The sequence below is a fragment of the Rugamonas aquatica genome (assembly GCF_009380215.1).
Lineage (GTDB): Bacteria > Pseudomonadota > Gammaproteobacteria > Burkholderiales > Burkholderiaceae_D > Rugamonas > Rugamonas aquatica_B.
The window spans coordinates 169,436-227,106 of sequence record NZ_WHUG01000007.1 but is presented as its reverse complement, the minus strand read 5'-3'; the positions used below and the strand labels follow the sequence as shown (position 1 = coordinate 227,106).

Sequence of the window (57,671 nt, the reverse complement as noted above, 5' to 3'; positions counted from 1 at the left end):
AGGCGATAAGCACGCATGTCGGTCCCGTCTGAAGATAGTTGAAGAACGTCGATTGTAGGGATAACTTGTATTTAGATCAATTTTAACTTTTCAATCGAACGGCCCTGCTGGCAATAATTGGTGTAATTTTCTATTTTGTTTAAATGATATTCTTCAGGCTCAAAATATCTCGGAAAGATCACATGCGTAAATTCAGAGTAGTGGCTTTATTGGCGGCGGTTTCCATGGCCGGTTGCGGTGGCGGCGGTTCGACGGCGCCATCCGCGCCGGTGACACCGAAATCGGCCACCATCTCCGGCAGTATTGCCGGCCTGTCGGCCAACAGCACTCTGCTGCTGGTCAATAACAATGCGGAGACGATCGCCGTCAAGGCGAGCAGCAGCTTTAAGTTTGCCAATCCGGTGGCGGCGGGCGCGCCGTATAGCGTCACGCTGTTTGCCAATCCGAACGGCAACGACTGCAAGGTCGCCAATGACGCGGGCACGATTGCCCAGGACGGAGGCGATATCAGCAATGTCGCCGTGACGTGCCAGCCCGCTGCGATCGCGCTGTTGGCATACAACGTGGGGGTGACGGTGTCGGGCCTGGCGGCCGGTGGCTCGGTCAGCTTCGCCGACGCCCAGGGCAATATCCTGAAAGCGAGCGCCAACGGCCTGAGCGTGTTTGCGCAATCGTATTCGCCGCTGATGCTGCACGGCGCCAGCTATAACGTCACGGTATCGCTCAATCCGACAGGGCAGACCTGCACCCTGGCGAACAACACAGGGACGAACGACACCACCCCGAACTTTACCAACTTCATCAACGTGACTGCGACCTGCAAGTAAATAAAAAAAGCCAGCTTCCGAAGAAGCTGGCTTTCTTGTACAGCGAGGCTTATGCCGGCAATTACATCATGCCGTCCATACCGCCCATGCCGCCCATGCCACCCATACCGCCCATGCCGCCGGCAGCTTTGTCTTCGGTGACTTCAGCGATCATGCAATCGGTGGTCAGCATCAGGCCAGCGATCGATGCTGCGTTTTGCAGTGCCGAGCGGGTGACTTTAGCTGGGTCCAGAACGCCCATTTCAACCATGTCGCCGTAGGTGCCGTTGGCAGCGTTGTAACCGTAGTTACCTTTGCCAGCCAGAACCGCTGCAACCACCACCGAAGCTTCTTCGCCGGCGTTTTGAACGATCATGCGCAGTGGCTCTTCCATGGCGCGCAGAACGATCTTGATACCTGCGTCCTGGTCCGGGTTGTCGCCTTTGACGTTCAGAGCGGCACGAGCGCGCAGCAGGGCTACGCCGCCGCCTGGCACGATGCCTTCTTCCACGGCAGCGCGGGTAGCGTGCAGTGCATCTTCAACGCGGGCTTTCTTCTCTTTCATTTCAACTTCGGTGGCTGCACCGACTTTGATCACGGCAACGCCGCCGGCCAGCTTGGCCACGCGCTCTTGCAGTTTTTCACGGTCGTAGTCCGAGGTCGCTTCTTCGATCTGCACGCGGATTTGCTTGACGCGGCCTTCGATGCCTTCAGCGCGGCCAGCACCGTCGATAACGATGGTGTTTTCCTTGCCGATTTCGATACGCTTGGCCTGGCCCAGTTCTTCCAGGGTGATTTTTTCCAGGGTCATGCCGACTTCTTCAGCAACCACTTGACCGCCGGTCAGGATCGCGATGTCTTCCAGCATGGCCTTGCGACGGTCGCCGAAGCCTGGGGCTTTGACTGCGCAGGTTTTCAGGATGCCGCGGATGTTGTTCACAACCAGGGTTGCCAGTGCTTCGCCTTCGATGTCTTCAGCGATGATCAGCAGTGGACGGCCGGCTTTAGCGACTTGTTCCAGTACCGGCAGCAGATCGCGGATGTTCGAGATTTTCTTGTCGCACAGCAGGACGAATGGATTGTCCAGAATCGCAACTTGCTTCTCTTGGTTGTTGATGAAGTATGGCGACAGGTAGCCGCGGTCGAACTGCATACCTTCAACGATGTCCAGCTCGTCGTTCAGCGACTTGCCGTCTTCCACGGTGATGACGCCTTCTTTGCCGACTTTTTCCATCGCTTCAGCGATGCGGTCGCCGATCGACGAATCCGAGTTGGCGGAGATCGAACCAACCTGGGCGATTTCCTTGGTGGTGGTGCATGGACGGGCGATGATGGCGATCTGCTCGACGGTGGCAGCAACTGCCTTGTCGATGCCGCGCTTCAGGTCCATCGGGTTCATGCCGGCGGCAACGAACTTCATGCCTTCGCGCACGATGGCTTGTGCCAGCACGGTGGCGGTGGTGGTGCCGTCGCCGGCGTTGTCGCTGGTGCGGGAAGCAACTTCCTTGACCATCTGCGCGCCCATGTTTTGCAGCTTGTCTTTCAGTTCGACTTCTTTAGCGACCGACACGCCGTCCTTGGTGACGGTAGGGGCGCCGAAGGAACGCTCCAGCACAACGTTGCGGCCTTTAGGGCCCAGGGTGACTTTCACTGCGTTGGCCAGGACGTTGACGCCCTCAACCATTTTGGCGCGCGCTGCGTCGCCGAAAATTACTTCTTTAGCTGCCATGTTGTTTCTCCAGAATTAGGTGAGTACGAGTGCAAACGTGCGTGTCAATTACTTGACGACGATTGCCATGATGTCTTCTTCGCGCATGACCATCAGTTCTTGACCGTCAACTTTGACGGTCTGGCCAGCGTATTTGCCGAACAGAACGCGGTCGCCTACTTTGACATCCAGCGGACGGACTTTGCCGTCTTCCAGAATCTTGCCATTGCCAACGGCGAGGACTTCGCCTTGATCCGGTTTTTCAGCGGCAGCATCAGGGATGATCAGGCCGGACGCAGTTTTGGTTTCCTGGTCGAGGCGTTTGACGATTACGCGATCGTTCAAAGGGCGAAGGTTCATACAAAACTCCTTAAATTAACAATGGTACAGTTTGTTGCCACACCAACATGTTGCTGTGGCGGAAAGTTTGGCCGAGAGCGCTGTTAGCACTCCCTTGGAACGAGTGCCAATTATAGGGACGACCCTGCCGCATTTCAAGGCGCAAGGCTTGCGTGTGCGCAAAAAAGCGCAAAAATGATGCAGATATGTGCTTTTAAAAGAACGTTTACTTATTTGGTATTAAAGTTGACAACGTCTATACAAGCTCCTACTATTGGCTTGCTGCAAAAGGAGACTGTAAGTATTTCAATAATCTTTTAAGGATATGGAAATGGCAGATCAAAAAGAAGCAAAACTGTTCGCATTCAAACTGGCTGCGAAACAGGAACAAGAAAACAAGCCTGCAGAACAATGGAAAGTCCGTGACGGCGTCGCCGTAGCGGGTTGCACCGGTCCTGTCGATTTCGACAACTACCGTGATTACAACGAATTCACTCATCGTGGCGACAAGGGCATTTACTGCTAAGTACTGGCCTGTCAACGAAAGCCTTGCTGCATCAGCAAGGCTTTTTTGTTTTTCGCACAGTCGCGGAGTACTCGATGACCAAGACAATATTGATTGTCACCAACAGCCAGGATCTGCATGCCGACTTGGTCGCCGCCAGGCTTAATGCCGACAAGCACCCGCTGTTCCGGCTGGACCTGGACCACTTCCCGCGCGATTTCCAGACTTGCCAGTGGTTTGCCAACGGCGCGCTGCATAACAAGATACGCCGCCGTGGCGACGAGGCCTGGCTCGACCTGGCCGAGGTCGGCGCGGTATGGATACGCAAGCCGGCCGAATTTACCTTCCTCAGCGACGAGCTGGCGCCGCAGGAACTGGCCTACGCCAAGCTGGAGGCGGAGCACGCCTTGTTCAGCCTGCTCTACACGCTGGACTGCTATTGGATAGGCCACCCGCTGGCGCTGCGCGGCGCGCAGTGGAAGGGCGAGCAGCTCAAGCGCGCCGCCAGCATGGGCTTTACCGTACCGGCATCGCTCATCACCAATGCGCCGCAGCAGGTGGTCGCGTTCCGCGACGGCATCGCCGGCGACATGATCTTCAAATCGTTGTCGGACCCGATGCTGGGCGGCGATCAGCTGGCGCCCGAGCAGCGCAGCGCCGGCGCGCTGCGCACCACCATCGTCGACGACGACATGATGCGCAGCGTCGAGGCGGTCGGCCAGTTGCATTGCCACTTCCAGCAATACATTCCCAAGCAATACGAACTGCGAGTGACGGTGATAGGCGAGCGCGTGTTCGCGGCCAAGATCCACAGCCAGGACGATGCCCGCACCGCTGTCGATTCGCGCGACATGTCGGCCGAGATCCGCTACGAAGCGGTCAGCCTGCCCGCCGAACTGCAACGGCGCTGCGTGGCCTTCGTCCGCAGTTACGACCTGAACTACGGCGCACTGGACCTGATCGTCACACCCGACGACCAAGTGGTGTTCCTGGAAAATAACCCGGCCGGCCAGTTCCTGTATGTCGAGCAGTTGATACCGGAGTTCAGGATGATAGCCGCCATGGCCGATACGCTGGCGGAGGGCGCGCAATGGCACTAGATCACACTGCGCTGGTTCGCCACATCACGGAGCTGGAGGCCATGCGCGATAGCCGCGTGCTGGTGCTGGCCGCCTCCCACCTGGAGATGGAACTGCTGCCGACGCTGTACGAACGGTGCGGCGAGCGGCCCCCGGCAAAGCGGCTGGACGTGGTGCTGCACGGCCGCGGCGGCGCGATCCACGCTGCGCGCCGCATCGCGCTGCTGCTGCGCGCGCAGGCCGAGCACCTGTCGTTCATCGTGCCTTATCACTGCCAGTCGGCGGCGACCTTGCTGACCCTGTGCGGCGACGAGATCATCGCCGGCGACCTGGCGCTGTTCTCGCCCATCGATCCGCAGCTGAGCGGCGCCGACGGCTCGTCGTTCTCCGGCCTCGATATCCAGCGCTTCGGCGACATGGCGGAGCAATGGTTCGGCGTGCGGGCGGACGAGGCGCGCCAGCAGTCGCTGGCGCTGCTGTGCGGCAGCGTGTTCCCCGCCAGCCTGGGCGCCTTCTACCGCACCACGCTGGAACAGCAGCAGATCGCCGAAGAGCTGCTGGCCCACCAACTGCCGGACCAGGACGAATCCTTCCGCCGCCAGCTGGTCGGCAAGCTGATCTCCGGCTACCACTCGCACCACTACGCGATCACGCGCGAGGAGATGGCGGCGCTGGGGCTGCGCGTGCGCAGCGACCTGGCGGCCGAACTGCCGGCGTGGCAGATATCGAGACTGCTGCAAGGCCACATCGGCGGTGCCCAGCGCGCCAGCGAAGACGATCCATGGTGCGACGCCTTGCTGGCCACGCGTGACGGCGTCAGCGAGCGCCACAAACATCCCGGCGGGCTGGCACCGTCGTGGAAATTGACGAGGGACGCACGATGACGGCCGAGCAGTTCATCGGCGAGATCGTGCGCTACTTCCTCGCCATGCTGATGCTGGCCGCCGCTGCGGCCAAGCTGCGCGGCTATGCCGGCTTCCGCGACAATCTGAGCACCCTGTTCGGCATGGGCCCAACGTTGCGCGCGCTGGTGGCGCCGACGGTTCCGGCCGCCGAGCTGCTGGTGGCCGCGCTGCTGATCGGCGGCCTGGCGCGCGCCGGCATGCTGGCCGCGCTGGTGATGCTGTGCGTGTTCACGGCCCTGGTCGGCTACAAATTCATCACGCAGAGCGTGGTGCGTTGCAGCTGCTTCGGCGAGTCGGAACGGTCGCTGTCCGGCCTGGACCTATTGCGCAACGGGCTGGTGATCCTGGCCACCGTCGCCGGCCTGATGCTGCCGTCCGGACTGGCGCTGCCGCTGCACGCCGCGCTGCTGGCGGCGTCGCTGGCCTTGCTGGCCTGCGTGATCGCCGTCCACTTCCATGAGATCGTCCACTTATTGAGCGCTAGCGATGGATAGCCAGATACTCTACCTCACCCTGGCGCTGCTGGCCTGCGGCCTCGCGCTCAACATCAAGCTGACGCTGTCCGTGTTGCAGGCCAGCCGGCGCGAGCGCGATGCGCCGGAACCGCTGCAAGCCGGCATGCCGATTCCCCAGGTCGTGGCGCGCGTGCTGCAAGGCGGCGCCAGGTATCGGCTGGGCGACAGCGGCCAGGCGGCGGCGCTGTTGTTCTTGTCGAGCAAATGTCCGAAGTGCCGCGCCAAGCTGGCCGAGATCGGCCGCATGCTGCCGCAGGCGGAACAGGCGGGGCTGGCGATCTGGATCGTCAGCCTGGAACCGGGCTGGCGCCTGCGCCAGTTCCTCGGCGGAGCCTTCCCCTTGTCGCGTGTGCTGCGACTCACGCTGCGCGACTACAAATTGCTGAACGCCACGCTCGCCTCGCCGGCCTATCTGATGGTCGACCACCAGGGCGTGCTGGAAGCGGCCGGCATGATCGGCGACGACAACTGGCTGAGCCTGCGCGACCAGCTGGCCGACAGCGTGACGGCCGAGCCGGAGGCGATATCGTGAACTTCCAGCCCCATTTCGAACGCCTGCGCCTGCTGCATCCGGTGCGCCGGAAGGTCGCTGCTGCGGTGTTCTTCATGGCGCTGGGCGCGGCAGTGCAGCTGCTGCTGCCCAAGGGTATCGCCTACTTCATCGACCACGTCAACGAACTGCAACTGGCGTCGATCTCGTGGCCGATGGTGGGGCTGGGGCTGGGCTGGATCGCGGTGCAGGCGGTCGCATCGACGCTGCGCTACTACTACTTCGAACAGAGCGGACATCTGATTATCAACAACATCCGCCGGCGGCTGTTCGACGTGCTGATCAACCAGCCGGTGTCCTTCTTCGACCGTCACCATGTGGGCGAGATTTCCAGCCGCCTCAGTTCGGACGTGCAGTCGCTGCACCAGGCGCTGGCGATGGGCGGCGCCAATGCGCTGCAATCGTTGTGCATGTTCGGCGGCGGCGTGACGATGCTGCTGACCATCTCGCCGGCGCTGAGCCTGATGCTGCTGGTGTTTGTGCCGGCCAACCTCTATTTCGGCAAGGTGACGGGCGCCAGCTACCGCGACTACGCCAAGCAGATACAAACCAGCATGGCCGACAGCAACCGCGTGGCGCAGGAACAATTCACGCATGTGCGGCTGGTCCACGCCTACAACCAGCAGGCCGGCGCGTCAGCCAGCTACGCGGAGGCCAGCCGCCGTTTGCTGGACATAGCGTTGTCCAGCCTCCGGCTGCAGGCGGCGTTTCGCGGCGGCCTGTCGGTGCTCGACTACGGCGCCTTGCTGGCGACGCTGGTGCTGGGCGCCTTGCTGATCGGCCGGCACGCGTTGTCGGTGGGCGACCTGATGGCCTTCGTGATCTACTCCACCATGGTGACGCAGGCCGCCGCCTCGCTGAGCGAATTCTGGAACATGTGGATGCGCAGCATGGGCGCCACCGACCGCATCTTCGAGATCATGCGGTCGCATCCGGCGGCGCCGGCAGCGCGCCGCGCGGCGATGCCGTCCGGCCAGTTCAGCTTTGACGACGTGGTGTTCAGTTATCCGGAGCGGCCCGGCGTGCGGGCGCTCGACCGGGTCGGCTTCACCATCGCGGCTGGCGAGAAGGTGGCGCTGGTGGGCGCGTCCGGTGCCGGCAAATCCACCATCGCTGCGCTGGTGCTGGGACACTACCAGCCGCAGGGCGGCCGCCTGTTGTTCGACGGCGTCGCCGCCTCCGAGCTGGAGTTGCGGACGCTGCGGCGCGGCATCGCCGTGGTGGAGCAGGAACCGTCGCTGTTCGCCGGCAGCATCGCGCACAATATCGCGTACGCGGTGCCGGAGCGCGAAGTGCCGCTGGCCGAAGTGATGGAGGCGGCCAGGCAGGCCAACGCGCACGACTTCATCCAGGCCTTCCCGCAGGGTTACGACACCATGGTGGGCGAGCACGGCGTGCAGCTGTCCGGCGGCCAGAAGCAGCGGATCGCGATCGCGCGCGCGCTGCTGCGCGATCCGCGCCTGCTGATCCTGGACGAGGCCACCAGCGCGCTGGATGCGTCCAACGAATTGCTGGTGCAGCGCGCGCTCGACCGGCTGATGGCGGGCCGCACCACGATCATCATCGCGCATCGCTTTTCCACCATCGCCAAGGCCGACCGCCTCCTCGTCATGGACAGCGGAAGGGTGGTGCAGCAAGGCAGCCACGATGAACTGGCGCGCCAGCCCGAGGGCCTGTATTGCAAGCTGATGAAAGATCAGCTGTTCGCGCCCGCCGCGCCGGCGACGGCCTGACCGCGAGGCGGATTCAGGCGGCGGGCAAGCTCAGGCGGAAGCGCACCTGGCCCGGCTCGGCGCCCACCAGGGCCAGGTCGCCACCGTGGGCGATGGCGATATCGCGCGCCAGCGACAGGCCCAGACCGACGCCGTCCACCCGCCGCTGGTGGGCGTGGTCGGCGCGGTAGAAGCGGTCGAACAGGCGGTGCCGGTGCTCGGCCGGAATGCCGTCCGACGCGTTGGCGACGTCGATCTGCCAGCCATCCTCCTTGCGCCGCGCCGACAGCGCGATCCAGCCGCCCGGCAGGCCGTACTTGACGGCGTTGCTGACCAGGTTCTGCAACACCTGGCGCAGCAGCTCGGCGTCGCCGCGCACGGCGACCTGCGCTGGCAGGTCCAGCTGCACCGGCCTGTTCTCATCCAGCAGGCCGATGTCCTCGGCCAGTTCTTCCAGCACCGGCCGCAGGTCGAGCGGGCAGGGCGGCACCGCCAACTGGCCGGCGTCGGCGCGCGCCAGCAGCAGCAGCTTGCGCACGATGCTGTCCAGGCGCCGCACTTCATCGAGCATATTGGCCAGGCCCTCTTCCAGCACAGGGTCGGCGCCGGCGCGGGCGAAGCTGCGTTCCAGCTCGCCCTGCAGGATGGTCAGCGGCGTGCGCAGTTCATGCGCGGCGTCGCCGGAAAAGCGCGCCGCCTGCAGGAAGCTGCGCTGCAGCCGCTCCAGCATGGCGTTGTAGACGCTGATCATCTGGGCGAATTCCAGGTCTTCCTCGGCGGCCGAGACCCGCTGGTCCAGTTCGCTCGCGGTCAGGCCCACCATGACGCCGGTCAGGTGCTGCACCGGCCGCATCGCGCGTCCGGCCAGATACCAGGCCAGCGCGCCCATGGCCACGGCCAGCACGCCGATGGCGGCCGCGAAACGGGTCAGGCTGGCGCGCACCTGCGCGTCCGACAGGCTGCGGTTGACGGCTACCCAGATCGTCACCGAACCATGCACGGCGCGGCCGATGCGCCAGCTCTGGCCGGCGCCGTCGATGGTGTGCAGGCCGGGCGCGCGCGGCAGGCTGGCGCCGCCGAGCCAGCGTTGCCAGGCCGGGCTGCGGTATAGCGGGGCGTGGCCGGCGTCTTCCACCAGCAGCAGGGCGTAGGCTTCCGGGCCGCTGGCGGGCGGGGCGAAGCCGCTGAAGCTGGCGTTGAGTTGGGCGTCGGTGGCCGGCCACAGGGCCAGCGGCATGGTCTGGAAGCCGGGACCGGCCAGGTGGGCCGACAGCATGCGGTCGATGATGTCGGCGCGGCGGTGGATGATGGTGTAGCTGGCCATCGCGTACAGCAGCACGATGGCGGCCAGCGCGGTGAGGGTGGAGCCGAGGGCGATGCGCAGCCGGAACGAGCGCAGGCGCGGCCAGTGCGCTTTCACGCCGGCTCGTCCGGCTTGCGCAGGCGGTAGCCGACGCCGCGCACCGCTTCGATGGCGATGTGGTCGGGCAGGTCGAGCTTCTTGCGCAGGCGCTGGATGCACACATCGACCATATTGGTCTGCGGCTTGAAGTCGTAGCCCCACACATGTTCGAGGATCTGGGTGCGGGTGTAGACCCTGCCCGGCGAGCGCAGCAGATATTCCAGCAGATTGATTTCGCGCGCGGTCAGCTCGACGGCGCGGCCGTCGACCTCGGCCACGCGGCTCAGTCGGTCCAGCCGCAGCGGACCCAGCGTCAGCACATTCTGCCGTTCGCCGCTCACGCGCCGCAGCAGCGCGTGGATGCGCGCCACCAGTTCTTCGACATAAAAAGGCTTGGCCAGGTAATCGTCGGCACCCAGGTTGAGGCCGGTCAGGCGGTCGTCCAGCTCGTTGCGGGCGGTCAGCAGGATGACCGGCACATTGCGCCCCTCGCGCCGCATGGCCTTGAGGATGGACAGGCCATCGCGGCCCGGCACCATCACGTCCAGCAAGACCACGTCGTAGTCGCGTGACAGCGCGTAATCGTAGCCAAGATTGCCATCTTCGCAATGGTCGACCAGAAACCCGTGTTCGCGCAGGCCGGCGCACACAAAACTGGCAATGCGTTGTTCATCTTCTACTAAAAGCGCTTTCATGGCCGCATTGTCGGCGCTGGCCCGGCCGCCGTCAATGCCGGCACTTAATTACAACATTGTAATTTTCCCGTTTGCCAAGCTGTCATTTCGTCTTGATTTAATGCAAGTGTGTCAAACCATAAACAAGGGGTAAAGATGAGTATCGGCAGCTGGTTAAAGAAAAATGTGGTGAAACCTATCGTCAAGGTGGTCGATAAGGTCGGCGATACCGTCAAGGACATCGGCAGCGACTTGAACGGCATCGGCGACGCCTTCGATGCGGTGGGCGACGACATCGCGGCGGCGGCCAAGAAGATCAGCGAACTGGGCTACACCAAGAAAAGCCTGGGCAACGGCGACAATAATTACACGGCCAGCTCGCTGGGCGCCAACATCATCCACGGCGACGGCGGCAACGACACCATCACCGTCAACGCCGGCGCCTACAACAACCTGTACGGCGACGACGGCAACGACACCATCATCGTGCGCGTGGGCGGCTACAACCGCATCGACGGCGGCAATGGCGACGACACCATTCGCGTCGAGGTCGGCATCTACAACAAGATCACCGGCGGCGCCGGCAACGACAGCGTGACCGTGGCGGCCGGCGCGGCGGCCGACGTCGACCTGGGCGACGGCAACAACAGCCTGTCCATCAACAGCGCCTACAACGAGATCACCGCCGGCAACGGCAACGACCGCGTCACGGCCAACGGCGGCTGGAACAAGATCGACGTCGACGGCGGCGACAACACCATCACCGCCAACGGCGGCGCCAACACCGTCAGCACCGACGGCGGCAACGACAACATCACCGTCAACGGCGGCTCCAACACGGTCAACGCGGGCGACGGCTGGAACGTCATCAATGCCGGCGGCGCGTCCAACGTCATCAACACCGGCAAGGACGCCGACGTGGTCACGGCTGACGGCGCCAGCAACGTCATCAACACCGGCGGCGGCGACGACCGCATCACCGTCAAGGCCGCCAGCAACGTGATCGACGCCGGCGAGGGCACCAACACGGTGAAGGCAGACGGCGGCAACAACCACATCACGGCCGGCGCCGGCGACGACGCGATCACCGCCAACGGCGGCGCCAACGAAGTCAAGGCGGGCAACGGCAACAACAACGTTACGGTGAACGGCGCGGCCAACGTCGTGACCACCGGCACCGGCTGGGACACGGTCACTGCCGCCGGCGGCGCCAACATCATCAGCACCGGCGCCGGCAACGACAAGGTGCAGGCCGTGGGCGGCGCCAACGTCATCAACGCCGGCAGCGGCAATGATGCAGTGGTCGCGCTGGGCGGCGCCAACGGCATCACCGCCAGCGATGGCAAGGACAACATCGTCGCCGGCGGCGGCGCCAACGTCGTCATCGACGATGGCGACAACAGCAACATCGTGCTGGGCGGCCTGCTCAACATCGCCTACACCGGCGGCGCCGGCAACAAGGTGGCGGCGCTGGGCGACAGCAACGCGCTGGTCAGCAACCAGGGCGGCAACACCGAAGTGGCCGTCGGCGTCAACAACGTGCTGCTGGCCAACGGCAGCGGCAATACGCTGGTCGGCGCCGGCGGCGCCAACCTGGTGGCCACCACCGTCGGCGGCGACACCGTGGTGGCGCTGGGCGGCGCCAATGTGGTGCTGACCGAACTGGGCGGCATGGTCAAGGCCGCCACCGGCGGGCTGGGCAAGGTACTGGCCGACGCCATGCCGAGCAAGGCAGCCGCCACCGCCATCAACAACGCCAGCGCCAAGCTGGCGGCCGCGCTCAACAGCGGCGCCGGCAACGACATCGTGGTGGCAGTGGGCGGCAACAACGTCATCTACACCGGCGGCGGCAAGGACGTGGTGACGGCGGCCGGCGGCAACAACATCGTGCTGGCCAACGGCGGCGACAACGTCACCACCGCGCTGGGCGCCAACAACATCATCGTCAACACGGCGGGCAACAACGTGGTGACGGCGGCCGGTTCGGTCAACGTCATCGTGACCGGCCTGGGCGATGGCCTGGCCGACGTCAGCGCCAAGCTGGGCAGCGCGGCCGGCGGCGCCACCAAGGCCGTGGCCGCCTTCATCGGCAGCAACCTGGCCCATGGCGACGGCAACGATGTCATCAGCGCCATCGGCTCGACCAATGTGGTCTACACCGGCAGCGGCAACGACGTCGTCACCGGCATCGGCGCCAACAACGTGGTGTGGAGCGGCAGCGGCAACGACACGGTCACAGTGTTCGGCGCGCGCAACGTGGTGTGGGGCGATGCAGGTGCGGACACGGTCACGGCCGTCGGCGCCAACAACCTGCTGGCCACCGGTAACTACGCGGAAACCGCAGCCACCGCCGTCGGCCTGGTCGATTCCATCGCCGCCGGCGTGGCCGCCACCGACCTGGTGTCCAAGGCAGGCCTGTCAGGCGTAGCATCGAGCCAGAGCGGCCGCGACGTGATGACGGCGTTCGGCAAGAACAACGTGCTGATCGGCGGCAGCGCCGACACCGTGGCTACCGCGCTGGGCGTGAACAACCTGGTGGCGACCGGCGCCGGCAACGACGTGGTCAGCGCCATCGGCAGCAAGTCCGGCATCGTCACCGGCGCCGGCAACGATGTCGTCACCGTGATCGGCACCTACAACGTGGTATCGGCAGGCAACGGCAACAACGTGGTGACGGCGCTGGGCAAGGGCAACCTGATCGAGGGCGGCAGCGGCGACGACGTGCTGACCGCGCTGGCCTTCGGCACGGCGGCCAAGGCCGTCAACGTCAACGGCAACCTGATCGTGGCCGGCGACGGCAACAACGTCGAAACCGTGGTCGGCAAGGACAACGGCGTCATCGGCGGCAGCGGCAAGGATGTGCTGGTGATGGTCAGCTACGGCGGCGGCAACACCAGCACCAGCACCAATGAAGCCGAAGGCACCAACCAGACCACCACCAGCACCACCAAGGGCAGCACCCAGCTCAACGTGGCCTGGACCGGCGCCGGCAACGATACCGCCGTCGTTTATGGCGACCACAACGTGGTGCTGTCGGACGCGGGCGACGACTTCCTCGTCGTGCTCAACGCCGGCAGCAAGCTGAGCTATTCGAGCGTGACGAACGAAGCGATCGAAGGCTCGGACAAGGCGCAGACCACCAGCTCCACCAAGGTCAGCCTCGACACCGGCATGAACTTCGTCCACGCCGGCGACGGCAACGACACGCTGATCCTGGCCGGCACCACCACCATCGGCATGGGCGGCAACGGCAACGACCTGATCGTCTCGTCCGGCCAGAACAACATCGCTCTGGGCGGCGCCGGCAACGACACCATCATCGGCCTGGCCGAAATCACCGTGTTCAATGCGGCCGAAGCCATCGTGGAAAATGACTACGAGTCGGCCGGCGACTGGGTCAGCGCGGCCATGAACGCCAACTTCATCCGCTCGCAATACGGCGCGCTGTCCAAGGGCGACCTGGGCAAGCTCAATCTGGTGGGCAATGTGATCATGGGCGGCGATGGCGATGACACCATCTTCGCCACCAACGCCGGCAGCTATGTCGGCGGCGGCAACGGCAACGACACCATGATGGGCCTGGGCTGGGGCGTGATCGACCATCTGCTGGTGGGCAAGGCCAACGCGCTGAACGCGGCCTGGAGCGATGCGGGCAAAGGCTTCGACGCCATCACCAAGTACCTGAACACGACCTTCACGGATGAGATCAGCAAAGGCTGGGCCGGCGTGGCGGACAGCATCAAAGCCGAACTCGCCAAGGCCACGGCCAGCGGCGGCAAGCTGGCCGACGGCTTGAACAGCGTTGTCAATGATGCGCTGGCCGGCATCTCCGGCACCACCGGCCTGTCCGCTTCCGGCATCGATGTCGCCACGCCGCTCAAGTCCGCGCTGGACGGCGGCAAGAGCGGCCTGACCACGGCCGTCAACGGCATCAGCAGCGGCGTCAACTACGTGGCCGACGCGGATGTCGGCACGGCCTTGTCCGACGCCACTGACTGGATGGGCAGTGCGCTGAAGACGGCCTCGAACGCCAGCGGCGACGGCGTGAACTGGCTGGGCAAGTACCTGGGCGTCAACCTGCACCTGAGCGAATTCAAAGGCGCAGACTTCTTCATCGCCGGCATGCTGGCCTACACGCTGGGCTACAAGTACGCGGGCAATAACCGCCTGTTCGGCGGCGCCGGCGACGACACGCTGTACAGCGGCATGGGCAACGACGCCCTGTACGGCGGCGCGGGCAAGGATACCTATGTGATGTCCATGGGCGACGGCAAGGATACGGTGCATGAAGTGGCCGGTGGCAACGACGTGCTGAAGTTCACCGGCAACAAGCTGTTCAACGTCGCCATCTCGGCCGATCATGTCAAGGCCAATATCGACGGCTCCGACCTCATCATCAACTATGTCGATGGCGGAAAATCCTACGCCCAGTTCACGGTGGCCGACTATGCCAAGGTCAACGTCATCGAGCTGGATCTGGTCGACGCCAGCGGCAAGCAGGTGGCCGCGATCAGCATCGCCGACCTGGTGGCGCATGCCGACCAGGGCAGCAGCCCGTACGACATGGCCGCCACGTGGACGGCGGATCGCATGCACACCTTCGCCGATTTGCTGACCGCATCCATCACGGGCGGCAGCGCGGGCGTGCAGTTGGTGGGCGTAGCCAGCTAAGGGCTACGCTTCCACAAACGGCTGAAGATCAACGGCGCTCGCCGCGGGTCTTCAGCTGGTCCAGCAGTACTGCGGCGAGCAGGATCACGCCGCGCATCAAATACTGGTAGAAAGCGTCGACGTCCAGCAGGTTCATGACGTTTTCTACCGTCCCCATAATCAGCACGCCAATCAGCACACCGAACATGCGCGCCTTGCCGCCCTGGAGCGACACGCCGCCCAGCACGCAGGCCGAAATCACATCCAGCTCAAAACCCTGCGCCGCATTCGGCTGGCCGCTGGTGATGCGCGACGCCAGTATCAAGCCGGCCATCGCCGTCACCAGGCCTTGCAGCAGGAAGATCCACACGCGCAGCCGCTCGACGCGCACGCCGGCCAGGCGCGCCGCTTCCGGATTGCCGCCGATGGCCAGCGTATTGCGGCCGAAGACGGTCTGGTTCAGCAGCACGCCGAACACCAGGAAGCAGCAGGCGCACACCAGCACCGGCAGCGGCAGGCCGAAGATGCGCGTGTCGCCGAAGTTGATGAAGGCGTCGTTGTTGATGCCGACCGCCTGGCCTTTCGACACGATGAACGCGAGGCCGCGCACCATCAGCATCGTCGCCAGCGTGGCGATCAGCGCGTTGATGCGCAGGTAGGCGATCAGCACGCCGTTGAAGGCGCCGATCAGCGCACCGGCAGCCAGGCCAGCACCCACCGCCAGCAGCACGCTGCCGCTTTGCTCCAGCACGATCGCACCAAGCACGCCGGCAAAGGCGATGGTGGAGCCGATCGACAGATCGAAATCGCGTGAGGCCAGGCAAAGCATCATGGTGCAGGCGACCATGCCGATCTGCGCCACCGACAGCATCAGGCCGACCACGTTGGTCAGCGAGAAGAAGTTTTCGACAGTGGCGGCCAGCACGGCGAACAGCACCACGTAAGCCAGCGGCATGCTGTATTCAACCAGCCATACGCGCTGGGCTTGGGACACCGCAGGCGCTGCGGCAGGATTCAATTGTGAGACGTTCATGCGATGCTCCGTGTTGGTATTGCGGGCGTTTTAATGTTAGTGGCGGCGGTGGAGTCGGGCAGGGCCAGGCGCAGCACCTCGGTTTCGCTGGCGTCGGCGCGCGACAGTTCGCCGCAAATTTCGCCCTCGCGCATGACGATCACGCGGTCGGAGATGCCCAGCACCTCCGGCAGCTCGCTCGACACCACGATCACGCAGCAGCCGCGCTCCGCGACTTCGTGGATGATGCGGTAGATATCGTTCTTGGCGCCGACGTCGATGCCGCGTGTGGGCTCGTCGAGGATCAGCACCTTCAGGCCGGGTTCGGCCAGCCAGCGCGCCAGGATCACCTTCTGCTGGTTGCCGCCGGAGAGCAGGCGAATCTCCTGCTGGCGGTTGGGCGTCTTGATGCGCAGGCGGGCGATGAAGTCCTCGGCCAGCGCCGCTTCGCGCTTGTGGCGCAGGAACAGGCCGCCCAGCAGGTCGTTGCGGCGCACGCTGATGTTGATGTTCTCCGCCACCGAGGCCGTGGCCAGGATGCCTTGTTCCTTGCGGTCCTCCGGGCACAGCACGATGCCGGCCGCAATCGCTGCGGACGGGCCGGCGGTCGACACGGCCGCGCCGTCCAGCGTCACGCTGCCGGCGCTGCGGGCATCGGCGTTGTACAGGAGGCGCATCAATTCGCTGCGGCCGGCACCGACCAGGCCGAAGAAGCCCAGCACCTCGCCGCCGCGCACGGAGAAGCTTTGCGGGCCTTTCACGTGTTTGCCGTTCAGGCCTTGTATCTTCAGGCGTTCTTCGCCGAGTGGGCGGCTACGGTAGTCGTAGATGTCGCTCAGTTCACGGCCCACCATGTCGCTGATCAGGCGATCGCGCGGCACGTCGGCCATCACATCGTGGGTGACGATCTTGCGGCCGTCGCGGAAGATGGTGCAGGCGTCGCACAGTTCGTACAGTTCTTCCAGACGGTGCGAGATGTAGATCAGCGTGCGGCCGTCGGCGCGCAGTTCCTTCACGAGTCGGAACAGGATTTCGGTTTCGCGGTGCGACAGGCTCGATGTCGGTTCATCGAAGGCGATGACTTGCGCGTCCTGCATGATGGCCTTGCAGATCTCGACCATCTGGCGCTGCGCGATCGACAGGTCGGCCAGCTTGGCGTCCGGCGCCAGGTCGACGCCGATGGCGGCCAGCTTCTCGGCCACCATCTTGTACGCCTTCGGCTTGTCCAGCAGGCCGAAACGGGTGGGTATGCGGCCCAGCAGAACGTTCTCCGCAACGGTCAGTTCGGGCACGTATTGCAGCTCCTGGTGGATCACGGCGATGCCGGCGCCGATGGCGTCCTTGGCGCTGGTGAAGCGGCACTCCTTGCCGTCGACCAGCAGGCGCCCGCCGTCCGGCTTGTACTGGCCGCCGAGGATTTTCAGCAGCGTGGATTTGCCGGCGCCGTTCTCGCCCAGCAGGCCGTGCACCTGCCCGGCGTGCGCGGCGAAGCTGACGCCGTTGAGCGCCTTCACGCCCGGGAAGACCTTGCTGACCTGGTCAAATTGAAGGTACGCGGTCATGTCACTGGCCCATCTGCTTGCGCACGTCGGCCTGGTTGGCGCGGGTCATCAGCATGCCCTTGGTCAGCACTTCGCCCGGCGGCACGGCTTTGCCGGTGATCCAGTCGTACATATTGACCGAGGTTTGATAGCCGTGTTCTCTGGCGCTTATCATCACGGAGCCGAAGAAGCCCGTGGCCGCAGGTTTGCTCAATTCGTTTTGAGCGGCCTTGGCGCCGCCGATGCCTACGCCGACCATGTTATCGGCTTTGATGCCGCGGCCTTCTGCGGCGCGCACCGCACCCAGCACCGCTTCGTCATTCAGGCCAACGGCAACCCAGTGTTTGAAGCGGGCGTTCTTGGTCAGCGCGATATTGGCGGCGTTGAAGGCGCTTTCGGTATCGGTCTTCGCTTGCGGTGCATCGACGATGTTCGCGACCGGGAAGCCGGCGGCCTTCAGCGCATCGACCGCGCCCATGGTGCGTTCCTTGGCAGTCGGCAGCTGGTCGTAGGCGACGCGGATCGCGCCCACTTCGGCCATGTTCCATTTGCGCGCCTTGATTTCGGCGGCGATGCCTTCGCCTACCTGCTTGCCGATGGCGTAGCCGGAGATGCCCATGTGCGGAATCGAGGCGATAGGCTTGCCGCCGCCGTCGACCAGGCGGTCATCGACCGAGATCACTTTCATGTTGTTGCGCTTGGCGGCGCGTTCGACGGCGGTACCCAGTTTGACGTCCGGCGCGCAGATGACGAAGCCCTGTGCTTTTTGCGCGGCCAGGTTGTCGATGGCGGCGATCATCTTCTCGCCGTTCGGCACGCCGATCTTCACCAGTGCAAAGCCCTTTTCTTTCGCCGCCTGTTCGGCGTAGCGCCACTCGTCCTGGAACCATGGCTCCTCGGCCTGTTTGACGAGGAAGCCGATCTTGACAGGTTCGGCGGCGTAGGCTGCGGTCATCAGGAGCAGGCTTGCTGCGGCCAGTAGGGTACGTTTCATTGTGAATCTCCAGTGTTGATATTTTTATTTACGGCGTAACGCGCAGCTGATACACGGGTATCACGCTGACGCTGCGCACGGTGGCGATTTGGGCCTGTCCTGCAAAGTTTGGTCTCGCCTCTTTGGGCAAGTAGATTGGTGCGTCCGCCCGCAGCGGCAGTACGGAGACGGTCAGCGGCTGGTCGAGCAGGGCGCCGGCCTGGCGCAGGCCGAATTGCCATTGGTAGCCGCTGTAGTACCAGTCGTCCAGCATGCGGGTGCCGGAGTACAGGCGGCCGATGTCGCCGACGAAGTCGATCTGTAGCAGGGCGTCGTTCAGCCCGCGCAGCTGTTCGCGCGGGATGTTGATCTGCCAGGTACCGGCGGCCTTGAAGTTTTCCGGCAGCGGCTGGACGGCGGCCTTGGCGCTGCCTCCGATGACGATCGGCGCGGCTTCCTGTGCGGCGCGGGTTGGCGTGACGCTGGCTTTCAGATCGCGGGCGGGAAGTTCGGCTTCAAAGGTCTGGAAGATCCCGTCGTTGGTGGCTGCGCGCAAAGCGACGCGCGATCCGGTGGCGTCGCCAGCGCCGCACCACGCCGGGCTGGCGGTGCTGGCTTTCGGCTGGCTGCTCAGCGCGGGGTAGACGGCGAAGCGGAACTTGTTGCTGCCTGTCGAACGCATTTGCAGCGCGCCGTCGGCCACGTAGGTCTGCTGGCCGCTCAGGATCAAGCGGCGCTGGCCGCCCAGTTCCGCCACGCTCAGTTGCTGCGATTGTTCGGCCGTCAGCACGACGATGGTCAGCGGACGTTTGCCGGCACGCTGCACGGTCAGCGCTGCGCCGGCGCCAGGCTGCACGCCGCTCACCAGCGCACGGCCGCCGTGCACTGCGACTTGCGCGGCGTTGGCGTGGAGTTGCGGTGCGAGCGCGGCGTCGAGCGCCAGCTCCACCGGTACGCCGCTGCTGGCGCCGAACACCGCCACCACGCCGGCCTTGCCCTGGTCCAGCAAGGCCAATGGCTGCGCCGTTGCGTAGGCCAGGTTCACGCCGTCGAGATCGAGATTCAGCGGCCAGATGAAGTACGCGCCATCGGCGATATCGACCGGCGTGGCCGGCAAGGTAATCGTTTGGCCGGGCAGCTTGACCGAGAACTGCGTGGCCTGCTGCGCCGCCATCGCATACTGGCGAACGTGATTGTTCACAAACAGGAAACCGCGATCGCCTTCGCTGCGCACCGCGAAGCGCGGCGTCTTCAGATCGTCCGGCGTGGCAGGCGATGCATCCGGTTTGCGCACCGTCATCGGAGCCAGGCGCGCGCCGAAATCATGCAGGAACAAATGGAAGGGACGCAGCTTCTCCAGCACCTTGCGCTGCTGGCCATCCGGCCCGAGCGGCGCCTGGAAGTCGTAGCTAATCATGGTGGTGTCGTTGTAGCCGCCGCTGAGCGTACTCTCCTCCATCGACGTCCCGCCCAAGCCGGTGGGATTGCGGCCGCCATGGAACATGTAATAGCCCATCAGGTTCACGCCAGACCCCAGCTGCACCGGCAGCATCGACGCGATGTCGTCGGCCGACACCACCGTGCGACGGCGATACATGAACGGCAGGCCCGCACCGTATTCCGCGCCGAGGAAGGGCGTCACGTCCTTGTCCGTCTCCGCCGTGCCGGGCGCATGGGCCGCGGTCTGCGCGCCCAGGTCTCCGCTGACACGGGTGTCGAAGCGGAAGGCGTAGGTCTCCTTCGGCGGCAGCTCGGCGGTGCTGGTGCCCCAAGGCTCGTCGGGATAGCCGCCGAACACCGGCGTGACTTCACCACTGGGGTAGATGGTGCCATCCCAGCCGGTCACGGTGTAGTAGGGCACATCCATGCCCGCCTTCAGCGCCAGCTGCTTCAGCGCGGCGATGTGCGCCGCGCCCTTGCCGGGACCATCGATGTTGTATTCGTTTTCCAGCTGGATGCCGATCACGGGACCTCCATCCTTCCACAACTGGCCCTTGAGCTGCGCGCCGATCTGCGCATACAGCTTCTCCACCAGCGCCATGTACTGCGGATCGTTGGAGCGCGTCGGCATGGCGTTGACCACCCAATCCGGCACGCCGCCGTAGCGTACTTCGGCATGCGCCCACGGACCCACACGCACCACCACGTCCAGCCCCGCCTTGCGGGCCAGTTGCACGTAGCGGCGCAGGTCGCGGTTGCCGCGCCAGTCGAACTTGCCCGCCACCTCTTCGTGATGGTTCCACATCACGTAGCTGGTGACGATGTCGATGCCGGCCGCCTTCATCTTGCGCAGCTCCGCTTCCCATTGCGACGCGGGCGTGCGGCTGTAGTGGAACTCGCCCGCCACCGGCAGCCACGGTGCGCCGTTGCGGGTGAGGTAGCGCGCATTGGCTCCCAGCTTGTCGCCGTTGGGCGCGACCGAACTGCCCATGCGCAGAGCCGCCGCTTTTGGTGCAGGCGTGGCAGCACTGGCGTCGATGGACAGCATCGTATCGGCGCTGGCGGTGCTGCCTGCCAGGACGCCTGCGATCAGCGCGGCGCCCGAATGGCGGCGTAACAGAAATGACATGAGGTCTCCAGTATTTTTCTTTTTTTTTACCACTCAGCGACGCTGCCATCCGCGTGACGCCACACCGGGTTGCGCCAGTCCGGCGCGTTGCGGCTTGCCTCGATCACGCGCGCTTCATCGATTTCCACGCCCAGGCCAGGCTTGGACAGCGGTTTCATATAGCCGTCGGTGATGCGGAAGTCTTCCTTGTTGAGGACATAGTCCAGCAATTCGCCGCCACGATTGTAGTGGATGCCCATGCTCTGCTCCTGAAGCACGGCGTTGTACGACACGAAGTCCACTTGCAGGCAGGCCGCCAGCGCGACAGGGCCGAGCGGGCAATGCGGCGCCAGCGCGATGTCGTAGGCCTCGGCCATCGAGGCGATCTTCAGGCATTCGGTGATGCCGCCGGCATGCGACAGGTCCGGCTGTACGATGGACAGGCCGCCGGCGTGGAACACGTTCTTGAATTCGAAGCGCGAGTACATGCGTTCGCCGGCCGCCAGCGGTATCGACGTGGTCTCGGCCAGGCGCGGATAGTACTCGGCCTGCTCGGCCAGCACCGGCTCTTCGACGAACAGCGGTCGATACGGCTCCAGCTCGCGCAACAGCACCTTGGCCATCGGCGCGGCCACGCGGCCGTGGAAGTCCAGGCCGAACTCGATGCTGTTGCCGAAGGCGGCGCGGATTTCGGCGACGCGTTCGACCGCCTTGTCGACGGCGGCGGCGGTGTCCAGCATGCCCAGTTCCTCGGTGCCGTTCATCTTGAAGGTGTCGAAGCCGCCTTCGCGCAGGGTGCGGATGTGGTCAATGATGTCGGAAGGGCGGTCGCCGCCCACCCAGCTGTACATCTTCATGCGGTCGCGTACCAGGCCGCCCAGCAGCTCGTAGACTGGCTTGCCCATCACCTTGCCCTTGATGTCCCACAGCGCCTGGTCGATGCCGGCGATGGCGCTCATCAGGATGGCGCCGCCGCGATAGAAACCGGCGCGGTACATGGTTTGCCACAGGTCGTTGATGCGGGCCGGATCCTGGCCGATCAGGTAGGGCTCCATTTCCTGTACCGCCGTCTCCACGGTGCGTGCGCGGCCTTCGATGACCGGTTCGCCCCAACCGACAACGCCTTCATCGGTTTCGATCTTCAGCAGCATCCAGCGCGGAGGTACACGGTAGGTGGTCAGTTTGATGATTTTCATAGGTGTGGGAAGTAAGTTCGGGAACAGTGCCCAGTCTAAGCCCGGCTGCTAGACTGGAAATATGATAAATTCGCAAGGAGCCATATCAATATCGGATAGCTGACCCGGCCCGACGCAGGTATTCGATATCGGCATGGCAGGCGCCGAATTATTCATATCTCCGGGGTGCGCGGCGGGCTTAGACTGGCGCGGTCACGTCACCCACCCGGAGTTCCCGCAGCATGAGTCCACACAGTACGGCCGTCGCGCCCATGCCCGGCATCCTGTTGATCCGCGCCGGCCTGGCCGGCAACGCGTTGCGCTGGGACGCGCGCGCGGCCTGCTGGCGATGGCCGGACCCGCAAGGCGGCCAGCTGTATGCGTGGTCTGGTGGCGAAGAGGTGCCGGCGGGTGTGCGCCTGCTGGAGAGCGCCGGCGTGATCGCCTGCTGCCGCTCCGGACGCATGCTGCTTGCCCTGGGCAAGCGCCTCGGCATGGTGGAGCTGCCCGAGCCCGGACAGCCCGCCCGCCCGCTCCAGGCGCAGGTGCTGGCGACCATCGACGCCGCCGAAGCGCGCACCGTCATCAGCGACGGCTGCACCGACCGCGATGGCTATTTTGTCTTCGGCACCGCCAACACCGGCGCCGACCGGCGGCCCATCGGCAGCTTCTATCAGTATTCGACACGCCATGGATTGCGGCGCCTGGCCTTGCCGGCGGTGGTCGCGGCTTCCAGCATCGCGTTCAGCGTCGACGGCACGCGCATGTATTTCGCCGATGCGGCAAAGGGCGCCATCATGCAATGCACTTACGACGCGGAGCGCGCCAAGACCGGCGACGTTCGCGAGTACGCGCAGGCGGCGGAGCGGGGCGCGGCCATGGTCGACAGCGACGATATGCTGTGGAGCGTGCAGGGCGGCTCACTGGTGCAGCACGACGCCGGCGGCCATGTGTACAGGCAGGTCGTGCTGGCGCGCGAGGCGGTGGCCGGCGTGGCTTTCGGTGGCGCCGATTTGACGCAGTTGCTGCTGCTGGGCGCGCGCGGCGGCCTGTATCGCCTGCCGCCCGGCCAGGCCGGGGAACTGGCGCCAGGCGTGGCCGATACGCCGTTCGACGACACGCCCGGGGCAGGCGTCGCCGTTTCCCAACGTATGAGATACGATGATTGACGCTGCCACAGCCCGCCCTTATGATGGGCGATCCAGAAAATCGCCCCTATGACCGATTCAAGCTCCGACCGTTTCGTCCGCTCCCACCTGAAAACCCGCCATCTGGTCCTGCTGGTCGAACTGGGCCGCCACGGCTCCATCGCCCATGCGGCGCAAGCCGCCAATCTGACACAGCCCGGCGCGTCCAAATTATTGGGCGAGCTGGAACATGCGCTTGGCGTGCAACTGTTCGAGCGCCTGTCGCGCGGCGTCGCCCCGACCTGGTATGGCAAGGTGCTGATACGCCGCGCCGGCGCGGCGCTGGCGGAGATGGATGCGGCGCACCAGGAGGTGATGGAGCTGCTGTCCGGCCTGCGCGGACGCGTGGGCATCGGCACGGTGCTGGCGCCGGCCACGGGCCTGGTGCCCAAGGCGATCAACTTGTTGAAGTCGCGGCACTCGCGGGTGCATGTCTCGGTCAGCATGTCGACCAGCAAAGCGCTGGTGGAACGGTTGCGCGGCGGCGAACTGGATCTGGTCGTGGGACGCATCCTCGACACCGAAGCCGCCGATGAACTCAATTTCGAACCGCTGACCGACGAGCCGCATCTGCTGATCGCGCGCGCCGACCATCCGCTGGCCGGCCGCACCGATCTGCAGCTTGAGGACTTGATGGAGCAGTGCTGGATACTGCCGCCGGCCGGCAGCATACTGCGCGACCGCCTGACCGCGCTGTTCCTCTCGCATGGCCTGGAGCAGCCTGCGGAAACCGTCGAGACCCTCGATTTGCCTGTGGTTGCAAGCCTGCTGACAAGCAGCGACATGATCGTGGCATTGCCGTCGGACGCCGTGCAGCCGTATCTGGAGGCCGGCCTGATGACGGTGCTGCCGTTCGATCTGGGCGTCAGCATGGATTCCTTCGGCATTGTGACGCGCAAGCGACACCAGCTCTCGCCCGGCGCCGATGCGATGCTGCTCGCGCTGCGCGACGCCGCAGCCGGCATCTACCCTCACTACCGCAGGCCCGCATAAGCCTGCGTATCGCCGAGATATACGATCTTGGTATCCCCCGCACGCAATATGCTATTGGAAGTGCGTCCTCCGTTTCGCTAGCATCCAGTTATTCGTCCAAGCCGTAAATCAGAGACGAAACCAAAACAACACTGGAGATGCAAATGAAGCACAAGAAAATGAGCTGGCTCATCGCCACGCTTTTCACCTCCCCATTGCTGGTCCAACAAGCGCTTGCCCAGGAAGCGGCTGGCGATATCCAGCAGGTGAACGTCACCGGCATCCGCGCCTCGGTACGCAACGCATTGGCGGCCAAGGAAGCTTCGAACAGCATCGTGGAAGTCGTTTCGTCGGAAGACATCGGCAAGCTGCCTGACACCACCATCGCCGAATCGCTGGCGCGGTTGCCGGGCATGTCGTCCGGCCTGGATCGCGGCAACGCCAGCCAGATCGTCGCGCGCGGCATGGGGCCACGCTTCATCGGCGCCACGCTGAACGGCCGCGAGCTCGCTTCGTCGGAGCCCAACCGCGCTGTGCGTTTCGAGCAGTTCCCATCGGAGTCGCTGAGCGGCGCCACCATCTACAAGACGCAGAACGCTGAGCTGGCGGAAGGCGGCATCGCCACCACCATCGACCTGCAAACCGTCTCGCCGCTGAAGTATTCGGGCCGCCAGGTTTCGCTGAAGGCGGATGCGTTGTACTACGCGCTGGCCAAGGATATCGGCGGCGCCGACAAGACCGCACCGCGCGTCGGTGGCGTCTACATCGACCAGTTCAACAACAAGACGCTGGGCGTGGCGCTGGCCTTCAGCTACCAGGACCAGCCCTCGCTGCAAAAGAACGTGCGTCATTGGGGCTTCAACGAAGACCACTCGGCGGATCTGAACGGCGACGGCAAAGTAGACAAGACGCCGTGGGGCTTCCAGGACGAAGTCAAACGCGGCAAGGACAAGCGTACCAGCCTGCTGGGCAAGGTCGAATGGAAGCCGACCAAGGATGCGCTGATCACCGCCGACAGTTACTACGCCAAGGCCGCGATCCGTGAGCCGGGCCTGCAACACTGGACCGGCGACCTGGGTAACTGGGACGGCTACGAGTCGGGCAACTTCAGCAACCTCGATATCCGCAACGGCTATGTCGCCGGCGGCTCGCTGAAAAACGTTGGCGTGGTCACCAACGACTACCTGTGGATACAGGACACCAGCGTTGCCGCCAGCGGCATCAACGGCAAGTTCAATGTCGGCGACTGGAAGGTGGAAAGCGATCTGTCCACGTCCCACGCGATGCGCAGCAGCCAGTGGCGCGATGTGCGCCAATATTCGAATAACCCCACGACGATCACCTGGGACTTCACCGGCAACGAGAACCAGAGCTACAACTTCGGCATGGATACCGGCAATCCTGCCAACTTCGGCGCTGCGACCCTGTACGTCGATACCGACGGCCACGTGAAGGACTTACTGAACGCAGTTAGCCTGAGCGCGGCGCGTCCGATCGAGGGAGGCATCATCAGCCGCCTGAAGGTGGGCGTGCGCGCCACCGATCGCGAGAAGAGCTATCGCCAGACGACCTGGCAGTTCGATTCCAAGACGATTCCCGCCTCGGCTTACGAGACCGTCAACGTCAGCGGCTTCCCTTCGTACATCGCGCTGAAGGACTTCGGCGCTTCGACCTCCGCAGCCTTCGGCCCGGATGCCTTCAACCCGAACGGCCGCCCGCAGACGCAGAACGACCTGCTGTCCGGCTGGAAGGTCACGGAGCGCAGCACCTCGGCCTTCGTGCAGGGTGACCTGGACGGCGCGGCGTTTGGCAAGACCTATCGCGGCAACGTTGGCGTGCGTCTTGTGCATACCACGCAGACCGGCTACGGCATGCAATCGCTGAACAACGCGGCGCCGACGGCGGTGGAAGGCGGAACTTCCTACAACGAGATCCTGCCTAGCCTGAATCTGATCTTCAACATGGACGAAGCGCAGGAACGCCAGGTACGTTTCAGCGTGGCGCGCGCCATGTCGCGCGCGCCGCTGGACGAGATGCGCGCTTCGCGCAACCTGAGCGTGGTGTCGGATAGCACCCAGCCAACCAGCGGCAGCGCCGGCAATCCCGAACTGAAGCCGATGATGGCCAACCAGGTCGACCTGGCTTACCAGTGGTACTTCGATAAAGGCTCGCTGCTGTCGGTCGGTGCGTTCTACAAGAAGGTGTCGCGCTACATCGCCATCACCAGCGACACCACCACTGTCAACGGCCGTCCCGCAACGCTCACCCGTTCGGTCAACGGCGACGGCGGCGACATCCGCGGCGTGGAGCTGGTATACCAGCAGGCCTTCACCTCGCTGCCTGCGCCGTTTGATGGCTTGGGCATCGCCAGCAACTACGCCTACACCACCAGTAACATCCGCGAGAAAACGCCGAGCGTGAATCCTTATCCGATCGAAGGTCTGATGAAGAGCAACGGTGGCGTGACGCTGTGGTACGAGAAGGCCGGCTACGAGGCGCGCATCTCGGCCAACTACCACAGTGCTTTCGTGCGCAATCCAACCTGGGGCGCCGGCCAGTTGATCGAGAACGAAGCCGAAACCTATGTGACGCTGAACCTGGCCAAGCAACTGACGCCGAATATCCAGCTACGCTTCGGTATCGACAACCTGACCAACCAGAAGGCCGTCTATACCAGCTCGAACATCCCTGTGCAGCAGGAAGTGACCGAGTTTGGCCGCCGTTTCAACCTGGGTCTGTCGTTCAAGCTGTAATCTGTTTTTATCGTGGTCTTGGCGGAGCGGTGCGTGATGGCGCTGCTCCGTTTTTTTATTCAGGAGGCGCGGATTGAAATCGTACACATTCAACTGGCGGCGGCTGTGGTCCGTCATCCTTCTGCTGTCGGCTTGCGTGGCCGCGCAGGGCGCAACGCCGGGCCGTGAGCGGTTGTCGCTGGATCGCGGCTGGCTGTTCCATCTGGGCGATATCGTCCAGCCGCCGATCAAGGGGCATGGCGAATCCTACGGCAACGCCAAGGCCGGCAATGCCGCCGGTGCGGCCGGTACGGAGTTCGACGATTCCGACTGGCGCCACCTGGACCTGCCGCACGACTGGGCGGTCGAAGGTCCGTTCGATCCCAGCGCGAATGTGTCGCAGGGCTATCGTCCACGCGGCATCGGCTGGTACCGGCGCTATCTGCGCGTGGACGCCGCCGATCGTGGCCGCCATTTCGAGTTGCAGTTCGACGCCATCGCCACCCACGCCACCGTTTGGGTGAACGGCAATGTGGTCAACCGCAACTGGTCCGGCTACAACGCCAGCTATATCGACATCACGCCCTACCTGCGCTACGGCGACGCGATGAACACCATCGCCATCCGTGCCGATGCAGAGGCCATGGAAGGCTGGTGGTACGAGGGCGCGGGCATGTATCGCCATGCGTGGCTGGTCAAGCGCGATCCGGTGCATGTGGCGACGGACGGCGTGCATGCCACGCCCGTGCCGCCTTCTGGCAAGGGTAAACAGTGGACGATGCCGGTCGAAGTCACTCTCAATAACAGCGGCAGGCAGGCCAGCGGCGTGACGGTTGAAGTGACGCTGTTCGACCCGGCCGGCAAGCAGGTGCTGCGCCGGAGCGCCACTGCGCGTGTGGCCGCGCTGGGCGCGAGCACGGTGCAGGTTCCGCTTGCCGTCAGCGCCCCGGTACTATGGTCGCTGGAGAAAACCAATCTGTATCGCGTGACGACGCGTGTTCTACAGGATGGCAAGGCTCTGGACGAGGTATCGCTGCATACCGGCTTCCGCACCATCCGCTTCGACGCGGCGCAGGGCTTCTTCCTCAATGGCGTGCATGTGAAGCTGCAAGGCGTGTGCATCCACCAGGACCATGCGGGCGTCGGCGTGGCCGTGCCGGACTCGGTGTGGGAGTATCGCCTGCGGCGCTTGAAGGAGCTGGGCGTGAACGCGATCCGCTTCTCGCACAATGCTCCGGCGGCCGAAGTGCTGGATCTGGTGGACCGCATGGGCTTTGTCGTCATGGACGAGAACCGCAACTTCAATCCGTCGCCGGATTATCTGAAGCAGCTGGAGTGGATGGTCAAGCGCGACCGCCATCATCCGGGCGTGATCCTGTGGTCGGTGTTCAATGAAGAACCGGAGCAGGCCACGGAAGTAGGCTATGAAATGGTGCGCCGCATGTCGGCCGCCGTGAAGGCGCTGGACGACACGCGGCCGGTGACGGCGGCGATGAACGGAGGCTTCCTGACGGAGCTGAACGTGTCGCACGCGGTGGACGTGGTGGGCTCCAACTACCAGGTTCCGGATTATGACCGCTATCACAAGGCTAATCCTAACAAGCCGTTCACCAGCTCCGAAGACACGTCGGCCTACATGACACGCGGCGAGTTCAAGACTGTGCGCGAGAAGAACCTGATCGCCAGCTACGACGACGATGCGGCAGAGTGGGGCAATACCCATCGCGACGCATGGCAGGCGATCGCCACGCGGCCTTATGTGGCGGGCGGCTTTGTCTGGACTGGTTTCGACTATCGCGGCGAGCCTACGCCCAATGAATGGCCGTCTGTCAGCTCGGTATTCGGCATCATGGATCTGAACGGCTTCCCGAAGAATGCCTACTACATCCACCAGGTGCAGTGGATCAAGGACCGTCCGCTGATCCACATCGCGCCGCACTGGAACTGGAGCGGCAGCGAGGGCAAGGAGATTCGCGTGATGGTGATGGCCAACGTGGAGCGCGTGCAGCTGCTGCTGAACGGCCGCCTGCTGGGTGAGCAGAAGGTAGACCAGTACCGCATGAATAACTTCAACGTCGCCTACGCGCCCGGCAAGCTGGAGGCGATCGGCTACAACGGCAGCAAGGAGGTCGCACGCACGGCGGTGGAAACCACCGGCGCCGCAGTCGCGCTGGAGCTGGTGCCCGACCGCTCGCAACTGGCCGGCGATGGCCGCGATGCGATGCCGATCACGGTGCGCGCGTTGGATGCGCAAGGCCGCGCTGTGCCGCTGGCCGATGCGCAGGTGACGTTTGCGGTGACGGGCGGCGGCCGCTCCATCGGTCACGGCAACGGCGATCCGAATTCGCACGAGGACGAGAAGGGCGCGACGCGCCGCCTGTTCAATGGCCTGGCCCAGCTGATCGTGCAGAGCTGCTACGACAGCGCGGAGGCCATCAGCATCACCGCCACCGCAGCGGGACTGGCGCCTGCGCGCATTGATATTCCGGTGCGGTCGGTTCCTGCACAGCCCTACGTGGAATCGGCCGAAGCGCCGTTGACGCTGGTGCGCAGCTGGCGCATCGCGCCGGACAGCGCCCAGCGTCCCGACCCCAATCAGCAACTGGCCAGCTTCGACATGAACACCTGGGGCTGGGGTTCGCCGCCGATGATCGCGCCGGCCGCCGCGAAGTACCATCTGTATCGCGCCAGCTTCACGCCGCGCAAGAACCTGGCCGATGGCAGCGGTGTGATACGTTTCGCCAGCGTGCGTGGCAAGGCGGAGGTCTGGTTGAACGGACAGTTGATCGGCAGGAAGGAAAGCTACTCGCCGGCAGCGTTCGAGTTGCCGCTGCCGGCCGGTGCCGGGCCACGTGAGATCAATGTCGTCATCGAAGCGGAGGATGGAAAAACCAGCGGCATCGAAGGCCATGTGAGTATTGCGCCACGCTTGCTGGCAAAATAGCAATTTCCGTCGACGCGTTGACGGCAAGGAAATAAATCACGCGCTTGCCCGGCAAAAATGCGGGCAAGCGTGCGATTCTGTTGACGGCGTAACGCGCGCTGCCTATAGTGGCGGGATGATTTCAGAATTCCAAGACCTATCCGATAAAATCGACCAGTTGGCCGAGATGACCCAGGCCCTGCGCCGGGAAAATGCCCAACTGCGCCAGGCGAATTCCGCTCTGGTGATCGAGAACATGAGCTATCAGCGCAAGCTGAGTGAAGCGGCCGGCCGGGTGGAAGCCTTGCTGGAGAAAATCCCTGCGCTGGACGGCGACGCCGAACAGGAAGAACAGCCCGAAAACGAGGATGCACGATGATACAGCTGGACGTTACCATCATGGGTTCGACGTATCGACTGGTCGTCAAGGAAGGCGAGGAGCGCGCGCTGCGCGAGGCCGCGACCTTCCTGGACAAGAAGATGACCGCGATCCGTGATGCCGGCAAGGTCAAGGGCAACGACCGCATCGCCGTGATGGCTGCGCTGGGCATGGCGGCGGAGTTCCTGTCGGTGAAATCGCCGGTGGGGCCGCTGTCGGACATGTCTATACTGGAAGTGCAGACCAAGATCAGCGCCATGCACAAAGTACTCGACAGCGCACTGACGCCGCAAGAAACTCTGTTTTAATTCGCTAAACTCCTTCCTTTGCGGCGGACAAAAGAGTAAACTTCGTTTCACCCTGCGGTGTTCGCGATTGCCATATATTCCTTGAACCATTTATGTGCACCGGTTGCGGAATTTTGTTCGATGGGCGTGAGCGTCGCTAGTCCGATGAACCCGAAATTGAACTAACTGTGACCACCTTGAACCGTTTGGTTCGGGATGCCGGCAAAGACGGCACAGGCGGGGCCTTATCATATAAAGAAGCGGTTGCAAGCATGTGAGTGCGCAGCCGCTTTTTTTCGTCTGGACGTTTTTATTGGGAGCTGCCCCATGCAATACTGGTTGATGAAATCCGAGCCCGATGAAGTCAGCATCGACGATGTGATGGCTTCGCCCGATCAGACCACGCCGTGGTTCGGCGTGCGCAACTACCAGGCCCGCAACTTCATGCGCGATGGTATGCAGGATGGCGACGGCGTCTTGTTCTATCACTCCAGCTGTCCCGAACCCGGCATCGCCGGGCTGGCGAAAGTGGTGGGCGGACCGTATCCCGACGCCACGCAGTTCGACAAGGACAGCAAGTACTACGACCCCAAGGCCACGCAGGAACAGCCGCGCTGGATCTCGGTCGATGTGCGCGGCACGCAGAAAACGCGGCTGCTGCCGCTGGCGGAGATGCGCACCATACCGGCGCTGGAGGACATGGTGGTGCTGCAAAAAGGCAGCCGTCTGTCGATCACGCCGGTGACGGCGGCGCAGTGGGCCGCCATCGTCAAGCTGCTGAAGAATTAGCGCGAGATCGGCGCGCGGCCTTTCTGTTTGACGGTGTAGGCCCACGCCAGCATCGCCAGCGCGCCTGCGACCATCGGCAGCGACAGCACCTGGCCCGAGGTGATCGGCATGCCGAGCACGGTGGTTTCCCAATCCGGCGTGCGGAAGTATTCGGTGAAGAAGCGCGCGCAGCCATACAGCAGCGTGTACGTCGCGCCGACCGCCAGGCGTGGACGCTCCTTGCGCGCATACAGCCACAGGATCGCGAACACCAGCAGGCCATCGATCAGCAACTGATAGATAGGCGACGGATGGCGCAAGCCTTGCAGGAACACGGGATTCGGCCACAGCGGATAGTTCGTGTCGGGCCACAGCATCGCCCAAGGCAGCGTTTGATCGCCGGCCACGCGGCCCGGCAGTTCGGCGTTGATGAAGTTACCCAGGCGTCCGGCGGCGTAACCCAGCGGCACCAGCGGCGCGATGAAGTCGTACACGTCCAGCAGATTGCGGCCGCTCTTGCGCGCCCACACGGCCATCGCGATCAGCACGCCGAGGAAGCCGCCGTGGAAGGACATGCCTCCATGCCAGACCTTGAAAATCTCGATCGGATTGGCGAAGAAGTAGCCGGGACGGTAGAACAGCACCTCGCCCATGCGGCCGCCGATCACCACGCCCAGCATGCCGTAGAAGAGCATGTCGTCCAAGTCTTCCTTCTTCCAGCCCTGCGCGGCGATGTGCGGCTGCTTGATGCGCACGCGGCCCAGCGCGATGAACATGGCGAAGGCGAGGACGTACATCAAACCGTACCAGTGGATCGCCACCGGCCCCAGTTGCAGGGCGATTGGATCGGGCATCGGGTGTATCAGCATAGGGTGTTCTTCCTTAATAATTCCAAAAAGCCGCGCAGTACCGGCGAGGCATTGTCGCGCCGCCAGGCCAGGCCGGTTTCGACCAGCGGCGTGGCGTCGCGCAGCGCCCGGTATTCTACCCCGGGCCGCATCAGGTTGGACACGGACTGCGGCACCAGCGCCATCCCCATGCCCGCCGATACCAGGCTGACGATGGTCTGCATCTGGATCGCCTGCTGGCCTATCTCCGGCGTGATGCCGGCCTCGCGGAATACGGACAGGATGGCGTCGTACAGCGCCGGCGAGATCGCGCGCGGGAAGATAATCAGCGGTAGCTTCGGCAGGGAAGCCAATGCCAGCCTGCCTTTCTTCTTCACCAGGCCGGCCGGCAGCGCCACCATCAGCGGCTCGCTCAGCACCGGCAGGTAGTCCAGTTCCAGCTTGGCCTTGTCCGGTAGCGGCGGGATCAGCAGGCCGGCGTCGATGCGGTTGTGCAGCAGGTCGTCCAGTTGCAGGTCGGATGTGGCTTCCTGCAGCGTGATCTGCACCTGCGGCCAGGCGGCGCGGTAGGCGCGCAGGAAGGGCGGCAGCACGCTGTAGTCGGCCGAGGAGACGAAGGCCAGTGTCAGCCGTCCGACTTCGCCGGTGGCGGCGCGCTGCACCAGCTGCGGCAGTTCCAGGGACTGCGCCAGCATGCGGCGCGCTTCCGGCAGCAGGGCGGCGCCGGCCGGCGTCAGCGCCACGCCGCGCCGGTTGCGCTCGAACAGCGCTGCGCCCAGCAGCTCTTCCAGCGCCTGTATCGTCTGCGACAGCGGCGGCTGCGTCATATGCAGGCGCAGCGCCGCCTTGCCGAAGTGGAGCTCCTCGGCGACGGTGACGAAATAGCGCAATTGCCGCAGTTCCAGATTCATATTGTTTACTATTGAAATTTGTCTCAGTGATATTTTATACGACTCACAGAGTCGAAAATACTATATTTGACACCGGGACAGGGGAAAGGCAATCTCTCATACTAAGCCAGCGGTCTTAAGCCCGCCTTTATCATTGGAGAATCATCATGCCGCAATACCGTTCCCGCACCACCACCCACGGCCGCAACATGGCCGGCGCCCGCGCCCTGTGGCGCGCGACCGGCATGAAGGACGGCGATTTCGACAAGCCTATCGTCGCCGTGGTGAACTCCTTCACGCAGTTCGTGCCCGGCCACGTGCACCTGAAGGACCTGGGCCAGCTGGTAGCGCGCGAGATCGAAAAAGCCGGCGGCGTGGCCAAGGAATTCAACACCATCGCGGTCGATGACGGTATCGCCATGGGCCACGGCGGCATGCTGTACTCGCTGCCGTCGCGCGACCTGATCGCGGATTCGGTCGAGTACATGGTCAACGCGCACTGCGCCGATGCCATGGTGTGCATCTCCAACTGCGACAAGATCACGCCGGGCATGCTGATGGCCGCGATGCGCCTGAACATTCCGGTGGTGTTCATCTCCGGCGGCCCGATGGAAGCGGGCAAGGTAATCAAGGTGGTCGACGGCAAGCAGAAGATCATCAAGCTCGATCTGGTCGACGCCATGATTAAGGCTGGCGATCAGTCGGTCAGCGATGCCGACGTGGCCGAGATCGAGCGTTCCGCCTGTCCTACCTGCGGTTCGTGCTCGGGCATGTTCACCGCGAACTCGATGAACTGCCTGACCGAGGCGCTGGGTCTGGCGCTGCCGGGCAACGGCACCATCGTCGCCACGCACGCCGACCGCGAGCAGCTGTTCCTGCGCGCCGGCCGCCTGATCGTCGAACTGGCCAAGCGCCACTACGAGCAGGACGACTACTCGGTGCTGCCGCGCTCCATCGCCACCAAGGCCGCGTTTGAAAACGCGATGGCGCTGGATGTGTCGATGGGCGGTTCCACCAACACCGTGCTGCACTTGCTGGCCGCCGCGCATGAGGCGGAAGTGGACTTCGACATGAAGGACATCGACCGCATCTCGCGCAAAGTGCCATGCCTGTGCAAGGTCGCGCCGATGACCGACAAGTACCACATTGAAGACGTGCACCGCGCCGGCGGCATCGTGGCGATCCTGGGCGAGCTGGCGCGCGCCGGCTTGCTCGATACGTCGCTGCCGACCATCCACGCGCCGACGCTGGGCGATGCGATCGAACGCAACGACATCAAGCGCAGCGACGATCCGGCCGTGCACCAGCTGTTCCGCGCCGCGCCTGGCGGCGTGCCGACGCAGGTGGCGTTCTCGCAATCGGAACGCTACGATGCGCTGGATACCGACCGCAGCACCGGCTGCATCCGCGACAAGGCGCACGCGTATTCGCAGGACGGCGGTCTGGCTGTCTTGTACGGCAACCTGGCGGAGAACGGTTGCATCGTCAAGACCGCTGGTGTGGATGAAAGCATTTTGAAATTCAGCGGCAATGCACGCGTGTTCGAGAGCCAGGATGCGGCGGTTGAGGGCATCCTGGGCGATACGGTGCATGAGGGCGATGTGGTCATCATCCGCTACGAAGGTCCGAAGGGTGGGCCTGGCATGCAGGAGATGCTGTATCCGACTTCGTACATCAAGTCCAAGGGCTTGGGCAAGGCTTGCGCGCTGCTGACCGATGGCCGCTTCTCGGGCGGTTCGTCGGGGCTGGTGATCGGCCATGCTTCGCCGGAAGCGGCGGAGGGCGGCGCGATCGGCCTGGTGGAAGAGGGCGATATGATCGATATCGATATCCCGAACCGCACCATCAGCCTGCGCATCAGCGATGCCGATCTGGCGGCGCGGCGCGCGGCGATGGAGGCCAAGGGGGCGGCGGCCTGGAAGCCGGTGAACCGTCAGCGTTATGTGTCGCAGGCGCTGCAAGCCTACGCGGCGCTGACCACGTCGGCCGACCGTGGCGCCGTGCGCGATCTGTCGCAGATCAAGCGCTAAGGTCAACTGTCATTCCCGCGCAGGCGGGAATCCATGCTGAGCATCCATGCTTGGCGCTCTATGGATTCCCGCTTTCGCGGGAATGACGGGCCGCTATTTCTTGTCGAAATTCTGCTTTACGCGCGCCTTGCGGCGCTTTTCGTCTTCGTCGTGGGCCTTGCGCTTGTCCAGGCCCAGCATCGGTTCCAGGAACTCGAACCACACGAAGGCGAACACCATCAGCCCGATAATCCACCACCAGGACAGCAGGGCGAACTTCCACACTTCAAAATAACGCAGCCCGCACAGGGCGAGGATCAGCAGAATCATAGGCATGACGTTCTCCTCCAGTTACCTCATCTTACAAAGAAAACGGTTTTACGTGCAGCAATATTCTATTATCGGTCAACGAGCATAAGCGGTATGGCGTTTATTGTTCATTGGGAAAACACGGTAGAATTGTTGGCAGATTTGAGTAGCACTTACCTGGAGAAGACAATGAAACGCAATTTGATGATGGTTGGTATGGTGGTGGCTTCGGCATTCGCATCGCAATCGGCTATGGCCGACGCGGGTATGGACCTGGCGAAAGCGAAGAACTGCCTGGCTTGCCACGCCGTGAGCACCAAGCTGGTTGGTCCTGCCTACAAGGATGTCGCCGCCAAATACGCCGGCCAGAAAGATGCGGAAGCCAAACTGGTGACGAAAGTAATCAAGGGCGGCACCGGCGCCTGGGGCGCGATCCCTATGCCTGCCAATCCGCAAGTGAGCGAAGCCGAAGCGAAAACCCTGGTGAAATGGGTGCTGGCGCAGAAATGAGCCTTGCAGCACTAAGTTAGCCGTAAAAAAAACGCGCCATCGGCGCGTTTTTCGTTGGTGCTGCTGAAGCTTACTTGATGACCGAAGTGATGGTCTTGGTGCCGTTGTTGTAGTTGTACAGCGTCAGCGAGCCATCCTTGATGTCACCCTTGGCATCGAACTCGATCAGGCCGGTAACGCCCTGGTACTTGATCTTCTGCAGCACTGGCAGGTACTTGGCAGGCTCTGCCGAGTTCGCCTGCTGCATGGCGGCGGCCATGGTCATGACCGAGTCGTACACGTATGGCGCGTACAGCTGCACGTCCATGTTGTACTTCTTCTTGTAGCGGGCGTGGAAATCGTCCATGTTCTTTTGCAGCTCAGGCGGCACACCGCCGGCTTCGGCGCAGGTGACGACCGGTACTGCGGTTTCGCCAGCCAGCTTAGGCAGCGATTCGGTGCACAGGCCGTCGCCGCCCATGTACTTGGCCTTGATGCCCAGCGCCTTCATCTGGCGCAGCAGCGGGCCGCCTACCGAGTCCATGCCGCCGAAGAAGATGACGTCGGGATTCTTGGCCTTGATGGTGGTCAGGATAGCGTTGAAGTCGGTGGCCTTGTCGGTGGTGAATTCCTTGCCGACGATTTGCACGCCAGGCATCGCCTTCTTGGCGCCCTTGACGAACTCTTCCGCGACGCCCTGGCCGTAGGAAGTGCGGTCATCGATGACGGCGATCTTCTTCACGCCCATCTTGTTGACGGCGTAAGCGCCCAGCGTGCCGCCCAGCTTGGCGTCATTGGCGACCACGCGGAAGGCCGAGTTGAAGCCCTGCTGCGTATATTTGGTCTGGGTGGTGGCCGGCGAAATTTCCGGGATGCCGGCGTCGAAGTAAATCTTCGAGGCAGGGATGGTGGTGCCCGAGTTCAGATGGCCGATCACGCCGTTGACTTTGGCGTCGACCAGTTTCTGTGCAACGGCCGTACCCTGTTTCGGATCGCCGCCGTCGTCTTCCAGCACGAGTACGAATTTGACCGGCTTGCCGCCGATCTTGATGCCTTTGGCGTTCAATTCTTCGACGGCCATTTTGGCGCCGTTTTCATTGTCCTTGCCAAGGTGCGCGGATGGACCGGAAACCGGCGCCACGTGGCCGATCTTGATCACTTCTTGCGCGCCGGCGCTGCCAGCAAAAGCCAGGGCGATGGCGAGTGGAATGAATTTGGTCTTGAACAGCATATGCATTCTCCAATGGTTGAATAAGCGACGGTGTCTCTTGAGCGCCGCAGAATTTTTCTGCAAGGCCAAAAGGTACAACAAATTATTCTTAACGCAAAGGGAGATTCGCAGGGTTTCGCACTTTTAAGTGGCATTTCCCGGTTTTGATGCGCGCTGCGCTGGGAGGGGGCGGTCCGTGCACCAGAAGTGGGAACGGACCGGGAGGGAAATTCTTACTTTTTGGCTTGCAGATGCGTCAGCTCTTGCGAGACGGCGCGGGCGACGATTTTCTCGATGGTGTCGTGCAGGCCGATGCGGATTTCATTGGTCAGGCCATGCAAGGCATGGGTCAGGACTTCGGCCATGCAGTCCTTGATGCGCTGCTCCAGCACGAAGTCCACGCGCGACTGCAGCTGGTGCATGATGCGCTCGGACAGGCGATGCTCCATCATCGCCCATTCCGCATCGCCCCAGTTGTCGATGGCGTCGGCTTCCAGATCGGCCGCCATCTCGGCGCGCTTGGACAGGATGGAACGGGCGCCGTTAGCCGCTTCGCCGGGCAGCAGTTCATCGCCCAGGGGCTCGGCCTTCAGGACTTCCGTCAAGACAGGGATACTGGCGTCAAACGATTGGGCTTGGCTCATGATTTTCCTGTGACAAAGTGAGTAAGTGGATAGTCTTGCTGCTTGTATGCGACGTAGCGCTTGCGGCCTGCGGCCGCATCATCCTCGTCGGAGGAAATTACTTCGATCATGCGCGCAAATTGCGCGACCCCGGAAGGCGCGCGGCGCGACAAATTTATCAATAATTCTTTGTGTGGTAATTCCGCCTCATCGTTGTCGGTAAGAATGATTGGCGTGTGCGCGGCGAGCGCATCGCCGGCGAGCACGTGGGGCAGGAAGTCCACAGAGGAAAATGTCCACATCGCCGTGTTAAGTTCCGCCAGTTGCGCCTCATCGTCTGCCATCAGTACCACGCGCGTGTTGGCCGCGCTGGCCTTGCGCACGAGGCGGCAGGCATAGGCGATCTTGTCCGGCACGTTGGTGTGGAAATCGATGCGTGTCATAGCTGTTTGATCTGTTCTGTAGAGGAGGAATGCCCGCAGCAAGCCGCTGCGAGATTCCAGTTTATTCGAAAATTATTTTTACCGCTGGCACCGATGTTGCTACCGCGTGCGAATTTTAGAATTGGAAACCGGGCGGCGCGTTGACCGGCGGCAGGGGCTTGGGCAGCTCCTCCACCGGGCGCGGCGCTTCGGGCACTGGCGGTGGCGGCGGCGCGGCGGAAACGGGCGCTGGGTACTGGTAATTCGGCGGCAGGCGCTTCTCCAGCGGATAGCCTGCGTCGCTCAGCAACACGTCCCAGCTGTTCTGTTCGAAGCCCGTCAGTTTGCTGCGACCCACCAGCAACAATGGCAGCTGACCATTGCCTCCGGCCTTCTTCAGCGCCAACTGATCGTCCACCGAGGTAATGGTTTTTTCATGGAAGGGAATGCCGCGCGCCATCAGCATGGCGCGGCCGTTGCTGCAACCGTCGCACTGTGCCGTGGTGTACAGCGTGACGGGGCGGTTGCGTACGGCGTCGGCCAGTTCCTGCGGCAACTCCACCGAAGCTCCACCGGTGGAAAACGATTTCACTTCGACTTTTGTTTTGGCCGGTGTGGACGGCGGTGGCGGCTGGTCGCTGTAGTGGGTGACGCCCTTGTCGTCGACCCACTTGTACACCTGGGCGCTGGCCGTGCCGAAGCACAGCAGCGCGACGGTGAGCATGGCCAGCCGCTTCACGATCAGGCTGCCATGCCGCTGTGACGCAGCAGCGCGTCGATGCTGGGCTCGCGGCCACGGAAGGCCGTGAACGATTCCAGCGCAGGACGCGAACCGCCTACCGACAGGATCTCCTGCAGATAGCGCTTGCCGGTGGCGGTGGTGGCGTCAGGGCCCAGTGCCTTGGCTTCTTCGAACGCGGCATAGGCATCGGCGGACAGCACCTCGGCCCACTTGTAGCTGTAGTAGCCGGCCGCGTAGCCGCCGGCGAAGATGTGGCCGAAAGAGTTCTGGAAACGGTTGAACGCAGGCGGCACGATCAGCGCGAACTTGGCGCGCACTTCGTCGATCACTTGCTGCACGGTCTTGCCGGTGCTGGCGTCGTAGTCGTAGTGCAGGTGCATGTCGAGCAGCGAGAACTCGACCTGGCGCAGCGTCTGCAGACCGGACTGGAAATTCTTCGCGGCCAGCATCTTGTCGTACAGCGCGCGCGGCAGCGGTTCGCCGGTCGTCACGTGCGAGGTCATGTGTTCGAGCACTTCCCATTCCCAGCAGAAGTTCTCCATGAATTGCGACGGCAGTTCCACCGCATCCCATTCGACGCCGGAGATGCCGGATACGCCCAGCTCATCCACCTGCGTCAGCATGTGGTGCAGGCCGTGGCCGAATTCGTGGAACAGCGTGATCACTTCATCGTGCGTGAACAGCGACGGCTGCACCACGCCATCAACCACTGCAGGCTCGGTGAAGTTGCAGGTCAGGTAGGCGACCGGGGTTTGTACTTTCTCTTCCTCGGCGCGGCGGCCGCGGGCGTCGTCCATCCAGGCGCCGCCGCTCTTGCCGGCGCGCGCGTACAGGTCCAGGTAGAACTGGCCGATCAGCTTGCCGTTGCGCTCGATGCGGAAGAAGCGCACGTCCTTGTGCCATACCGGCGCGTCGTCCGGTTTGATCTCGACCGTGAACAGGTTCTGGATCAAACGGAACAGGCCGTCGACCACTTTGTGTTCAGGGAAGTACTGCTTCACTTCCTGCGCGGAGAAGGCGTAGCGGCGCTCCTGCAGTTTTTCGGATGCGTAGGGAATGTCCCAGGCTTTCAGTTCTTCGATGCCCAGTTCTTCCTGCGCGAATTTTTTCAGCTCGGCCAGGTCCTGCTCGGCGAACGGACGGGCGCGCTTGGCCAGGTCTTCGAGGAAGGCGATCACCTGGTCCGGCGACTGCGCCATCTTCGGCACCAGCGAGACTTCGGCGAAGTTTTTATAGCCCAGCAGCTTGGCTTCCTCGTCGCGCAGCTTGAGCAGCGTGACGATGTTTTGCGTGTTGTCCCAGTCTTCCTTCTTGCTGAACACTTCGCCCTGCTCGGAAGCCTTGGTGGCGTTGGCGCGGTAAATGGTTTCGCGCAGTTCGCGCTTGTCGGCGAATTGCAGGATAGGGAAGTAGGACGGGAAGTGCAGCGAGAATTCGTAGCCTTTCTTGTTTTCCTTCTCGGCGGCGGCGCGCGCGGCGGCTTTCACGTCGGCGGGCAGGCCGGCCAGGTCGGCTTCGTCGGCCACCAGCAGTTTGAAGTCGTTGGTGGCGTCGAGCACGTTTTCGGAGAAGCGCGTCGAGACCGACGCGTGTTCTTCCTGGATGTCGGCAAAGCGTTCTTTTTTATCGGCAGGCAGTTCGGCGCCGCCCATGCGGAAATCGCGCACGGCGTTGTCGATGATGCGCTTGCGGGCCGGCGACAGGCTGTCGAAGCCGGCCGATGCGCGCAGCGCCTTGTACTTGCCGAACAGCGCCTCGTTCTGGGCCAGCGCGGTCCAGAACTCGGTCACTTTCGGTTGGTTGTCGTTGTAGGTGGCGCGCAGCTCTGGCGTATCGACCACATTGTTCAGATGGCTGACGATGCCCCATGCGCGGCCCAGCAGCTCCGTGGCGTTTTCCAGCGGGGTGACGAAGTTATCCCAGGTCACTTGCTCGGACGGCGCTTCCAGTTGCTCGACCACGGCGCGGCTTTTGGCCAGCAGTTCATCGATGGCCGGGGTGACGTGCTCGGGCTTGATCGCATCGAAACGCGGCAGGCCGCTAAAGTCCAGCAGGGGATTATCAGTAGTCATCGTAGTTCCAATAGGTTCGTTACAGCGTCGTCCCCGCGAAAGCGGGGACCCATAGAACGCTAGCTCAACATGGGTTCCCGCTTTCGCGGGAACGACGGCATTTAAGTGCGCTCGGCCGCTTCGACGGTGTTCATCAGCAGCATGGTGATGGTCATCGGACCCACGCCGCCTGGTACCGGCGTGATGTGCGATGCCACTTCCTTGATGCCGGCGAAATCGACGTCGCCGCACAGCTTGCCCGCTTCGTCACGGTTGATGCCGACGTCGATGACGATCGCGCCCGGCTTCACCATATCAGCGGTCAGCGTATTGCGGCGGCCGGTTGCGGCCACAACGATGTCGGCCTGGCGGGTGTACAGGCCCAGGTCCGGCGTCGCACTATGGCAGATGGTGACGGTGGCGTTGGCTTGCAAGAGCAGCAGCGCCATCGGCTTGCCCACGGTGTTGCTGCGGCCGATGACGACCGCGTGCTTGCCGCGCAGGTTGACGCCGGTGCTTTCGATCAGCTTCATGCAGCCGTACGGGGTGCAAGGACGGAAGCCGTCCAGGCCGGCCATCAGCTCGCCGGCGCTCAGCACCGAGTAGCCGTCCACGTCTTTCTTGGTGGAGATCGCTTCGATGACTTTGTGCGGGTCGATGTGCTTAGGCAGCGGCATTTGCACCAGGATGCCGTGGATGGCCGGATCGGCGTTCAGCGCGGCGATGCGTTCCAGCAGCGCGGCTTCGCTCAGGTCGGCAGGGTACTGATCCTTCAAGGAGTAGAAGCCGGCGTCCTCGCAAGCCTTGACCTTGTTGCGCACGTACACATGGCTGGCCGGGTCGTCGCCGACGATGATGACGGCCAGGCCGGGCTGTTTGCCCTGGGCGGTGAGGGCGGCAGCACGTGCAGCAATTTCCGCGCGCAGTTTTTGGGAGAGGGCGATTCCGTCGATCAGTTGAGCAGGCATGATTTTGGCAGAGGGGAGGGAAAAGCGAGATTATAAAGCCCGGTGAGGGCAATCGGCCAATCTACCGTCGCTGCAATCGCACCGTGCCTGCTCGTTGGCGCTGCGAGGGGGAGGGCGGCATGGGGCCGCCCTGTAGCGACTACGACGTCTTCTTGCCGGTGCGGCGACGGCGTGCCATACCGCCCAAGGCGATCATGCCGATGCTATACATCGCCCAGCTGGTTGGCTCAGGCACTGGTACGGCGGACCAGTTAGCGTAGGTGAAGTTAGGGTATCCCGAGGTACCCTGGCTGATGACAGTGGCGTAGCTTTGATCCGCTCGCGTCGGGTCGGCGAAGACGGTTAGGTAGGCATTTACGGGGTAGCATTGGCAGCTGAATGCCTTGTCAAACATGGTTTCCAGGTTGCACTCATCTGCGGCACTGCAGCCATTAATGCGCAAAGGCTGATGGGAGAACTGGTTGCCCGAGCCAAATACCGCGGACGACAGGGCGGCTTCGGCTTTGAGCATCAGACTTTCGTTCCTGGCAAAAGGCATGTTATTGAGCGTGCTGCAGTCCTGGCCGCGGAAGTCCCAGCAGTCGCCGTGGGCAAATGAAACGTTATACGCGACGTCATTCACCATGATATTTCGCACACCCATCAGCGTGAGCGTGTCACCGGAGCCGCTGGTCACCAGTTGCGGTGCCGCCATGGCGTTCAGGCTCAGGCAGGAAATGACCAGCATCAGCGCGTAGCGCCACAAACGTAATATCGACATGATAAAACCTTTTCAAAGATAGATGATTAAATGCCAAGTATGAGCGCGACATTTCTTGTTGTCAATGAAACAAATGTAATGTTTTCACATGTATCCCGCATTGTTATTTCGCATTATGAAATCACGTGTCGTAATTTGAAAAGCGGCGAAAGTACTGTTAGAATCGAACACGGCATCGAAGTATTGGTAAATAATCAGCGTTAGTTCAGCACTCAAACTCAGGAGACTTAATACATGTCAGCTCAACTTGACCAGGTAACGGCAAACCCCGACCCTGATTCGCAAGAAACCAAAGAATGGTTGGACGCACTGGCCGCAGTGCTGGAACAAGAGGGCCCTGAACGTGCTCACTACCTGATGGAACGCCTGATCGACCTGGCCCGCCAAAGCGGCTCGGATATCCCGTTCTCCGCCAATACCGCATACGTCAACACCATCCCCGCCCACCTCGAAACCCATTGCCCAGGCAATCTGGAATACGAAGAGAAGCTGCGCTCGTGGATGCGCTGGAACGCCATGGCGATGGTCGTCAAGGCCAACCGCGTCGACGGCGACCTCGGTGGACACCTGTCCTCGTTCGCCTCGCTGGCCAACATGCTGGGCATCGGCTTCAACCACTTCTGGAAAGCGCCTAGCGAAAGCCACGGCGGCGACCTGCTGTACATCCAGGGCCACTCCTCGCCAGGCGTGTACGCCCGCGCGTTCCTCGAAGGCCGCCTGAGCGAAGAGCAGCTGACCCATTACCGTCGCGAAGTCGACGGCAAGGGCCTGTCCTCGTACCCGCACCCGAAACTGATGCCGAACTTCTGGCAGTTCCCGACCGTGTCGATGGGCCTGGGCCCGTTGATGGCGATCTACCAGGCACGCTTCCTGAAGTACCTGCACGCGCGCTCGATCGCCGACACCACCGATCGTAAAGTCTGGGCATTCTGCGGCGACGGCGAGATGGATGAACCGGAGTCGCTGGGCGCGATCGGCATGGCCGCGCGCGAGAAGCTGGACAACCTGGTCATCGTCGTCAACTGCAACCTGCAGCGCCTGGACGGCCCTGTGCGCGGCAACGGCAAGATCATTCAAGAGCTGGAAGCGGACTTCCGCGGCGCCGGCTGGAACGTCGTGAAAGTCATCTGGGGCCCGGGTTGGGACGCGCTGCTGAAGCAGGACAAAGAAGGCATCCTGCGCAAAGTGATGATGGAAACCGTCGACGGCGAATACCAGAACTACAAAGCGAAAGACGGCGCCTACGTGCGCGCCAACTTCTTCGGCAAGCATCCTAAGCTGCTGGAGATGGTCGCCAACATGACCGACGACGATATCTGGCGCCTGACCCGTGGCGGCCACGATCCGCACAAAATCTACGCCGCCTTCAAGGTCGCACAGGAACACAAAGGCCAACCGACCGTCCTGCTGGTGAAAACCATCAAGGGCTTCGGCATGGGCAAGCACGGCGAAGCACGCAACACCGCGCACAACACCAAGAAGCTGACCGACGAAGCCGTGCGCGAAATGCGCGACCGCTACTCGATCCCTATCCCGGACGACAAGCTGGCCGACATCCCGTTCTACAAGCCTGCCGACGACGCACCGGAAATCAAGTACCTGCACGAGCGCCGCGCCGCGCTGGGCGGCTACCTGCCGGCCCGCCGCATGCAAGCCGACGAGAAGCTGACCGTGCCGCCACTGTCCGCGTTCCAGAACGTGCTGGATGCGACCGCAGAAGGCCGCGAAGTATCGAGCACCCAGACCTACGTGCGTATCCTGACCACGCTGCTGAAAGACTCCAGCGTTGGTTCGCGTATCGTGCCGGTGCTGGTCGACGAGTCGCGCACCTTCGGTATGGAAGGCCTGTTCCGCCAGGTTGGTATCTTCAACCAGCAAGGCCAGTTGTATGAGCCGGTCGACAAAGACCAGGTCATGTACTACCGAGAAGACAAGGCCGGCCAGATCCTGCAAGAGGGTATCAATGAAGCCGGCGGTATGAGCTCGTGGATCGCTGCGGCGACTTCGTACTCGACCAACAACCGCGTGATGATCCCGTTCTACACGTACTACTCGATGTTCGGCATGCAGCGTATCGGCGACCTGGTATGGGCCGCCGCCGACATGCGCGCCCGTGGCTTCCTGATGGGCGGCACCGCCGGCCGTACGACGCTGAACGGCGAAGGTCTGCAGCACGAAGACGGTCATAGCCACCTGTTCGCAGCGGCTGTACCGAACTGCATGCCTTACGATCCGACCTATGGCCACGAACTGGCCGTGATTATCCAGGACGGTATGCGCCGCATGGTGGAAGAACAGGAAGACGTGTTCTACTACATCACCATCATGAACGAGAACTACCCGCACCCAGGCATCAAGCCAGGCCAGGAAGAGGGCATCCTGAAGGGTATGTACCTGCTGCAGAAAGGCGACGAGAAAGCCAAGCAGCGCGTGCAGCTGATCGGCTCCGGCACCATCCTGCGCGAATCGATCTTCGCCGCAGAACTGCTGAAGAACGACTGGAACATCGCCGCCGACGTGTGGTCCGCTCCATCGCTGACGCTGGTGGCCCGCGACGGCCAGGACGCAGAGCGCTGGAACCTGGTCAACCCGACCAAGGAACAACGCGTGCCATACGTGGCGCAGCTGCTGAAGGATACGACCGGCCCTATCGTTGCGACGACCGATTACATGCGTGCGTTTGCTGAGCAGATCCGCGCCTTCATCCCGAAAGACCGCACCTACCGCGTGCTGGGCACCGATGGTTTCGGCCGTTCGGACACCCGCGCCGCACTGCGCGAGTTCTTCGAAGTGAACCGTTACTACATCACGGTCGCTGCGCTGAAATCGCTGGCGGAAGAAGGCAAGATCGACGCCAAGGTGGTGGAACAGGCTGTGGTCAAGTACGGCCTGAACGCCGACAAGCCAAATCCGGTGACTCAATAATTAGAACGGAGCAGACGCTATGAGCATTGTGGAAGTTAAAGTCCCGGATATCGGTGATTTCAAGGAAGTTGAAATCATCGAGTTGATGATCAAAGTCGGCGACACCATCAAGGTGGACCAGTCGCTGATTACCGTTGAATCGGACAAGGCCAGCATGGAGATTCCTTCGTCCGCCGCTGGCGTGGTCAAGGAAATCAAGGTCAAGGTCGGCGACAAGGTGGCTATGGGTTCGCTGCTGCTGTTGTTGGAAGCTGATGGCGCTGGCGCAGCTCCTGCCGCTGCCGCACCTGCACCAGCCGCTGCGGCTCCAGCACCGGCGCCTGCCGCTGCTGCCGCGCCAGCACCTGCACCGGCTGCCGCCGTTTCGGCCGGCCCGGTCGAAGTCAAAGTGCCGGACATCGGCGACTTCAAGGAAGTTGAAGTCATCGAAGTGATGGTCAAGGTTGGCGATACGATCAAGGTCGATCAATCGCTGCTGACCGTTGAATCGGACAAGGCCAGCATGGAAATCCCTTCGTCGCACGCAGGTGTGGTGAAGGAAGTGAAGATAAAGGTTGGCGACAAGGTTGCGATGGGCTCCGTCGTGCTGGTGGTTGAAGCCACCGGTGGCGCCGCTGCTCCGGCTCCTGCCGCTGCTGCGCCTGCTGCCGCAGCCGCTCCAGCAGCAGCTGTTGCCGCGCCTTCGCCGGCGCCTGCCGCCGCCGCTGCCGCACCAGCCGCATCGCAAGGCTCGGTCCAAACCGGCAAGCTGGCGCACGCATCGCCGTCGATCCGCAAGTTCGCCCGCGAACTGGGCGTGGATCTGCTCAAGGTGCCTGGCTCCGGTCCTAAAGGCCGCATCACCCAGCTGGACGTGCAGAACTACGTCAAGGGCGTGATGGCTGGTACCACCGCTGCACCTGCGGGCGCATCGTCGCCAGCAGGCGGCAACGGCGGCATTAGCGTGCTGCCATGGCCGGTGATCGACTTCAGCAAATTCGGCCCGACCGAACTGCTGCCGCTGTCGCGCATCAAGAAAATCTCTGGTCCTAACCTGCACCGCAACTGGGTCATGATCCCGCACGTCACGCAGTTCGACGATGCCGACATCACCGAGCTGGAAGCGTTCCGCGTCGAGACCAACAACGCCAACGCCAAGAACAAGGACGCGGCCAAGCTGACCATGCTGGCCTTCGTCATCAAGGCATCGGTCGCCGCGCTGAAGAAATTCCCGGCGTTTAACGCGTCGCTGGATGAGAAGGGTGAAAACCTGATCCTCAAGCAGTACTACAACATCGGCTTCGCGGCCGACACGCCGAACGGCCTGGTTGTGCCAGTGATCAAAAACGCCGACCAGAAATCGGTCTCGCAGATCGCCCGCGAAATGACCGAGCTGTCGCTGCAAGCGCGCGAAGGCAAGCTGAAGCCGACCGATATGCAAGGCGCCAGCTTCACCATCTCGTCGCTGGGCGGCATCGGCGGCACGCACTTCACTCCTATCGTCAACGCGCCGGAAGTGGCGATCCTTGGCCTGTCCAAGGCATCGATCAAGCCGGTGTGGGACGGCAAGGCATTCCAGCCTCGCCTGATGATGGGTACCTCGCTGTCCTACGACCACCGCGTGGTCGACGGCGCGATGGGTGCTCGCTTCTCCGTGTACCTGAGCGAAGTGCTCGGCGACATGCGCAAAATTCTGCTGTAAGGAGCGACTATGAGCACAGAAGTGAAAGTGCCGAACATCGGCGACTTCGCAGAAGTTGAAGTGATCGAGGTGATGGTCAAGGTTGGCGATACGATCAAGGTCGATCAGTCGCTGATCACCGTTGAATCGGACAAGGCCAGCATGGAAGTTCCTTCGTCGCACGCAGGTGTGGTGAAGGAAGTGAAGATCAAGGTTGGCGACAAGGTCAAGGAAGGCTCGCTGATGCTGGTGGTTGAAGCTTCCGCTGGCGCGGCTGCTGCGGCTCCTGCCGCCGCGCCGGCGCCTGCTGCGGCAGCTCCAGCTGCGGCCGCAGCGCCTGCACCAGCCGCACCGATCGCCGCACCAGCCGGTAGCAGCTATGCCGGCCAGGTCGACATCGACTGCGACATGATGGTACTGGGCGGCGGTCCTGGCGGTTACTCCGCCGCGTTCCGCGCTGCGGACCTGGGCCTGAACACCGTGATCGTCGAGCGTTACGAAACGCTGGGCGGCGTGTGCCTGAACGTAGGTTGCATTCCGTCGAAAGCGCTGCTGCACGTGGCATCCGTGATCGACGAAACCTCGCACATGTCCAACACCGGCGTCACCTTCGCCAAGCCGACCATCGACATCGACCAGGTACGCAAGTACAAGGAAGGCGTCATCAAGAACATGACCGGCGGTCTGGCCGGCATGGCCAAGGCACGCAAGACGCAGGTCGTCACCGGCGTCGGCCAGTTCCTGAGCGCGAACCACATCGAAGTCACGGCTGGCGACGGCACCAAGAAAGTGGTGCAGTTCAAGCAGGCCATCATCGCAGCTGGTTCGGCTGTTGTGAAGCTGCCGTTCGTGCCTGAAGATCCGCGCATCGTCGATTCGACCGGCGCGCTGGAACTGCGCCAGATCCCGAAACGCATGCTGGTCATCGGCGGCGGCATCATCGGCCTGGAAATGGCTACCGTGTACTCCACCTTCGGCGCGCGCATCGACGTGGTCGAAATGATGGACGGTTTGATGCAAGGCGCTGATCGCGATGCGGTCAAGGTCTGGCAGAAGTTCAACGAGAAGCGCTTCGACAACATCATGACCAAGACCAAAACGGTAGGCGTTGAAGCGCTGCCGGAAGGGATCAAAGTCACCTTCGAAGCGGCGGAAGCCGGCGCTGCCGCGCCAGCCCCGCAGATCTACGATCTGGTGCTGGTTGCAGTGGGCCGCAGCCCGAACGGCAAGAAGATCGCCGCCGACAAGGCAGGCGTGATCGTGTCCGATCGAGGCTTCATTCCGGTCGACAGCCAGATGCGCACCAACGTGCCGAACATCTTCGCCATCGGCGACCTGGTGGGCCAGCCTATGCTGGCGCACAAGGCGGTGCACGAAGGCCACGTGGCGGCGGAAGCTGCTGCGGGCCAGAAGTCGCACTTCGATGTGAAGGTGATTCCATCGGTGGCCTACACCGATCCGGAAGTGGCATGGGCCGGCATCACCGAGGACGAAGCGAAAGCCAAGGGCATCAAGGTCGAGAAGGGCCACTTCCCTTGGGCAGCGAGCGGCCGCGCCGTGGCCAATGGCCGCGCCGAGGGCTTCACCAAGCTGCTGTTCGACGCTGAAACGCATCGCATCATCGGCGGCACCATCGTCGGCACGCACGCCGGCGACATGATTGGCGAGATCGCGCTGGCAATCGAGATGGGTTGCGACGGCACCGACATCGGCAAGACGATCCACCCGCACCCGACCTTGGGCGAGTCGATCGGCATGGCCGCCGAAGTGTACGAAGGCGTCTGCACCGACCTGCCTCCGCCGCGCAAGCGCTAAGCAAAGCAGCATCACGAAACCGGGACTTGTTCCCGGTTTTTTTATATCTGGGGTTATGAGATGAGTTCTATTTTTCCGCTGTTGCTGTCGATTGCGCTGTACACGAGTCTCGTGAAGCTGGCGGCGTTCCTGTACAAGCGCGCGCTACTGAGTTGGCGCGACGCTTGCATCTTCAGCCTGATACTGCTGATGGTGCTGGGCGCCGGCACGCTGCTGAATCGTTTGTCCGGCAATGCGATTCCACTACTGGTGTCGATCGCCGCAGGCATGGTGATCCAGGTCGGCATCGGCGCGTGGTACCTGGCGCCACGTGCTCGTGACGCCGGCGGTGAACTGCTGGGCAGCAAAGGCGCCGCCATGCTGTCGCTGATCGCGTATGGACTGATCGCTGCGCTTGGCCTGTTGGCTGCCATGGCGATGGGCGCGCTGGTGGATTAGGTTGGCAACAACACCACCGCGACGTCGGACGGAGTTGCTGTTCGCGCCTGGATGCATAGGCGCGCCGGCCATGGTAGCCAAGTGCGCAGTGGAACGCCGCTGACCACGGAAATGGTCCCCATACGCGATGTGGGGATTGCTACATCATTTTATTGGCAAGCATTCTATTCAATTGTAATTTTTAACAACGTAACTAAATTTATAATTATTTAATTGAAAACAAAGTAACAATACCTTACAGTCCAAATGAGTTGCTGTTGCAACGACTGCAACCAGACCGTCATCATAATAGCCACTCTGGAGGATTGGATGAATTCGCGGATATCGGTAGCATTCAAAGCGGTGTTTCTACTATCACTCGTTGCCCCTCCTGCATTTGCGGACGATCCAGACATCCAATCAGTGGAGATCCCACACAAGAAGCTGCGACCTTTTTGGGGTGGCGATGACGTCAGTGGGCGGGGCAATTTTTCCAGTTCGAGCGGCATTGCCAAGGGTAGTTCTTCAGCAGGAACAGGGCCGGCGGATGCCGGTCCCGCAGCAGCCAATACTGTCGATCCTGCGGCAACGGATGACTCGAAGACCTGTCCCAAAACCGAGAACCCCGTCATTCTCAGCACCGGAGAAAAATATAAAGACGAGGTGGATTTCTCGGCTGGTGGCGAGTACGGCCTGGGAGTCTCCCGGACCTATCGCAGCAAGCAAGCAACCGGTTCGTTGTTCGGGCCGAATTGGCTCTCCAATCTGGATATTCCGCGCATCGTCTTTACCACGGCCGGCTGCACGATCACTCCTGACGGCGCCTGTATTCCACAGAAGGCCACCGTCACCGATACCGACGGCACTAAATTCACCCATAAATTCAACGGCCAGATCAGCTCCCTCACCAGCAACTCAGCCCTGCGCGCGCGCAGTGAATTGATGAGGAAGTTCGCTGCCGCCAATGGCGTCAAATTGGCGCCGTTGGCGGCGGGCGACAGTTACACCTATAGTTCCGGCGGCGCCGCATCCACCGGGACCTTGCTGTACACGCCGGGTAGCGGGTGGACACTGGAAAAGAATCACGTCACCTACTATTACGACGACAGCGGCCGCATCCAAAGCATCAGCGACGATATTGGCGTCGGCGTGTACTACACCTATTTGACCGGGCGCGTCAGCCGCATCACCAATACAGCCGGGAAGTTTATCGAGCTGGGTTGGGGGACGAACAGCCGCGTGAGCACCGTCAAGGATGCCTCCGGCAACATCTGGACTTACGGCTACAATGCCGGAGGCATGCTGACCAGCGTCACCTCGCCGACCATCGCGGGCCAGACTGCGGACCTGCGCACCTACCATTATGAGAATGCCGATCCGACGCTACTGACAGGTATTTCGATCAATGGCGCGCGCTACAGCACCTACGCCTACTACGCTGATAAACGCGTCCAGCAAAGCAGCCTGGCCGGAGGCGAGCAAAGCGACACATTCACATATGGCGCCAATACGACCCTCGTCACGAATGCGCTGGGTCAGCCTACTACCTACACCTTCGCCACGATCTCGGGAGAGAAAAAACTCACAGACGTGTCGCGCAGCGCCACCGGAACCTGCGGCGGTGCCAACGCTAAAAACGTCTATCTGCCCAACGGCTATCCAGATTATTCGCTGGATTGGAAGGGCAACCGCACCCAATACAGCATCGATGCGGCTGGCCGCATCCTGAGCGTGACCACGGCGGCGGGAACCGCTGACGCGCTGACCAGGACCAACGTCTGGAACGACAGTCAGATTGACCACATCGACTATGCGGGTACGTCTGGTGTTGCTTACTACCGCATCAGTTATACCTATTACACCAGCGGGTATCCCACCGGCCGCGTCGCCAGCGTGACCGAAGACGATCTCAAAACCGGTAAGCAAAGGAAGACGAACTACGGCTACAGTTTTAATAGCAGCGGCACGATTGCCAGCCGGACCTACACCGAAATCCTGGCAAATGGGGTGACGGGCACAACCACGGTCACCTATGACGCCTTCGGCAACATGGCGACGCTCACCAATGCTTTGAACCAGCAAGAATCCTGGACGGGTTATAACGGCTTGGGACTGCCTGGATCGCATATCGACATCAATGGTGTGCAAACGAACTACGCATATGCGCCGAACGGCAATTTGACATCGATCACGCAGATGTTGCCCACCGGGGCTAGGGTGACGACGCTGGCCTATAACAACAATAAACAAGTCACCGATATCACCTATGCCGACGGCCGGGTTCAGCGTTATCGCTACAACGCCGCCACGCGCTTGGAGAAAGTCGGCGATGCGCTCTCCAAATTCGAGTTGACCTCAATCGACGTGGCCAACAACACTGTCAAGGTCAGCTCGGAACGTGCGACGCCGGGCAGTGGTGCGACGCCTGCTGCCACGGTTTCCGGCGAATTCAGCAACAGCATGGTGCGCGACTCCTTGGGCCGTTCCTACCGGCGACTGGGTAACAGTGGACAGCGTGTGGATTATCGCTACGACGGCAACGGCAACCTTGAGTCCGTTACTGATGTCCAGAGCCATGTCACTCGGTATGAATACGACAGCCAAAACCGTTTACTGAAACAAACGGCGCCGGATCTGGGAGTGACCGAGTATTCGTACGATGACAATGGCATGCTGGAGTGGGTAAAAGACCCGCGTGGACATACGACCAGCTATGCCCGCAACGGCTTCGGAGACGTGACCACCCAAGTCAGCCCAGATTCCGGCACCACGACCTACGACTACGATAGCGCCGGCCTTCTTTACAGCGAGAGCAAGGCGAACGGGAAAGTGCTGGTTTACGGCTGGGACAAGCTGGGGCGCTTGCTGTCACGCAGCAGTGGCGGTGTCAGCGAGATCTACACATACGACAGCGGTGCGTACGGCAAGGGGCATTTGACAAGTGTGAGCGACGCGACCGGAAGCACGTCGTTTGCCTATAATGCGGCCGCTCAGCTGACCGGCAAGGTCAGCAATATTAATGGCGCCAACTACACTCTGGGTTGGGGCTACGATGCCGCCGGCCGCCTGAGTACGATGACCTATCCGGGCGGTTTTTCGTTGGGCTACGACTATGATGCCTACGGCAGGCTTTCGCGGATACGCAGCTCCCTGAGCGGCACGTGGTCGGTGCTGGCCGATACCTTCCTGTATCAGGCGGCGAACGGTGCGCGCTATGCCTGGCGCTTCGGCAATGGACTGCCCCGCTCGGTAACATTGGACACCGATGGCCGCATCGCACAGATGACGAGTTCGGCCGTGCACAACGTGACCCTGGGCTATAACAACGTCGACCTGATCCAGACACTGACCGATGCCGTCAATACGCCGATGACGCAGACATTGGGCTACGATGCAGCGGACCGGTTGGGTTCCACGAACCGCAGCACTGACGCACAGGCATTTTCCTGGGACACCGTCGGCAACCGTACGGGGCAAACCCGGCAGGGGATCGGCTACAGCTACACCATCAACCCGCTGAACAATCAGCTGAGTGCCTGGAGTGGCAACGGCAAAGCGCGTAGCCTGTACTACGATCAGGCGGGCAACCTCGGCAGTGAAAGCCGCAATGATGGCAGCCGCACCTATGAATACGACACTTTCAATCGGCTGAGCAAGGTGTATGTGAACGGCGCCGTGGTCGGCGACTACCGCAACAATGCATTCAATCAGCGCGCCTACAAAATTGCCGGGGGCGCGACAGCCAGTATCTATGGCCCGTCCGGAGAACTGCTCGCCGAGTCCGGTGCCAGCAATACCAATTACGTCTGGGTGGGCGGTGAGTTGCTCGGTATCGTGCGTGGCGGGACGTTCTATGCGAGCCATAATGATCATCTGGGGCGGCCGGAAGTGCTGACGAATGCCACGGGAGGCATAGTATGGCGCGCTGCCAATGCGGCGTTTGATCGTGCCGTCACCTCGGATACGATTGGTGGCCTTAACATCGCTTTCCCAGGGCAGTATGTCGACAGCGAGAGCGGGCTTTGGTATAACTGGAACAGGTACTATGATCCCACTGTTGGCCGTTATTTGCAGAGTGATCCGATTGGCCTGGATGGTGGCATAAACACCTATGCATATGTCGGTGGGAATCCATTGAGTAAGATGGACCCATCAGGTTTGGCCAGCGCGATCATTCTTTCTGGAGGTATAAGCAGCAATCCTTTCGGCCATATCGCTTTGGCTACTTCGGGCTCAGGCGTGTACAGTTTTGGGACGGTTCATCCGTACGGTAGTAGCATGGATAAATACCTAGCTTCCCAAGTGGCAGAGCGGATGGTGCAAATCGTGCTGCTTAATACAACACCGGCACAAGAAGCCAGTTTGAGAGAATCCATGGTGCAGCCCAAGGGGAAATATGGGGCAATTAATAACAATTGCTCTACAAGCGTCGGGAAGGCAATGAATGCTGCGGGATTGTCCAGTAGCGACCCGTCCACCTTGCCCGGCTTTACATTCTATGACGCGCTATCGCTTCCTGGTGCGCAATACATCTACATACCCCAAGGCGGTGCAATACCTGCGAACCTTGGGACTTTTAACCCAAATTAGATATGAACCATCCCCACTCTACCGGATTGTCTAAGCCTCTTGTTTTTAGTGCCGGGCTCATAATAGCCATTGCATTAGCCGCCGCAACTTACTACTGGTTCGCGGTTGTACGGGTGGGGGAGCTCGGAACAAAGAATGCCTATTCGTTTCTGCAAGATATTGAAATCGAAAATAGGCAAACTGACGTCAAGAGTGGGCCAATTGTTCTGGATAGAATGTCTGCAAGCGGCTATTGGGTCTTGGGCTTAGTATCGAACGACAAGAAATTCCCGCGTACTTGGATCATTTTGAACCAGACGGCACCGGATGGAACTGTTCTGATGCTTCCGGTTGGCACGGGCGCCCAAGTTAGCTGCGGCTATATTGACAACCTGCCGAGGGCGGCGCTTTCCGATCCCCAGGTGCTTCAATTTTTGGAGGGGATTTGCACGCACGATGTCAGTGCCGACAAACGGACACGAACGGAGCAGTAATGCCGGAGATGGCAGAGTTGGGGGCGTCTGTGCTTGGCGACTCGGTCGTACCCTGTTCGTAGTTGGTTCCTGTCTTGCTCGTATCCCAACCTAGGCTGATCGGTTTCATTTCGAGCAGCACCGCACAAAAGTATGCGTACGACGCGGTCAACAACCGCCTGCAGTCAACCTTAGCCACGTTGCACCCAACAGCAACCGCTTGACGGCAACCGCCTGACCGGTGCGGGCCTGCCGCAACCAGTACGATGCGGCGGGCAATTTAACCAGCGACGGGACTGTCACCTATACCTACAACGAAGTCGGCCGCATGGACAACATAACTGGTGGTGATACTACCGTTACCTTGAACTACAACGCCCTGGGGCAGCACGTCCTCAAGAGCACAGCGGGCAGTTTCGTCTACGATGCGGATGGACGCCTGCTGTGGCACCGTCGGCAAAACCCGGCAGGGGATTCGCTACAGCTACGCCATCAACCCGCAGAACAATCAGCTGAGTGCCTGGAGTGGCAATGGCAAAACGCGCAGCCTGTATTACGATCAGGCGGGCAACCTCGGCAGTGAAAGCCGCAATGATGGCAGCCGCACCTATGAATACGACACTTTCAATCGGCTGAGCAAGGTGTATGTGAACGGCGCCGTGGTCGGCGACTACCGCAACAATGCATTCAATCAGCGCGCCTACAAAATTGCCGGGGGCGCGACAGCCAGTATCTATGGCCCGTCCGGAGAACTGCTGGCCGAGTCCGGTGCCAGCAATACCAATTACGTCTGGGTGGGCGGTGAGTTGCTCGGTATCGTGCGTGGCGGGACGTTCTATGCGAGCCATAATGATCATCTGGGGCGGCCGGAAGTGCTGACGAATGCCACGGGAGGCATAATATGGCGCGCTGCCAATGCGGCGTTTGACCGTGCCGTCACTACGGATACGATTGGCGGCTTTAATATCGCTTTCCCTGGGCAGTATGTCGACAGCGAGAGCGGGCTTTGGTATAACTGGAACAGGTACTATGATCCTGTTCTTGGTCGTTACATACACAGCGATCCGATTGGACTGGTGGGGGGCGTCAACACCTACAGCTATGTCGGCGGAAATCCTGTCAGTTACATCGATCCGACCGGATTGATTTGCACATGCAGTCCCGACGCCACGGCTAATGCCGCGAAAAGTCACGAAGGCGAATCGGGATGGGGTAAGCCTGGCTGGCGTGGCGGCTTTGGCTGGATCACAGAGTTCAAGTGCAATAAGTTTGTCAATCAATCCGCAACTGAAGGCGGTTCGTCGCCGCCAATGGTCAACAATCGCGCAGCGACTGCCGGCGAACTGGGCGATCCAAACATGAGTGTCCCTGACTGGCCTGTAGTCCAAGGACCAGCGAAGGCGGGCGACATTATCGCTATCGGTCACGCGGGACCGGGATACACGGGACATACAGGAATTGTTGTTGGCCTTTCGAGCACCGCTTCGGCAAATAGCAACACGGGAACGATTACGGTCAACGATTGGGGCTTTAGGCTAGGGCAAACGCCGGTAATTCGTCGTTGCACATGCCAATAATGTGGAGATGAAAATGGCACGGCGTGGAGTTATATTTTTACTGTTATCTGTAATTGGAGGGGGGGCTGGCGCTTTTGTGGCCTCATTGATCTCGTTCTGGCTTTATCCGCAGCTCCAATCTGATTTGCCGATGTTCCTGCGCGATCTCTTCTCGTTTGGTGCTGCGGCGTCGGCTGTGTTCGTTTGGCTGTTTTATGTTCCCGCGTTTATTGTGCTACTGCTTCTAAATAAGCGATTCATGGCGGCTAATCTGAAAGACTGGCCCTATGGGGTCTTCTTGGGGGTATCGTTCCTGTTAGTCTTTATTAGTCAGATTCATCCTTTTGCGGTATTTTCCAGCGGTGTTCTGGAATACTTATTGAACACCATACTTGCTGGGATGATTTTGACGGGGACAGTGGCAATATTAAGGAGCCGGCGTAACGAGTAGTCGCTGTCGGCTGCAACATCTATGCATATGTTGGGGGAAACCCATTGAGTCGGATTGATCCGATGGGGCTGGAACAATGTGATATTGATGCCGCAGAGCGAACCGCAAAAGAGCGTCTTCCTAATATGAATTTTGGTGCAGGTTCGCCAAGGGTAGACTATGCCGGAATGGGATGGTACGGAGAAGCACAAATTCCAGGGCGGAAACCAAATTATGATGGCTATATACACCTGAATACGATGTTTCTCAAGCCGCTAGACGAGAGAATGCAACGTAAAATTCTCGAAACCTATTATCATGAGGCCGGACATTTTACTTGGCCGGAAGCATATCACGATGTAATTTTTCCTTACGCTGCAAAAAATGCCGAGGCCAGTTGGGAAAGATTTAAGACCGTGCGCAGTAAACTCTGCAAATGTGGAAAATAATGTCATTTTCGTCCATAAATTCCAGTGTCCGGGAGATGGGCTTAGTTGTATTTTTCACCATATGTCCAGTTCGTCTACACGCTGCTAGCGTTGAGGAACAACCCGTGCCCAAAGTGCCAATAACGTGTCTGCTTATTGACAATGCTTCTATTGTTATTAAACGTCTTGATGAGCCGCCATACGGCCGGGCCAATGTCGGGCACCAGATCGGTGTGGGTGCGCGAAGTGTCTTGTCTATTCGAGCGTGGGAGGACTTCGGTGAGTCCGACACATCGCAACTGTGGAAAGCAACTCTAGAATTTTCCCCTATAACTGCTACGATGCCTTTAGACAGCGTTAAGCACGTTCTTGTGCTGCGCAGCTACTTCACGTATGGGGGGCTGTTCTGGTTGAATGGAGGAGGTTACGTTTGGGGCGAAAATACTATTCGCCAAGTTGATTTAATAAGAACGAAAACAGGGCTCGAAGCAGTGATCAATGGCCCTATTGCCGCCACTGCTGCGCTCAGCAGGACCCCTACACGTACGACAGGCGTATGGCGCTGTAATATCGTACGGCGAGAAGTTAATCAGCTTGACCTATGGGAGGGCAAGCCGGGAACGAAATTTGAGTCTTTTCACCCGGCTAATACGCTACGGCCGGTTGACCACCTGTAAATGCAGAGCGATCCGATTGGCCTTGATGGTGGCATAAACACCTATGCACATGTTGGCG

At 61.9% G+C, this 57,671-nt stretch carries 47 protein-coding genes and 1 other RNA gene (1 of these 48 cut by a window edge); 28 read left to right on the top strand and 20 right to left on the bottom strand.

The features are described 5' to 3' along the window. On the bottom strand, window positions 1-17 hold the start of the coding sequence (locus tag GEV02_RS18825) for an OmpA family protein (RefSeq protein WP_152839411.1). 979 nt of this gene lie to the left of the window's left edge; 17 of the gene's 996 nt are visible here — the first part of the coding sequence; it begins with the start codon at window positions 15-17; its stop codon lies beyond the left edge, outside the window. Window positions 18-182: 165 nt separating this feature from the next. Here GEV02_RS18825 and GEV02_RS18820 point away from each other — a divergent pair, with 165 nt between their 5' ends. Further along, window positions 183-827, top strand: coding sequence for a hypothetical protein (locus tag GEV02_RS18820; RefSeq protein WP_152839410.1), 645 nt, complete (start codon window positions 183-185; stop codon window positions 825-827). Window positions 828-888: 61 nt separating this feature from the next. Here GEV02_RS18820 and groL read toward each other — a convergent pair whose 3' ends face one another. Both groL and groES read right to left on the bottom strand, forming a co-directional pair. Then, window positions 889-2,535, bottom strand: coding sequence for a chaperonin GroEL (gene groL, locus GEV02_RS18815; RefSeq protein ID WP_008451608.1), 1,647 nt, complete (start codon window positions 2,533-2,535; stop codon window positions 889-891). A gap of 48 nt (window positions 2,536-2,583) precedes the next feature. Beyond that, a complete protein-coding gene (gene groES / locus GEV02_RS18810) occupies window positions 2,584-2,874 on the bottom strand; it encodes a co-chaperone GroES (protein WP_008451606.1) in 291 nt (96 codons plus the stop codon). A gap of 310 nt (window positions 2,875-3,184) precedes the next feature. Between groES and GEV02_RS18805 the strand changes: the two genes are divergently transcribed. From GEV02_RS18805 to GEV02_RS18780, 6 genes are all read left to right on the top strand, one after another. Beyond that, window positions 3,185-3,379, top strand: coding sequence for a hypothetical protein (locus tag GEV02_RS18805; protein ID WP_152839409.1), 195 nt, complete (start codon window positions 3,185-3,187; stop codon window positions 3,377-3,379). A gap of 74 nt (window positions 3,380-3,453) precedes the next feature. After that, window positions 3,454-4,458 (top strand): ATP-grasp domain-containing protein, encoded by a 1,005-nt coding sequence (locus tag GEV02_RS18800; protein WP_152839408.1) that lies wholly within the window; start codon window positions 3,454-3,456, stop codon window positions 4,456-4,458. Further along, window positions 4,449-5,321 (top strand): SDH family Clp fold serine proteinase, encoded by an 873-nt coding sequence (locus GEV02_RS18795; protein ID WP_152839407.1) that lies wholly within the window; start codon window positions 4,449-4,451, stop codon window positions 5,319-5,321. The genes GEV02_RS18800 and GEV02_RS18795 overlap by 10 nt, the downstream gene beginning before the upstream one ends. Next, window positions 5,294-5,836 (top strand): MauE/DoxX family redox-associated membrane protein, encoded by a 543-nt coding sequence (locus tag GEV02_RS18790; RefSeq protein ID WP_152839406.1) that lies wholly within the window; start codon window positions 5,294-5,296, stop codon window positions 5,834-5,836. Before GEV02_RS18795 ends, GEV02_RS18790 begins: the two co-directional genes overlap by 28 nt. Then, window positions 5,829-6,389: a redoxin domain-containing protein gene (locus tag GEV02_RS18785; RefSeq protein WP_152839405.1), complete on the top strand. Its 561-nt coding sequence runs from the start codon at window positions 5,829-5,831 to the stop codon at window positions 6,387-6,389. The genes GEV02_RS18790 and GEV02_RS18785 overlap by 8 nt, the downstream gene beginning before the upstream one ends. Then, window positions 6,386-8,140 carry an ABC transporter ATP-binding protein gene (locus tag GEV02_RS18780; protein WP_328595854.1) on the top strand — a complete coding sequence of 585 codons (1,755 nt, stop codon included), beginning with the start codon at window positions 6,386-6,388 and terminating at the stop codon, window positions 8,138-8,140. Before GEV02_RS18785 ends, GEV02_RS18780 begins: the two co-directional genes overlap by 4 nt. A gap of 13 nt (window positions 8,141-8,153) precedes the next feature. Here the strand turns inward: GEV02_RS18780 and GEV02_RS18775 are convergent, their stop codons facing one another. Together GEV02_RS18775 and GEV02_RS18770 are read right to left on the bottom strand one after the other, a co-directional pair. Beyond that, complete coding sequence (locus GEV02_RS18775; RefSeq protein ID WP_328595853.1) at window positions 8,154-9,539, bottom strand: sensor histidine kinase; 1,386 nt, start codon at window positions 9,537-9,539, stop codon at window positions 8,154-8,156. Further along, window positions 9,536-10,216: a response regulator transcription factor gene (locus GEV02_RS18770; protein ID WP_152839404.1), complete on the bottom strand. Its 681-nt coding sequence runs from the start codon at window positions 10,214-10,216 to the stop codon at window positions 9,536-9,538. Before GEV02_RS18770 ends, GEV02_RS18775 begins: the two co-directional genes overlap by 4 nt. A 168-nt stretch (window positions 10,217-10,384) precedes the next feature. Between GEV02_RS18770 and GEV02_RS18765 the strand changes: the two genes are divergently transcribed. Further along, the gene (locus GEV02_RS18765; RefSeq protein WP_328595852.1) at window positions 10,385-14,866 is read left to right on the top strand and encodes a serralysin-like metalloprotease; all 4,482 of its coding nucleotides are present in this window, start codon (window positions 10,385-10,387) and stop codon (window positions 14,864-14,866) included. 28 nt (window positions 14,867-14,894) lie between these two features. Here the strand turns inward: GEV02_RS18765 and araH are convergent, their stop codons facing one another. The 5 genes from araH to dgoD are packed head-to-tail and all read right to left on the bottom strand — an operon-like array spanning window position 14,895 to window position 22,115. Further along, a complete protein-coding gene (gene araH / locus GEV02_RS18760; RefSeq protein ID WP_152839402.1) occupies window positions 14,895-15,878 on the bottom strand; it encodes an L-arabinose ABC transporter permease AraH in 984 nt (327 codons plus the stop codon). Further along, complete coding sequence (gene araG / locus GEV02_RS18755; RefSeq protein ID WP_152839401.1) at window positions 15,875-17,419, bottom strand: L-arabinose ABC transporter ATP-binding protein AraG; 1,545 nt, start codon at window positions 17,417-17,419, stop codon at window positions 15,875-15,877. Before araG ends, araH begins: the two co-directional genes overlap by 4 nt. A 1-nt stretch (window position 17,420) precedes the next feature. Continuing rightward, window positions 17,421-18,392, bottom strand: a complete 972-nt coding sequence (locus GEV02_RS18750; protein ID WP_152839400.1) for an arabinose ABC transporter substrate-binding protein — start codon at window positions 18,390-18,392, stop codon at window positions 17,421-17,423. A 28-nt stretch (window positions 18,393-18,420) separates the two neighbouring features. After that, window positions 18,421-20,940 (bottom strand): beta-galactosidase, encoded by a 2,520-nt coding sequence (locus GEV02_RS18745; protein ID WP_152839399.1) that lies wholly within the window; start codon window positions 20,938-20,940, stop codon window positions 18,421-18,423. A 26-nt stretch (window positions 20,941-20,966) separates the two neighbouring features. Beyond that, complete coding sequence (dgoD, locus tag GEV02_RS18740) at window positions 20,967-22,115, bottom strand: galactonate dehydratase (RefSeq protein WP_070269220.1); 1,149 nt, start codon at window positions 22,113-22,115, stop codon at window positions 20,967-20,969. A gap of 221 nt (window positions 22,116-22,336) precedes the next feature. Here dgoD and GEV02_RS18735 point away from each other — a divergent pair, with 221 nt between their 5' ends. The 8 genes from GEV02_RS18735 to GEV02_RS18700 all read left to right on the top strand — a co-directional run bounded on the left by GEV02_RS18735 (window position 22,337) and on the right by GEV02_RS18700 (window position 31,363). Beyond that, window positions 22,337-23,263, top strand: a complete 927-nt coding sequence (locus GEV02_RS18735) for an SMP-30/gluconolactonase/LRE family protein (RefSeq protein WP_152839398.1) — start codon at window positions 22,337-22,339, stop codon at window positions 23,261-23,263. A 48-nt stretch (window positions 23,264-23,311) separates the two neighbouring features. Further along, entirely contained in the window at window positions 23,312-24,274 is a 963-nt protein-coding gene (locus GEV02_RS18730) for a LysR substrate-binding domain-containing protein (RefSeq protein WP_152839397.1), read from the top strand. 143 nt (window positions 24,275-24,417) lie between these two features. Beyond that, window positions 24,418-27,006: a TonB-dependent receptor gene (locus GEV02_RS18725; protein WP_152839396.1), complete on the top strand. Its 2,589-nt coding sequence runs from the start codon at window positions 24,418-24,420 to the stop codon at window positions 27,004-27,006. A 73-nt stretch (window positions 27,007-27,079) separates the two neighbouring features. Then, entirely contained in the window at window positions 27,080-29,929 is a 2,850-nt protein-coding gene (galA, locus tag GEV02_RS18720) for a beta-galactosidase GalA (RefSeq protein WP_152839395.1), read from the top strand. Further along, window positions 29,904-30,287 carry a hypothetical protein gene (locus GEV02_RS33700; protein ID WP_328595851.1) on the top strand — a complete coding sequence of 128 codons (384 nt, stop codon included), beginning with the start codon at window positions 29,904-29,906 and terminating at the stop codon, window positions 30,285-30,287. The genes galA and GEV02_RS33700 overlap by 26 nt, the downstream gene beginning before the upstream one ends. Then, complete coding sequence (locus GEV02_RS18710) at window positions 30,284-30,595, top strand: cell division protein ZapA (RefSeq protein ID WP_152839394.1); 312 nt, start codon at window positions 30,284-30,286, stop codon at window positions 30,593-30,595. The genes GEV02_RS33700 and GEV02_RS18710 overlap by 4 nt, the downstream gene beginning before the upstream one ends. 46 nt (window positions 30,596-30,641) lie before the next feature. Next, a non-coding RNA gene (ssrS, locus tag GEV02_RS18705) (6S RNA) lies at window positions 30,642-30,822 on the top strand. A gap of 79 nt (window positions 30,823-30,901) precedes the next feature. Beyond that, window positions 30,902-31,363, top strand: coding sequence for an EVE domain-containing protein (locus GEV02_RS18700; protein ID WP_152806232.1), 462 nt, complete (start codon window positions 30,902-30,904; stop codon window positions 31,361-31,363). On the opposite strand, the gene lgt is transcribed toward GEV02_RS18700, so the two are convergent. Then, window positions 31,360-32,211, bottom strand: coding sequence for a prolipoprotein diacylglyceryl transferase (gene lgt, locus GEV02_RS18695; protein WP_152839393.1), 852 nt, complete (start codon window positions 32,209-32,211; stop codon window positions 31,360-31,362). The genes GEV02_RS18700 and lgt overlap by 4 nt on opposite strands. After that, window positions 32,205-33,101 carry a LysR family transcriptional regulator gene (locus tag GEV02_RS18690; protein ID WP_152839392.1) on the bottom strand — a complete coding sequence of 299 codons (897 nt, stop codon included), beginning with the start codon at window positions 33,099-33,101 and terminating at the stop codon, window positions 32,205-32,207. Before GEV02_RS18690 ends, lgt begins: the two co-directional genes overlap by 7 nt. Before the next feature lie 146 nt (window positions 33,102-33,247). Here GEV02_RS18690 and ilvD point away from each other — a divergent pair, with 146 nt between their 5' ends. Beyond that, window positions 33,248-35,110, top strand: a complete 1,863-nt coding sequence (gene ilvD, locus GEV02_RS18685) for a dihydroxy-acid dehydratase (RefSeq protein WP_152839391.1) — start codon at window positions 33,248-33,250, stop codon at window positions 35,108-35,110. Between the two features lie 93 nt (window positions 35,111-35,203). Here the strand turns inward: ilvD and GEV02_RS18680 are convergent, their stop codons facing one another. Further along, on the bottom strand, window positions 35,204-35,425 hold the full coding sequence (locus GEV02_RS18680; RefSeq protein WP_008451576.1) for a TIGR04438 family Trp-rich protein: 222 nt from the start codon (window positions 35,423-35,425) through the stop codon (window positions 35,204-35,206). A gap of 162 nt (window positions 35,426-35,587) precedes the next feature. On the opposite strand from GEV02_RS18680, the gene GEV02_RS18675 reads away from it, so the two are divergent. Beyond that, window positions 35,588-35,908 carry a c-type cytochrome gene (locus tag GEV02_RS18675; protein ID WP_070269230.1) on the top strand — a complete coding sequence of 107 codons (321 nt, stop codon included), beginning with the start codon at window positions 35,588-35,590 and terminating at the stop codon, window positions 35,906-35,908. Window positions 35,909-35,978: 70 nt separating this feature from the next. Here the strand turns inward: GEV02_RS18675 and GEV02_RS18670 are convergent, their stop codons facing one another. The 7 genes from GEV02_RS18670 to GEV02_RS18640 form a co-directional block, all read right to left on the bottom strand. Then, window positions 35,979-37,118, bottom strand: a complete 1,140-nt coding sequence (locus GEV02_RS18670; RefSeq protein WP_152806218.1) for a branched-chain amino acid ABC transporter substrate-binding protein — start codon at window positions 37,116-37,118, stop codon at window positions 35,979-35,981. Between the two features lie 212 nt (window positions 37,119-37,330). Continuing rightward, window positions 37,331-37,741, bottom strand: coding sequence for a hypothetical protein (locus GEV02_RS18665; protein ID WP_008451573.1), 411 nt, complete (start codon window positions 37,739-37,741; stop codon window positions 37,331-37,333). Beyond that, the gene (locus GEV02_RS18660; protein ID WP_152839390.1) at window positions 37,738-38,163 is read right to left on the bottom strand and encodes a DNA polymerase III subunit chi; all 426 of its coding nucleotides are present in this window, start codon (window positions 38,161-38,163) and stop codon (window positions 37,738-37,740) included. Before GEV02_RS18660 ends, GEV02_RS18665 begins: the two co-directional genes overlap by 4 nt. A 115-nt stretch (window positions 38,164-38,278) precedes the next feature. Continuing rightward, entirely contained in the window at window positions 38,279-38,881 is a 603-nt protein-coding gene (locus GEV02_RS18655; protein WP_328595850.1) for a glutaredoxin family protein, read from the bottom strand. Between the two features lie 2 nt (window positions 38,882-38,883). Further along, window positions 38,884-40,956, bottom strand: coding sequence for a M3 family metallopeptidase (locus tag GEV02_RS18650; protein WP_152839389.1), 2,073 nt, complete (start codon window positions 40,954-40,956; stop codon window positions 38,884-38,886). 101 nt (window positions 40,957-41,057) lie between these two features. Beyond that, window positions 41,058-41,903: a bifunctional methylenetetrahydrofolate dehydrogenase/methenyltetrahydrofolate cyclohydrolase FolD gene (folD, locus tag GEV02_RS18645; RefSeq protein WP_152839388.1), complete on the bottom strand. Its 846-nt coding sequence runs from the start codon at window positions 41,901-41,903 to the stop codon at window positions 41,058-41,060. A 139-nt stretch (window positions 41,904-42,042) separates the two neighbouring features. Next, window positions 42,043-42,663: a PEP-CTERM sorting domain-containing protein gene (locus GEV02_RS18640; protein ID WP_152839387.1), complete on the bottom strand. Its 621-nt coding sequence runs from the start codon at window positions 42,661-42,663 to the stop codon at window positions 42,043-42,045. Window positions 42,664-42,897: 234 nt separating this feature from the next. Between GEV02_RS18640 and aceE the strand changes: the two genes are divergently transcribed. The 10 genes from aceE (at window position 42,898) to GEV02_RS18590 (ending at window position 57,613) form a co-directional block, all read left to right on the top strand. Beyond that, entirely contained in the window at window positions 42,898-45,588 is a 2,691-nt protein-coding gene (gene aceE, locus GEV02_RS18635) for a pyruvate dehydrogenase (acetyl-transferring), homodimeric type (protein WP_152839386.1), read from the top strand. A 19-nt stretch (window positions 45,589-45,607) separates the two neighbouring features. Continuing rightward, the gene (gene aceF, locus GEV02_RS18630; RefSeq protein ID WP_152839385.1) at window positions 45,608-47,269 is read left to right on the top strand and encodes a dihydrolipoyllysine-residue acetyltransferase; all 1,662 of its coding nucleotides are present in this window, start codon (window positions 45,608-45,610) and stop codon (window positions 47,267-47,269) included. A 9-nt stretch (window positions 47,270-47,278) separates the two neighbouring features. After that, window positions 47,279-49,063: a dihydrolipoyl dehydrogenase gene (gene lpdA / locus GEV02_RS18625; RefSeq protein ID WP_152839384.1), complete on the top strand. Its 1,785-nt coding sequence runs from the start codon at window positions 47,279-47,281 to the stop codon at window positions 49,061-49,063. A gap of 60 nt (window positions 49,064-49,123) precedes the next feature. Next, window positions 49,124-49,501 carry a hypothetical protein gene (locus GEV02_RS18620; protein ID WP_152839383.1) on the top strand — a complete coding sequence of 126 codons (378 nt, stop codon included), beginning with the start codon at window positions 49,124-49,126 and terminating at the stop codon, window positions 49,499-49,501. Between the two features lie 309 nt (window positions 49,502-49,810). Further along, the gene (locus tag GEV02_RS18615) at window positions 49,811-54,070 is read left to right on the top strand and encodes an RHS repeat-associated core domain-containing protein (protein ID WP_174999172.1); all 4,260 of its coding nucleotides are present in this window, start codon (window positions 49,811-49,813) and stop codon (window positions 54,068-54,070) included. Window positions 54,071-54,072: 2 nt separating this feature from the next. Continuing rightward, window positions 54,073-54,543, top strand: coding sequence for a hypothetical protein (locus GEV02_RS18610; RefSeq protein WP_152839381.1), 471 nt, complete (start codon window positions 54,073-54,075; stop codon window positions 54,541-54,543). A 410-nt stretch (window positions 54,544-54,953) separates the two neighbouring features. Next, the gene (locus GEV02_RS33695; RefSeq protein WP_328595849.1) at window positions 54,954-56,099 is read left to right on the top strand and encodes an RHS repeat-associated core domain-containing protein; all 1,146 of its coding nucleotides are present in this window, start codon (window positions 54,954-54,956) and stop codon (window positions 56,097-56,099) included. 13 nt (window positions 56,100-56,112) lie between these two features. Then, complete coding sequence (locus GEV02_RS18600; protein ID WP_152839380.1) at window positions 56,113-56,529, top strand: hypothetical protein; 417 nt, start codon at window positions 56,113-56,115, stop codon at window positions 56,527-56,529. A 62-nt stretch (window positions 56,530-56,591) separates the two neighbouring features. Then, window positions 56,592-56,957 (top strand): hypothetical protein, encoded by a 366-nt coding sequence (locus tag GEV02_RS18595; protein WP_152839379.1) that lies wholly within the window; start codon window positions 56,592-56,594, stop codon window positions 56,955-56,957. Between the two features lie 104 nt (window positions 56,958-57,061). Beyond that, the gene (locus GEV02_RS18590; protein WP_152839378.1) at window positions 57,062-57,613 is read left to right on the top strand and encodes a hypothetical protein; all 552 of its coding nucleotides are present in this window, start codon (window positions 57,062-57,064) and stop codon (window positions 57,611-57,613) included. Window positions 57,614-57,671: the final 58 nt, after the last annotated feature.

Coding starts and splice junctions, on each gene's coding strand:
- GEV02_RS18820 (WP_152839410.1), top strand. CDS start 183: ATGCGTAAATTCAGAGTAGTGGCTTTATTGGCGGCGGTTTCCATGGCC.
- groL (WP_008451608.1), bottom strand. CDS start 2,535: ATGGCAGCTAAAGAAGTAATTTTCGGCGACGCAGCGCGCGCCAAAATG.
- groES (WP_008451606.1), bottom strand. CDS start 2,874: ATGAACCTTCGCCCTTTGAACGATCGCGTAATCGTCAAACGCCTCGAC.
- GEV02_RS18805 (WP_152839409.1), top strand. CDS start 3,185: ATGGCAGATCAAAAAGAAGCAAAACTGTTCGCATTCAAACTGGCTGCG.
- GEV02_RS18800 (WP_152839408.1), top strand. CDS start 3,454: ATGACCAAGACAATATTGATTGTCACCAACAGCCAGGATCTGCATGCC.
- GEV02_RS18795 (WP_152839407.1), top strand. CDS start 4,449: ATGGCACTAGATCACACTGCGCTGGTTCGCCACATCACGGAGCTGGAG.
- GEV02_RS18785 (WP_152839405.1), top strand. CDS start 5,829: ATGGATAGCCAGATACTCTACCTCACCCTGGCGCTGCTGGCCTGCGGC.
- GEV02_RS18770 (WP_152839404.1), bottom strand. CDS start 10,216: ATGAAAGCGCTTTTAGTAGAAGATGAACAACGCATTGCCAGTTTTGTG.
- araH (WP_152839402.1), bottom strand. CDS start 15,878: ATGAACGTCTCACAATTGAATCCTGCCGCAGCGCCTGCGGTGTCCCAA.
- araG (WP_152839401.1), bottom strand. CDS start 17,419: ATGACCGCGTACCTTCAATTTGACCAGGTCAGCAAGGTCTTCCCGGGC.
- GEV02_RS18750 (WP_152839400.1), bottom strand. CDS start 18,392: ATGAAACGTACCCTACTGGCCGCAGCAAGCCTGCTCCTGATGACCGCA.
- GEV02_RS18745 (WP_152839399.1), bottom strand. CDS start 20,940: ATGTCATTTCTGTTACGCCGCCATTCGGGCGCCGCGCTGATCGCAGGC.
- dgoD (WP_070269220.1), bottom strand. CDS start 22,115: ATGAAAATCATCAAACTGACCACCTACCGTGTACCTCCGCGCTGGATG.
- GEV02_RS18735 (WP_152839398.1), top strand. CDS start 22,337: ATGAGTCCACACAGTACGGCCGTCGCGCCCATGCCCGGCATCCTGTTG.
- GEV02_RS18730 (WP_152839397.1), top strand. CDS start 23,312: ATGACCGATTCAAGCTCCGACCGTTTCGTCCGCTCCCACCTGAAAACC.
- GEV02_RS18725 (WP_152839396.1), top strand. CDS start 24,418: ATGAAGCACAAGAAAATGAGCTGGCTCATCGCCACGCTTTTCACCTCC.
- GEV02_RS18710 (WP_152839394.1), top strand. CDS start 30,284: ATGATACAGCTGGACGTTACCATCATGGGTTCGACGTATCGACTGGTC.
- GEV02_RS18700 (WP_152806232.1), top strand. CDS start 30,902: ATGCAATACTGGTTGATGAAATCCGAGCCCGATGAAGTCAGCATCGAC.
- lgt (WP_152839393.1), bottom strand. CDS start 32,211: ATGCTGATACACCCGATGCCCGATCCAATCGCCCTGCAACTGGGGCCG.
- GEV02_RS18690 (WP_152839392.1), bottom strand. CDS start 33,101: ATGAATCTGGAACTGCGGCAATTGCGCTATTTCGTCACCGTCGCCGAG.
- ilvD (WP_152839391.1), top strand. CDS start 33,248: ATGCCGCAATACCGTTCCCGCACCACCACCCACGGCCGCAACATGGCC.
- GEV02_RS18680 (WP_008451576.1), bottom strand. CDS start 35,425: ATGCCTATGATTCTGCTGATCCTCGCCCTGTGCGGGCTGCGTTATTTT.
- GEV02_RS18675 (WP_070269230.1), top strand. CDS start 35,588: ATGAAACGCAATTTGATGATGGTTGGTATGGTGGTGGCTTCGGCATTC.
- GEV02_RS18670 (WP_152806218.1), bottom strand. CDS start 37,118: ATGCTGTTCAAGACCAAATTCATTCCACTCGCCATCGCCCTGGCTTTT.
- GEV02_RS18665 (WP_008451573.1), bottom strand. CDS start 37,741: ATGAGCCAAGCCCAATCGTTTGACGCCAGTATCCCTGTCTTGACGGAA.
- GEV02_RS18660 (WP_152839390.1), bottom strand. CDS start 38,163: ATGACACGCATCGATTTCCACACCAACGTGCCGGACAAGATCGCCTAT.
- GEV02_RS18650 (WP_152839389.1), bottom strand. CDS start 40,956: ATGACTACTGATAATCCCCTGCTGGACTTTAGCGGCCTGCCGCGTTTC.
- folD (WP_152839388.1), bottom strand. CDS start 41,903: ATGCCTGCTCAACTGATCGACGGAATCGCCCTCTCCCAAAAACTGCGC.
- GEV02_RS18640 (WP_152839387.1), bottom strand. CDS start 42,663: ATGTCGATATTACGTTTGTGGCGCTACGCGCTGATGCTGGTCATTTCC.
- aceE (WP_152839386.1), top strand. CDS start 42,898: ATGTCAGCTCAACTTGACCAGGTAACGGCAAACCCCGACCCTGATTCG.
- aceF (WP_152839385.1), top strand. CDS start 45,608: ATGAGCATTGTGGAAGTTAAAGTCCCGGATATCGGTGATTTCAAGGAA.
- lpdA (WP_152839384.1), top strand. CDS start 47,279: ATGAGCACAGAAGTGAAAGTGCCGAACATCGGCGACTTCGCAGAAGTT.
- GEV02_RS18620 (WP_152839383.1), top strand. CDS start 49,124: ATGAGTTCTATTTTTCCGCTGTTGCTGTCGATTGCGCTGTACACGAGT.
- GEV02_RS18615 (WP_174999172.1), top strand. CDS start 49,811: ATGAATTCGCGGATATCGGTAGCATTCAAAGCGGTGTTTCTACTATCA.
- GEV02_RS18610 (WP_152839381.1), top strand. CDS start 54,073: ATGAACCATCCCCACTCTACCGGATTGTCTAAGCCTCTTGTTTTTAGT.
- GEV02_RS33695 (WP_328595849.1), top strand. CDS start 54,954: ATGGACGCCTGCTGTGGCACCGTCGGCAAAACCCGGCAGGGGATTCGC.
- GEV02_RS18600 (WP_152839380.1), top strand. CDS start 56,113: ATGGCACGGCGTGGAGTTATATTTTTACTGTTATCTGTAATTGGAGGG.
- GEV02_RS18595 (WP_152839379.1), top strand. CDS start 56,592: ATGGGGCTGGAACAATGTGATATTGATGCCGCAGAGCGAACCGCAAAA.